The 56726-nt window shown below is 74.5% G+C and carries 51 protein-coding genes and 2 pseudogenes (1 of these 53 running past the window's edge); 22 read left to right on the plus strand and 31 right to left on the minus strand.

What is annotated here, in order from left to right; genetic code table 11:
- The first annotated feature begins 27 nt into the window (after positions 1-27).
- Positions 28-882, plus strand: a complete 855-nt coding sequence (locus AC3EUJ_RS23885; RefSeq protein WP_431964574.1) for a spermidine synthase — start codon at positions 28-30, stop codon at positions 880-882.
- On the opposite strand, the gene AC3EUJ_RS23890 is transcribed toward AC3EUJ_RS23885, so the two are convergent.
- Together AC3EUJ_RS23890 and AC3EUJ_RS23895 are read right to left on the minus strand one after the other, a co-directional pair.
- A complete protein-coding gene (locus AC3EUJ_RS23890; RefSeq protein WP_431964576.1) occupies positions 822-2156 on the minus strand; it encodes an MFS transporter in 1335 nt (444 codons plus the stop codon). The genes AC3EUJ_RS23885 and AC3EUJ_RS23890 overlap by 61 nt on opposite strands.
- Positions 2157-2228: 72 nt before the next feature.
- Positions 2229-3194 carry a DUF8017 domain-containing protein gene (locus AC3EUJ_RS23895; protein ID WP_431964578.1) on the minus strand — a complete coding sequence of 322 codons (966 nt, stop codon included), beginning with the start codon at positions 3192-3194 and terminating at the stop codon, positions 2229-2231.
- 442 nt (positions 3195-3636) lie between these two features.
- Between AC3EUJ_RS23895 and AC3EUJ_RS23900 the strand changes: the two genes are divergently transcribed.
- The gene (locus AC3EUJ_RS23900) at positions 3637-4293 is read left to right on the plus strand and encodes a DedA family protein (protein ID WP_431964580.1); all 657 of its coding nucleotides are present in this window, start codon (positions 3637-3639) and stop codon (positions 4291-4293) included.
- Positions 4294-4312: 19 nt separating this feature from the next.
- On the opposite strand, the gene AC3EUJ_RS23905 is transcribed toward AC3EUJ_RS23900, so the two are convergent.
- A complete protein-coding gene (locus tag AC3EUJ_RS23905; RefSeq protein WP_431964582.1) occupies positions 4313-4846 on the minus strand; it encodes a gamma carbonic anhydrase family protein in 534 nt (177 codons plus the stop codon).
- 56 nt (positions 4847-4902) lie between these two features.
- Between AC3EUJ_RS23905 and AC3EUJ_RS23910 the strand changes: the two genes are divergently transcribed.
- The 3 genes from AC3EUJ_RS23910 (at position 4903) to AC3EUJ_RS23920 (ending at position 7793) form a co-directional block, all read left to right on the plus strand.
- Complete coding sequence (locus AC3EUJ_RS23910; protein ID WP_431964584.1) at positions 4903-5823, plus strand: pseudouridine-5'-phosphate glycosidase; 921 nt, start codon at positions 4903-4905, stop codon at positions 5821-5823.
- Between the two features lie 40 nt (positions 5824-5863).
- Positions 5864-6640 (plus strand): acyltransferase, encoded by a 777-nt coding sequence (locus AC3EUJ_RS23915; protein ID WP_431964586.1) that lies wholly within the window; start codon positions 5864-5866, stop codon positions 6638-6640.
- Between the two features lie 79 nt (positions 6641-6719).
- Entirely contained in the window at positions 6720-7793 is a 1074-nt protein-coding gene (locus AC3EUJ_RS23920) for an NAD(P)/FAD-dependent oxidoreductase (RefSeq protein WP_431964588.1), read from the plus strand.
- 18 nt (positions 7794-7811) lie between these two features.
- On the opposite strand, the gene AC3EUJ_RS23925 is transcribed toward AC3EUJ_RS23920, so the two are convergent.
- Positions 7812-8312, minus strand: a complete 501-nt coding sequence (locus AC3EUJ_RS23925) for a helix-turn-helix domain-containing protein (RefSeq protein WP_431964738.1) — start codon at positions 8310-8312, stop codon at positions 7812-7814.
- Between the two features lie 547 nt (positions 8313-8859).
- Between AC3EUJ_RS23925 and AC3EUJ_RS23930 the strand changes: the two genes are divergently transcribed.
- Positions 8860-9417, plus strand: a complete 558-nt coding sequence (locus AC3EUJ_RS23930; protein ID WP_431964590.1) for a YbaK/EbsC family protein — start codon at positions 8860-8862, stop codon at positions 9415-9417.
- Positions 9414-10235 carry a GNAT family N-acetyltransferase gene (locus AC3EUJ_RS23935; protein WP_431964592.1) on the plus strand — a complete coding sequence of 274 codons (822 nt, stop codon included), beginning with the start codon at positions 9414-9416 and terminating at the stop codon, positions 10233-10235. The genes AC3EUJ_RS23930 and AC3EUJ_RS23935 overlap by 4 nt, the downstream gene beginning before the upstream one ends.
- On the opposite strand, the gene AC3EUJ_RS23940 is transcribed toward AC3EUJ_RS23935, so the two are convergent.
- Entirely contained in the window at positions 10210-10743 is a 534-nt protein-coding gene (locus AC3EUJ_RS23940) for a GNAT family N-acetyltransferase (RefSeq protein ID WP_431964594.1), read from the minus strand. The genes AC3EUJ_RS23935 and AC3EUJ_RS23940 overlap by 26 nt on opposite strands.
- 57 nt (positions 10744-10800) lie before the next feature.
- Here AC3EUJ_RS23940 and AC3EUJ_RS23945 point away from each other — a divergent pair, with 57 nt between their 5' ends.
- Entirely contained in the window at positions 10801-10944 is a 144-nt protein-coding gene (locus AC3EUJ_RS23945) for a hypothetical protein (protein WP_431964596.1), read from the plus strand.
- Between the two features lie 93 nt (positions 10945-11037).
- On the opposite strand, the gene AC3EUJ_RS23950 is transcribed toward AC3EUJ_RS23945, so the two are convergent.
- Positions 11038-11445 carry a CoA-binding protein gene (locus tag AC3EUJ_RS23950; RefSeq protein WP_431964598.1) on the minus strand — a complete coding sequence of 136 codons (408 nt, stop codon included), beginning with the start codon at positions 11443-11445 and terminating at the stop codon, positions 11038-11040.
- A 72-nt stretch (positions 11446-11517) separates the two neighbouring features.
- Here AC3EUJ_RS23950 and AC3EUJ_RS23955 point away from each other — a divergent pair, with 72 nt between their 5' ends.
- Complete coding sequence (locus AC3EUJ_RS23955) at positions 11518-12147, plus strand: YigZ family protein (RefSeq protein ID WP_431964600.1); 630 nt, start codon at positions 11518-11520, stop codon at positions 12145-12147.
- 180 nt (positions 12148-12327) lie between these two features.
- Here the strand turns inward: AC3EUJ_RS23955 and AC3EUJ_RS23960 are convergent, their stop codons facing one another.
- Together AC3EUJ_RS23960 and AC3EUJ_RS23965 are read right to left on the minus strand one after the other, a co-directional pair.
- Entirely contained in the window at positions 12328-13284 is a 957-nt protein-coding gene (locus tag AC3EUJ_RS23960) for a tellurite resistance/C4-dicarboxylate transporter family protein (RefSeq protein WP_431964602.1), read from the minus strand.
- A gap of 32 nt (positions 13285-13316) precedes the next feature.
- A complete protein-coding gene (locus tag AC3EUJ_RS23965; protein ID WP_431964604.1) occupies positions 13317-13466 on the minus strand; it encodes a hypothetical protein in 150 nt (49 codons plus the stop codon).
- Positions 13467-13793: 327 nt separating this feature from the next.
- Here AC3EUJ_RS23965 and AC3EUJ_RS23970 point away from each other — a divergent pair, with 327 nt between their 5' ends.
- The gene (locus tag AC3EUJ_RS23970) at positions 13794-14954 is read left to right on the plus strand and encodes an exonuclease SbcCD subunit D (RefSeq protein ID WP_431964606.1); all 1161 of its coding nucleotides are present in this window, start codon (positions 13794-13796) and stop codon (positions 14952-14954) included.
- Positions 14954-17956 (plus strand): AAA family ATPase, encoded by a 3003-nt coding sequence (locus AC3EUJ_RS23975; protein ID WP_431964608.1) that lies wholly within the window; start codon positions 14954-14956, stop codon positions 17954-17956. Before AC3EUJ_RS23970 ends, AC3EUJ_RS23975 begins: the two co-directional genes overlap by 1 nt.
- On the opposite strand, the gene AC3EUJ_RS23980 is transcribed toward AC3EUJ_RS23975, so the two are convergent.
- On the minus strand, positions 17921-18370 hold the full coding sequence (locus tag AC3EUJ_RS23980; protein ID WP_431964610.1) for an Lrp/AsnC family transcriptional regulator: 450 nt from the start codon (positions 18368-18370) through the stop codon (positions 17921-17923). The genes AC3EUJ_RS23975 and AC3EUJ_RS23980 overlap by 36 nt on opposite strands.
- 93 nt (positions 18371-18463) lie before the next feature.
- Between AC3EUJ_RS23980 and AC3EUJ_RS23985 the strand changes: the two genes are divergently transcribed.
- Positions 18464-18979 (plus strand): rhodanese-like domain-containing protein, encoded by a 516-nt coding sequence (locus AC3EUJ_RS23985; protein ID WP_431964612.1) that lies wholly within the window; start codon positions 18464-18466, stop codon positions 18977-18979.
- A gap of 18 nt (positions 18980-18997) precedes the next feature.
- Here the strand turns inward: AC3EUJ_RS23985 and AC3EUJ_RS23990 are convergent, their stop codons facing one another.
- The 4 genes from AC3EUJ_RS23990 to AC3EUJ_RS24005 all read right to left on the minus strand — a co-directional run bounded on the left by AC3EUJ_RS23990 (position 18998) and on the right by AC3EUJ_RS24005 (position 22922).
- On the minus strand, positions 18998-19804 hold the full coding sequence (locus AC3EUJ_RS23990; RefSeq protein WP_431964613.1) for an ATP-grasp domain-containing protein: 807 nt from the start codon (positions 19802-19804) through the stop codon (positions 18998-19000).
- Positions 19805-19846: 42 nt separating this feature from the next.
- Complete coding sequence (locus AC3EUJ_RS23995; protein WP_431964615.1) at positions 19847-20389, minus strand: GNAT family N-acetyltransferase; 543 nt, start codon at positions 20387-20389, stop codon at positions 19847-19849.
- 325 nt (positions 20390-20714) lie between these two features.
- Complete coding sequence (locus AC3EUJ_RS24000; protein ID WP_431964740.1) at positions 20715-22391, minus strand: DUF885 domain-containing protein; 1677 nt, start codon at positions 22389-22391, stop codon at positions 20715-20717.
- Between the two features lie 48 nt (positions 22392-22439).
- Positions 22440-22922, minus strand: coding sequence for an Lrp/AsnC family transcriptional regulator (locus AC3EUJ_RS24005; protein ID WP_431964617.1), 483 nt, complete (start codon positions 22920-22922; stop codon positions 22440-22442).
- Between the two features lie 59 nt (positions 22923-22981).
- Here AC3EUJ_RS24005 and AC3EUJ_RS24010 point away from each other — a divergent pair, with 59 nt between their 5' ends.
- Positions 22982-24160, plus strand: coding sequence for a trans-sulfuration enzyme family protein (locus AC3EUJ_RS24010; protein ID WP_431964619.1), 1179 nt, complete (start codon positions 22982-22984; stop codon positions 24158-24160).
- Here the strand turns inward: AC3EUJ_RS24010 and AC3EUJ_RS24015 are convergent.
- The 5 genes and pseudogenes from AC3EUJ_RS24015 to AC3EUJ_RS24035 form a co-directional block, all read right to left on the minus strand.
- Positions 24114-25484, minus strand: coding sequence for a GNAT family N-acetyltransferase (locus AC3EUJ_RS24015; RefSeq protein ID WP_431964621.1), 1371 nt, complete (start codon positions 25482-25484; stop codon positions 24114-24116). The two genes, AC3EUJ_RS24010 and AC3EUJ_RS24015, sit on opposite strands and share 47 nt — an antisense overlap.
- A gap of 76 nt (positions 25485-25560) precedes the next feature.
- Positions 25561-26082, minus strand: a complete 522-nt coding sequence (locus AC3EUJ_RS24020; RefSeq protein ID WP_431964623.1) for a DUF1990 domain-containing protein — start codon at positions 26080-26082, stop codon at positions 25561-25563.
- Positions 26083-26397: 315 nt separating this feature from the next.
- Positions 26398-26588, minus strand: a pseudogene (locus tag AC3EUJ_RS24025) (alkaline phosphatase D family protein); the annotation flags it as partial.
- Between the two features lie 118 nt (positions 26589-26706).
- Positions 26707-27777 (minus strand): TerC family protein, encoded by a 1071-nt coding sequence (locus AC3EUJ_RS24030; RefSeq protein WP_431964625.1) that lies wholly within the window; start codon positions 27775-27777, stop codon positions 26707-26709.
- 52 nt (positions 27778-27829) lie between these two features.
- Positions 27830-28339: a universal stress protein gene (locus AC3EUJ_RS24035; protein WP_431964627.1), complete on the minus strand. Its 510-nt coding sequence runs from the start codon at positions 28337-28339 to the stop codon at positions 27830-27832.
- Positions 28340-28486: 147 nt separating this feature from the next.
- Between AC3EUJ_RS24035 and AC3EUJ_RS24040 the strand changes: the two genes are divergently transcribed.
- The 4 genes from AC3EUJ_RS24040 to AC3EUJ_RS24055 all read left to right on the plus strand — a co-directional run bounded on the left by AC3EUJ_RS24040 (position 28487) and on the right by AC3EUJ_RS24055 (position 36334).
- The gene (locus AC3EUJ_RS24040; RefSeq protein ID WP_431964629.1) at positions 28487-28834 is read left to right on the plus strand and encodes a helix-turn-helix transcriptional regulator; all 348 of its coding nucleotides are present in this window, start codon (positions 28487-28489) and stop codon (positions 28832-28834) included.
- Positions 28835-29577: 743 nt separating this feature from the next.
- Positions 29578-31404 (plus strand): HSP90 family protein, encoded by a 1827-nt coding sequence (locus AC3EUJ_RS24045; RefSeq protein ID WP_431964631.1) that lies wholly within the window; start codon positions 29578-29580, stop codon positions 31402-31404.
- On the plus strand, positions 31401-34358 hold the full coding sequence (locus tag AC3EUJ_RS24050; RefSeq protein WP_431964633.1) for a tetratricopeptide repeat protein: 2958 nt from the start codon (positions 31401-31403) through the stop codon (positions 34356-34358). Before AC3EUJ_RS24045 ends, AC3EUJ_RS24050 begins: the two co-directional genes overlap by 4 nt.
- A 134-nt stretch (positions 34359-34492) precedes the next feature.
- On the plus strand, positions 34493-36334 hold the full coding sequence (locus AC3EUJ_RS24055; RefSeq protein ID WP_431964635.1) for a glycoside hydrolase family 15 protein: 1842 nt from the start codon (positions 34493-34495) through the stop codon (positions 36332-36334).
- On the opposite strand, the gene AC3EUJ_RS24060 is transcribed toward AC3EUJ_RS24055, so the two are convergent.
- The 3 genes from AC3EUJ_RS24060 to pdxR form a co-directional block, all read right to left on the minus strand.
- A complete protein-coding gene (locus AC3EUJ_RS24060; protein ID WP_431964637.1) occupies positions 36331-37092 on the minus strand; it encodes an N-acetyltransferase in 762 nt (253 codons plus the stop codon). The two genes, AC3EUJ_RS24055 and AC3EUJ_RS24060, sit on opposite strands and share 4 nt — an antisense overlap.
- A 50-nt stretch (positions 37093-37142) precedes the next feature.
- The gene (locus AC3EUJ_RS24065) at positions 37143-37568 is read right to left on the minus strand and encodes a hypothetical protein (protein ID WP_431964639.1); all 426 of its coding nucleotides are present in this window, start codon (positions 37566-37568) and stop codon (positions 37143-37145) included.
- Positions 37569-37728: 160 nt separating this feature from the next.
- Positions 37729-39189 (minus strand): MocR-like pyridoxine biosynthesis transcription factor PdxR, encoded by a 1461-nt coding sequence (gene pdxR, locus AC3EUJ_RS24070; protein WP_431964641.1) that lies wholly within the window; start codon positions 39187-39189, stop codon positions 37729-37731.
- 75 nt (positions 39190-39264) lie between these two features.
- Between pdxR and AC3EUJ_RS24075 the strand changes: the two are divergent.
- A pseudogene (locus tag AC3EUJ_RS24075) lies at positions 39265-39597 on the plus strand (EamA family transporter); the annotation flags it as partial.
- 687 nt (positions 39598-40284) lie between these two features.
- Here the strand turns inward: AC3EUJ_RS24075 and AC3EUJ_RS24080 are convergent.
- Positions 40285-41733: an NCS2 family permease gene (locus AC3EUJ_RS24080; RefSeq protein ID WP_431964643.1), complete on the minus strand. Its 1449-nt coding sequence runs from the start codon at positions 41731-41733 to the stop codon at positions 40285-40287.
- A 335-nt stretch (positions 41734-42068) separates the two neighbouring features.
- On the opposite strand from AC3EUJ_RS24080, the gene AC3EUJ_RS24085 reads away from it, so the two are divergent.
- Positions 42069-43892, plus strand: coding sequence for a tetratricopeptide repeat protein (locus tag AC3EUJ_RS24085; RefSeq protein WP_431964645.1), 1824 nt, complete (start codon positions 42069-42071; stop codon positions 43890-43892).
- Positions 43893-43901: 9 nt separating this feature from the next.
- Here the strand turns inward: AC3EUJ_RS24085 and AC3EUJ_RS24090 are convergent, their stop codons facing one another.
- Complete coding sequence (locus AC3EUJ_RS24090; RefSeq protein WP_431964647.1) at positions 43902-44648, minus strand: SDR family oxidoreductase; 747 nt, start codon at positions 44646-44648, stop codon at positions 43902-43904.
- 253 nt (positions 44649-44901) lie between these two features.
- Here AC3EUJ_RS24090 and AC3EUJ_RS24095 point away from each other — a divergent pair, with 253 nt between their 5' ends.
- Entirely contained in the window at positions 44902-45666 is a 765-nt protein-coding gene (locus AC3EUJ_RS24095) for a GntR family transcriptional regulator (protein WP_431964649.1), read from the plus strand.
- Between the two features lie 22 nt (positions 45667-45688).
- On the opposite strand, the gene AC3EUJ_RS24100 is transcribed toward AC3EUJ_RS24095, so the two are convergent.
- Entirely contained in the window at positions 45689-47311 is a 1623-nt protein-coding gene (locus AC3EUJ_RS24100) for an alpha/beta hydrolase (RefSeq protein ID WP_431964651.1), read from the minus strand.
- Between the two features lie 164 nt (positions 47312-47475).
- Complete coding sequence (locus AC3EUJ_RS24105; protein WP_431964653.1) at positions 47476-48633, minus strand: ROK family transcriptional regulator; 1158 nt, start codon at positions 48631-48633, stop codon at positions 47476-47478.
- Between the two features lie 128 nt (positions 48634-48761).
- Between AC3EUJ_RS24105 and AC3EUJ_RS24110 the strand changes: the two genes are divergently transcribed.
- Together AC3EUJ_RS24110 and AC3EUJ_RS24115 are read left to right on the plus strand one after the other, a co-directional pair.
- Positions 48762-49208 (plus strand): hypothetical protein, encoded by a 447-nt coding sequence (locus AC3EUJ_RS24110; RefSeq protein WP_431964655.1) that lies wholly within the window; start codon positions 48762-48764, stop codon positions 49206-49208.
- Positions 49209-49554: 346 nt separating this feature from the next.
- Positions 49555-50160 (plus strand): IS3 family transposase, encoded by a 606-nt coding sequence (locus tag AC3EUJ_RS24115; protein ID WP_431964742.1) that lies wholly within the window; start codon positions 49555-49557, stop codon positions 50158-50160.
- A gap of 716 nt (positions 50161-50876) precedes the next feature.
- On the opposite strand, the gene mug is transcribed toward AC3EUJ_RS24115, so the two are convergent.
- From mug to AC3EUJ_RS24145, 6 genes are all read right to left on the minus strand, one after another.
- Positions 50877-51365, minus strand: a complete 489-nt coding sequence (mug, locus tag AC3EUJ_RS24120) for a G/U mismatch-specific DNA glycosylase (protein WP_431964657.1) — start codon at positions 51363-51365, stop codon at positions 50877-50879.
- A gap of 65 nt (positions 51366-51430) precedes the next feature.
- The gene (gene purB / locus AC3EUJ_RS24125) at positions 51431-52864 is read right to left on the minus strand and encodes an adenylosuccinate lyase (protein ID WP_431964658.1); all 1434 of its coding nucleotides are present in this window, start codon (positions 52862-52864) and stop codon (positions 51431-51433) included.
- Positions 52865-53129: 265 nt separating this feature from the next.
- Positions 53130-53900, minus strand: a complete 771-nt coding sequence (locus tag AC3EUJ_RS24130; protein ID WP_431964660.1) for an SGNH/GDSL hydrolase family protein — start codon at positions 53898-53900, stop codon at positions 53130-53132.
- Between the two features lie 37 nt (positions 53901-53937).
- Positions 53938-54963, minus strand: coding sequence for a hemolysin family protein (locus AC3EUJ_RS24135; protein ID WP_431964662.1), 1026 nt, complete (start codon positions 54961-54963; stop codon positions 53938-53940).
- The gene (locus AC3EUJ_RS24140; RefSeq protein WP_431964664.1) at positions 54960-56324 is read right to left on the minus strand and encodes a hemolysin family protein; all 1365 of its coding nucleotides are present in this window, start codon (positions 56322-56324) and stop codon (positions 54960-54962) included. The genes AC3EUJ_RS24135 and AC3EUJ_RS24140 overlap by 4 nt, the downstream gene beginning before the upstream one ends.
- A gap of 181 nt (positions 56325-56505) precedes the next feature.
- Positions 56506-56726 carry the 3' portion of a GNAT family N-acetyltransferase gene (locus AC3EUJ_RS24145; protein WP_431964666.1) on the minus strand. Its footprint extends 211 nt past the window's final position, so the window shows 221 of its 432 coding nt (coding positions 212-432); its start codon lies beyond the right edge, outside the window; its stop codon occupies positions 56506-56508.

Genomic DNA, 56726 nt, shown 5'->3' on the forward strand with positions numbered 1-56726 from the left:
CCCCGCGCGTGCTGGGAGAATTGCCGTGTGCAGGACGACGAACGCATACCCGTTACCCAGGACGTGGACTTCGGCGCGGCCAGGCTCCTGCCGGACGTGGACCGGCCGGCCGGCTGGCTGCTCACCGTCGAGGGGGCCCCGCAGTCGTACGTGGACCTCGACGACCCCACCTACCTGGAGTTCGAGTACGCGCGGCGCCTCGCCCACGTGCTGGACGAGGCCGCGCCCGAGGGCACGCCGCTCGACGTGGTGCACCTGGGCGGCGGCGCCCTGACGCTGCCCCGCTACACCGCCGCGACCCGGCCCGGCTCGCGGCAGAGGGTCGTGGAGGCCGACCGGGCGCTCGCCGCGCTGGTCGCCACCCGGCTCCCGCTCGGTCCGTGCGGCGACGGCGTGGCGATCACGACGGACGACGCCCGTGCCTGGCTCGAGGGCGCCCCGGACGCCTCGGCGGACGTCGTCGTGGCGGACGTCTTCGGCGGTTCACGGGTGCCGGCGCACCTGACCTCGTACGAGTTCCTCACCGAGGCGGCCCGGGTGCTGCGCCACGGCGGGCTGTACCTGGCGAACCTCGCCGACTCGGCGCCCTTCGGCTTCCTGCGGCCGCAGATCGCGGGCCTGCGCGAACTGTTCGGCGAGGTGTGCCTGATCGCCGAGCCCGGGGTGCTGCGGGGCCGCCGCTTCGGCAACACCGTGCTGGCCGCGAGCCGCGCCCCGCTGCCGGTGGACCGGATCGCGCGGCGCACCGCTTCCGACGTCTTCCCGGCCCGGGTGGTGGACGGCGACGCGCTGGAGGTGTTCGGCCGGGGGGCACGGCCGGTCTACGACAAGGACGCGGTGCCCTCGCCGATCCCGCCCGACGGTTCCTTCGGCGTCGGCTGACCGCCCCGGGCGACCGTCCGTCCGGCCTCGGGGTCGTCGACGCGCCGCAGCCGCCGCACCTCGGGCAGGGTGAGCACCGCTCCCGTGAGCAGCACCGTCAGTCCCGCGCAACCCCACAACGCCCCGTACAGGCCGAGGGCGTCGGCGGCCGGGCCCGCCAGGGCCGTGCCGATGGGCATCATGGAGACCGAGCCGAACCAGTCGTAGGCCGCCACACGGGAGAGCTTGTCCTCGGGGATCTCCTGGTGCAGCGCCATCATCCAGGCCACGCCGAACACCTCGATCGACAGGCCCGCGACCAGCATCGCGCAGGCCAGCAGCGGCACCGGGAGCGCCAGGGCCAGCGCGGCGGCGGGCAGCGAGAACGGGAAGACGCAGAGCACCCCGGCGAGCAGGATGCGGCGCGGCCGCCAGCGGAGCATCAGCAGGCCGCCCAGCAGGTTCCCGACGCCGAACGCGGCCAGGGCCGCGCCCCACGGCCCGGCGCCGCCGAGGTGCTCCCGGGCGACGAGCGGCCCGTACACGGCGTCGGCGGCCGTGATCACGGCGTTGACGACCGAGAACTGCACCACGATGCCCCACAGCCAGCGCCGCGAGACGAACTCCCGCCAGCCCTCGCGCAGATCGCCCAGCAGACCGCCGCCGCGCCGCTCCGCGCGGTCGCGCAGCGCCGCCGGGGACACCCGCAGCAGCGCGCGCAGTCCCGCCGCCACCGCGAAGCACGTCGCGTCCACCGCCAGCACCCAGCCCGGTCCCGCGAGGGCGACCAGCGCCCCGGCGAGCGCGGCACCGCCGACGTTCGCCCCGTTGACACCGAGCCGGAACACCGCGAAGGCGCGGCTCGCGTGGGCCGTGTCGACGGTCGACAGCAGCATGCCCTCGTTGGCGGGGGCGAAGAAGGCCTGCCCGGTGCCGCCCAGCGCGGAGAGCACCGCCATGTGCCAGATCTCGGCCCGGCCGGTCAGGACCAGGACCGCGAACAGGCCCTGCGAGACCGTGTTGAGGCAGTTGGCCGCGACCATGACCCGGTGCCGCGGCAGGCGGTCCGCGACCGCGCCGCCGATGAGCAGGAAGACGACCAGCGGCACCGTGCGCGCGGCGGCGACCAGGCCGATCTCCGTACCGCCGCCACCGGCCTGCAGGACCGCGAACGCCGACGCGACGACGGCGCCGGAGGCACCGAGCCCGGTCACGAAGGCGGAGGCGGCCAGGAGCCGGAAGTTGCGGCCGGCCCAGTCCGGGAAGCGCGGCCGGTGGGAGACGTCGCGTATCACCAGGGGACTATCGTCGCCGGGCCGGTCTTTGGCAAACCGGTTTCCGGGCCGGCGGCGGGGTGGGCTGCGACCTCAGCCGACCAGCCGGACGCTGTCGCGGACCTTCGCCACCGTTCCGGCGTCGAGCGCGCCCGCGTAGCCGCTGTCCACGATCATCAGCCAGGACCGGACCTCCTTGTCCCTGCCGAGGAAGGTGAAGCTGTACGAGGTGCCGTCGGCCGCGCACTTGCCCTTCATGCCGGTCGCGCGCGTCGAGGCGACCCAGCCCCGCACGCCCTGGGCGTTGGTGTAGGCACGGGGAGCGGTCTCGGTGAGTTTGGTGCCGCCCTCCTTCTTGTACTTGCCGTACGCCCAGTTGTAGGACTCGTTGGCGGCCTCGGTCTTCAGGCTCTTGGCGCCCTTGCCGCCCTTCACGCCCGCGAGGCCGCGCTCGTCGGTGCCGCACCACTTCTCGTCGAGGACGGCCGCGCCACCGGTGACGACGCGGTTGTTGTCCCACTCGTAGCCGATGAGCAGGCCCTGCGGCTTGACCGTCCAGTCCTTGGGGACGTCGTAGGCGACGCCCATGTCACTGCGCACGACGGTCTGCCAGCCGGGGACGACCGGTTCGACGGTGTCCTCGCCGGGGTTGCCACGGGCGTCGTCCGGGCCCGGGCCCTCCTCGCCCGACGTCGCCGAGGGCGGGGGGGCGGTGGAGTCCGGGGCGCTCTCGGAGGCGGCCGGCGAGGCGCTGACGGACGGCCCCGCCTGCGGGCTCTCTTCGCCGCCGTTGAGCTTCACGGCGGCCAGCACACCGGCGGCGACCACCGCCACGGCGGCCACCACCGACACCGCGATCGCCGCGCCCCGCCGCCCGCCGGGCGGCTTCGGCACCCCAGGCCCCGGCGGCGGCCCCCACATCTGCGGTGGCTGCTGGTAGGCGGGGTGCTGCTGCGGCTGGTGCGGGGAGGGCTGCTGCTGGTGCCCCCACTGGGGCTGGTTCTGCGGGGGCTGCTGCGGATCCTGCCGTCCCCCCGGCTGCTGCTGTCCTGGCCACATGGCTCGAAACACTAGGGGCTGAGCGGTCGCGGTTCCACGGAAGCGTTGATTACTTGCTGGTAACATCCGGCCATGTCCGAGACGTCGGGGATCGGTCCGTCCAGCGGGCGTGCCGCGCCGACGCCCCCGCCGCGAGGAGCGCACGCGACTCCTCGCGGCCGCGGGTCTGCAGGGCACGGCAGTTGGGGCACGGCGCGACCAAGGGCCGGAACCCGTGGCCGCGGAGCAACAGTTCGCCGCCGACCCCGCCGGCTCCTGCCTCGCGCGCACGGGCTCGGCAACGGCTGTGACCTCAGCCACGTGGACCCTCCCGCATCCCGGTGCCCGGCGCGGTGGCCGACGCGGGCGGCACGGGGGGTGCGCCCGGTCGGCTACGCTGCAACGACGTGCGCGCGTGTGCGCGCCGACCGACATCCGACCGCCCGAGGGGGAGGAAGCGGCCTTGCACGTCCAGGAGTGGCTCGGCACGATCCCGCCGGTCAGCGTCTACCTGCTGGTGGGCCTCGTGATCGGCCTGGAGAGCCTGGGCATCCCGCTGCCGGGCGAGATCATCCTCGTCAGCTCCGCCCTGCTGGCCTCCCAGGGGCACGTGGACCCGTGGGTGGTGGGCGTCTGCGCCTCGGCCGGGGCGATCGTGGGCGACTCGATCGGCTATGCCATCGGCCGCCGCGGCGGGCGGCCGCTGCTGGACCGCCTGGGGCGGCGCTTCCCCAAGCACTTCTCACCGGCGCACATCGCGACCGCCGAGGCGTCGTTCACGCGCTGGGGCATGTGGGCGGTGTTCTTCGGGCGCTTCGTGGCGCTGCTGCGGATCTTCGCGGGCCCGCTGTCGGGCGTGCTGAAGATGCCGTACTGGAAGTTCCTCACCGCCAACGTCCTCGGCGGCATCGTGTGGGCGGGCGGCACCACGGCCGTCATCTATTACGTGGGCATCGTCGCCGAGCCGTGGCTCAAGCGCTTCTCGTGGCTCGGCCTGGTGGCCGCCGTGCTGATCGGGCTCGGCTCCTTCCTCATCGTGCGCCGCCGGGCCAAGGCCGCGGCGCAGGCCCACGAGGCCGCGCCCGAGGCGGACGCCGTGGCGGCGGTCACCACCGACTGAGCGGCCGGGTCCGGGGCGGTCAGTCCCGGGCGAAGGCGGCCCGGTGGGCGTCGGCGAGACCGACGTAGTGCTCGGCGTTGATCCGCACCATCTCCCGCTCTTCCGAGGTGAGCCCACGGCGCACCTTCGCCGGTACGCCCGCCACCAGCGAGCCCGGGGGCACCCGCATCCCCTGGGGGACGAGCGCGCCCGCCGCGACGAGCGAGCCGGTGCCGATGTGCGCGCCGTTGAGGACCGTCGCGCCCATGCCCACCAGCACGTCGTCCTCGACGACGCAGCCGTGCAGCACCGCGTTGTGGCCCACCGTGACGCCCGCGCCGATCACCGCCGGGAAACCGGGGTCGGCGTGCACCGTGGAGTTGTCCTGGATGTTGCTCCCCGCGCCGACGCTGATCGACTCGCAGTCGCCGCGCAGCACCGCGTGGTACCAGACGCTCGCGCCGGCCGCCATCGTCACGTCGCCCAGCACCACCGAGGTCGGCGCGGTGAATGCGGCGGGGTCCAGCCGGGGCGTGCGTCCGGCGACGTCCGCGATCAAGGCTCTGTCCGTCATGGGGATCACCGTAGTCCGGTGATTGCGCCGATCGCGTGGCGGGTAGCGCGTACTGCGTGCTGAAGTTCTCCGACGAAGTGATCATCGCGCTGGAAACCGGTACCCCGGTCGTCGCCCTGGAGTCGACGATCATCTCCCACGGTCTGCCCCGCCCCCGCAACCACGAGGTGGCGCTGGAGCTCGAGGCCGCCGTGCGCGAGGCCGGCGCCGTCCCCGCGACGATCGCGGTGCTGGACGGTGTGCCGTGCATCGGGCTCGACGGGAAGGGCCTGGAGCGCGTCGCCGGCGACGAGGGGATGCGCAAGCTCGGCCACCGCGACCTGCCCGTCGCCGTCGCCACCGGCGCCAGCGGCGCCACCACCGTCTCGGCCACGGCCTTCCTCGCCGCCCGCGCCGGGCTGCGGGTCTTCGCCACCGGCGGACTGGGCGGTGTGCACCGCGGCTGGACCGAGGAGCAGGACGAGTCCGCCGACCTGCGGCTGCTCGCCGGCACCCGGATCACCGTCGTGTGCGCCGGTGTGAAGTCGATCCTCGACGTGCCCGCCACCCTGCAGCGACTGGAGACCCTCGGCGTCACCGTCGTGGGCTACGGGACGACCGAGTTCCCCGGCTTCTACCTCAGCAGCTCGGGGCAGCCCGTGGACTGGACGGTCCGCACACCCGACGAGGCCGCCCGCGTCATGGCCGCCCAGGACGACCTCGACGGCCCGCCCTCCGCCGTGATCCTCGCCAACCCGTTGCCGCAGGACGAGCAACTCGACCCGGCGCTGCACGACCGCGTGCTGGCGCAGGCACTGGCCGCCGCCGAACGCGAGGGCGTCACCGGGCAGGCCGTCACACCGTTCCTCCTCGGGCACCTCGTCGAGCACACCGGCGGGGCCAGCCTGGAGGCGAACCTCGCCGCGGTGCGCGGCAACGTCCGCCTCGCCGCCAAGGTCGCCGTCGCGTGGGCGGAACGCGGCGCACATCACATCTGATCGCCCGGCCGCGCCCCCGCCCCCTCGGTACGGTGAGCGGGTGCCGAAGAACGAGAACCTGTTCTCCTCCGCGGCGGCTTGGCGCCGCCGCGCCGTCTCGCGCCTGGTGCACCGGGGCTGGCGGTGGGTCCAGAGCGCGGGCGCCGTCTCCGCCGACCGCCCCGGCCCGCTTCGCTTCGGCCGGATCGGCGCGGGCACCCGGCTGGCGTTCCCGCAGGGGACGATCTTCGGCGAGCGGTGGATCCACCTCGGCGAGTGCTGCATCATCGGCGAACAGGTCACCCTGACGGCCGGGATGATGCCCGGCCTCGACCTCGGACCCGACCCCGTCGTCCGGCTCGGCAACGGCGTCGTCCTCGGCCGCGGCAGCCACGTCATCGCCTCCCGGCCGGTCGTGTTCGGCGACGACGTCTTCTGCGGGCCGTACGTGTACGTCACGAGCGACAACCACTCCTACGACGACCCGCACGAGCCGATCGGCCGGCAGTGGCCGCGTTCGGCGCCCGTCGAGATCGGGTCGGGGAGCTGGCTCGGCGCCGGCGCGGTGATCCTGCCGGGGGCGCGGATCGGGCGGAACGTCGTCGTCGCGGCGGGGGCCATCGTGCGGGGCGAGGTCCCCGACCACTCGGTGGTGGCGGGCGCGCCGGCCCGGGTCGTCCGGCGCTGGACGCCCGAGCGGGGCTGGGAGCCGCCGCTGCGCACCCCGGCGCCGCGGCCGATCCCCGCCGGCGCGACGCACCAGCAGCTGGCCGCGCTCGCGGGGCTGGAGCCGGAACTCCTCGCGGGGCTGGAGCAGAAGCTCACCTCCGAGGCCTGACCGGACGGCCGTCCGGCGCTTCTTGCCGAATCGGCATGGAACTTTGCCCCCCGCCGGCGGCCGGGGCGATCGTGCCACCATGGACGAGAACAAGAGCGACAGCAGCGACAACGGCCTCGGGGCGCCGGGCGGGGTGTGGGACGTGGTGGTCGTCGGGGGAGGAGCGGCCGGACTGTCCGGCGCGCTGACCCTGGCACGGGTACGGCGGTCGGTACTGGTGATCGACGCGGGCGAGCCCCGCAACGCCCCGGCCGCCGCGGCGCACGGACTGCTGGGACGCGACGGCATCGCCCCGCTGGAACTGCTGCGGAAGGGGCGGGAGGAGGTCGCCTCCCACGGCGGCCGCGTCGTGGCCGGCCGCGTCACGGGCATCCACCGCGACGGCGGTCACTTCGTCGTCGAGTGCGGGGACGGGCGGCGGGCGGCGGCCCGGCGGGTGCTGGTGACCTCCGGCCTGGTCGACGAGCTGCCGGACCTGCCGGGACTCGCGGAGCGGTGGGGCAGGGACGTGGTGCACTGCGTGTTCTGCCACGGCTGGGAGGCCCGGGACACCGCCATCGGGGTCCTCGGGAGCTTCCACCAGGCCCTGCTGTTCCGGCAGTTGTCCGAGGACGTGACGCTGTTCCTGGGCCCCGGCACTGATCTGACGCATGATCAGTGGGAACAACTCGCCGGACTGGGTGTCGGCGTGGTCGAGGGCGCCGTGAGCGGTCTGGAGACCGACGGCGCGGACCGGCTGGCGGGGGTGCGCCTGGACTCCGGGCACGTGGTGCCCGTCCGCGTGCTCGCGGTCGCCCCGCGCTTCACGGCCCGGGCGTCCTTCCTCGGCGACCTCGGTCTGGCGGTGCGGGAACATCCCGCGGGCTTCGGGGAGTACCTCGCGGTGGACGCCTCCGGCTTCACGGGTGTCGACGGCGTGTGGGCCGCGGGGAACGTGAGCGACCTGATGGCGGGCGTTCCGGCCGCCGCCGCGGCCGGGACGACCGCGGCAGCGGCCGTCGTCATGGACCTGCTGGCGGCCGACGCCCGCGCGGCCGCCCGGGCGCGCGGGGCCGGCGACGCCGAGGTGTTCGGCGGACGGATGGAGGCGGAGGTGACGCGGCGCGTGCTCGGTACGCGAGCGCACGGCGTGGATCCACTGCAGGGGGCCTGACCCCCGGTCGCGCCGGTCTCAGGCGGTGCGGGCCCGCAGATGGGCCCGCTCGCCCTGCCGCCCGAACAGGACGAGCAGTTCGACGGGGTGCTCGCCGTCGGGGCCGAGCCAGTGCGGCACATGGGTGTCGAACTCGGCGGCCTCGCCCGGTTTGAGGACCACGCGCCGGTCGCCGAGGAGCAGCAGCAGACGGCCGGCCAGGACGTAGACCCACTCGAAGCCCTCGTGGGTCTTCAACTCGGGCTCCGTGCCCGGGAGCGGCGGGATCAGCAGCTTGTGCGCCTGGATCCCGCCCGGCCTGCTCAGCGGCACGTACGTCAGCCCGTCGCGGGTGACCGGCCGGAGGTGGATCCGGGGATCGCCGGTGCGGGGCGCGCCGACGAGTTCGTCCAGCGGCACCGCGTAAACCTCCGCCAGGGTCAGCAGCAGCTCCAGCGTCGGCTTGCGGCTGCCGCCCTCGAGACGGGACAGGGTGCTCTCGTTGATCCCCGTCCGCCCGGCCAGCTCCGCGAGCGTCATCCCGCGCCGGCGCCGCAGCTCCCGCAGCCGGGGCCCGACGGCGTCCAGCACCTCTTTCCTCGTGACTCCCACACACCCAGGTTGCCGAAACGGCACGGGGTATTGCAAACCCGGCAACCGGTGGGTGAGCCGGGGCGGCGCGAACGCCGCTGCCCGAGGGGGCGAGGGCGCGCGGCCGGATCGTGGGAACCGTTGGCCGCGACGCCCGCGGGGCCCGCGTCCCACAGCGACCCGGCGCGCTCCGCCGCGCAGAGACGGCGAGGGCCGCGGCCCGCGGCGACGTCGCGGGCGTGCCGGACGACCAGCGGTGGGAAGCGCCCGGTCACCGGCGCCGGACGCCTCCGCCGTCAGGGTCGTGAACACCGCTTGCCGCTGCGCCACCCCCACCGCGGTCGTGGCGACGCCGTCCGCGCCGGGTCCGCGGGCCGCACGGCGCCCGCGGCGTGGCAGCGGGACGGCGGGGACGACGCCGGCCGCCTCCGTCCTCGCCGTCCCAACCATGAGACGGCACGCCCGCCAACTCCCGGGATTTGTTAGCGTTCCGGACATGCGCGCACCCATCGGCACCTTCACCGACGTCCACCCCGCCGTGAAGCGGCAGGACCTGCTGCCGGCCCCCGTCGCCGCCGCACTGAGCGCCTGGAGCGGGCAGGTGCCCGTCGAGGAGCTGCTGCTGGTCGACACCGACCCCGAGAAGGCCGACACCGCGGTCTTCGCCGAGACGTACGGGGTCGGCCTGGAGCAGTCCGCGAACTGCGTGGTCGTCGCGGGCAAGCGCGGCGCGGAGGTCACGCTCGCCGCCTGCGTCGTCCTCGCCACCACGCGGGCCGACGTCAACGGCCTCGTGCGGCGTCACCTCGGCGTCCGCAAGGCCTCGTTCGCGCCGATGGACACCGCCGTGGGCGAGAGCGGCATGGAGTACGGCGGCATCACCCCGATCGGGCTGCCCGCCGCCTGGCCGCTGCTGGTGGACGCGTCGGTCGCGGACACCCCGTACGTGATCATCGGAAGCGGCCGCCGGCGCGGCAAGCTGCTCGTGCCCGGCAAGGCGCTGGCGTCGCTGCCCGGTGTGGAGCTGCTGGAAGGGCTGGGACTCCCCGCGTGACGGAGCTGCTGGACCGCCTGGAGCGCTACTACGACGCCGTGCCCCGCGCGGGCGCCCGCGCCGAGGAGCACGGACCGCTCACCCTCTTCGTGCGTGAGGGCGTCGGCTGGCCTTTCTACGCCCGCCCGGCGCTTGGTACGGACGGCCCCGTGGCCAGGGCCGACGTGGACCGGGTCCGGGCCCGCCAGCGCGAGTTGGGCGTCCCCGAGTGCTTCGAGTGGGTCGCGGAGACCACGCCCTCACTGCGCGAGGCGGCGCTGGCGTCCGGCCTCGATGTGCACGAGCACCCGCTGATGGTGCTCGATCCGCTCGCCCCGCCCCCGTTGCTGCCGGAACTCCCCGCGGACGTCAGCGTACGACTGCTCGCGCCCGGCGATCCGGCGCTGCCCACCGCGCTCACCGTCCCCCACCTGGCCTTCGCGCAGCCCGGCACGGGCATCGGCACCGCCGGGCGGGCGGAACTGTCCGCGGCGCTCCCGCTGCACGCCGCCCCGGGCCTCGTGGCGACCGCGGAGGCCCGCGTCCGGGCCGGCCTCACCGTGCACGCGGCGGCTGTCGAGGGCGGCACCGCGCTGTGCGCGGGCCAGTACAACCCCGTGGGCGAGGTCTGCGAGATCGTCGGCGTCGGCACCCTGCCCAGCGCCCGCCGCCGCGGGCTGGCCCTCGCGGTCACCGGCGCCCTCGTCGCCGACGCCCGCGAACGCGGGCTGACCACGGTGTTCCTCTCGGCCGGCGACGAGGACGTCGCCAGGATCTACGCCCGGCTCGGCTTCCACAGGGTCGCCACGGCGCTCATCGCGGAGCCGCCCCTCCGCTGACCCGCTCTCCGCCGGCCGGCCGCCGCGACAGGTCCAGCGACAGCGGGATCGAGTGCTCCGCGAAACCGAGGCTGCGGTACAGGGGTTCGGCCTCCGGGGTGGCGTGCAGATCGACCCGGGTCACGCCCTGCTCCGCGAACCACGCGAGCAGCGCCTCCGTCGTCGCCCGCGCGTACCCCAGGCCGCGGTGGCGGGTGTCGGTGCAGACGTTGAAGACGAAACCGAACCGGCCCGCCGGGTGCCCTGGCGCGGGCAGCCGCTCCTCGACCAGGCCCACCGCGCACGCCGCCAGGTGCGGCCCGTCCGCGACCGCGGGATCGCCGTCCACCACGAACGCCCCCAGCAACCGCCCACCGCCCCCGGCGAGCTGCTCGCGGGCCCGCTCCTCGGCGGCGGCCTCCCAGGGGCCGGGTTCGTCCCGGCCGCTCATGGCCAGGAAGATCAGCCGCCGCAGCCGTACCAGCTCGGCGGCGTCATCGGGTCGGGCAGGACGTACGAAACCGGGCATGTGCGCACGCTACAACAGGTGATCAGGCCGTACACAGCGGATTGACGGCGCATCCGCATGCCCGCCCCGGCAGGCGCCCGCCCCCCAGGCACGGTCGCCACACCCCTGCACTGGGCCGAACCGGACGACCCCGCCCTCGGCCCCCGCCGCTGGACCGCGCGGACCCTCCCGGACCGACTCGACAAGGACGGCGGCCCCTGAAAGGGGCTCGGCACCTGCCGCCGCGCCCTCGGTCCGGCACTGCGGCGGCCGGCGGAGCTGGAGGAGGCCGAGAAGCCCGGCGGCTGACGCCGGTTATCCGAGCCGGGGGATCTCGATCGCGGGGCAGCGGTCCATGACCATCAGCAGCCCCGCGTCCCGGGTGCGCTCGTACGCGGCCCCGTCGATCACGCCGAGCTGGTACCAGACGGCCTTCGCGCCGATCGCGACGGCCTCTTCCGCGACGGCGCCGGCCAGGCCGGAGTTGACGAAGACGTCCACCACGTCGACCGGGAACGGGATGTCGGCCAGTGAGGCGTAGCCCTGCTCGCCGTGCACGGTCTCGGCCTTCGGGTGCACCGGCACCACGCGCTTGCCGTAGCGCTGCAGCACCGCGGCGACGCCGTACGCCGCCCGCGAGGCGTTGTTGGACAGCCCCACCACCGCCCACGTGTTCCCGAGGCCGGTCAGGATCTCCCGCACCGCCGCGTCGTCCTCGTGCACGTCGTCCTCCCTCGATCCGGTCCGCAGCAGTCAACCAGAGGACGCACCTGACTGTTCCCGTAGGGTGGCGGGGTGGTGGAGCGGTATCTGACGATCGGGCGCGAGCACGTCCACGAGAGCGAGATCAAGCGCTCGCGGTTCCTGTGCGCCCTGGCGCCGGTCTCCAGTGAGGACGCGGCGCAGGAGTTCATCGCCCGCGTCCGCAAGGAGCACGCCGGGGCGACGCACAACTGCTTCGCGTACGTGATCGGCGCCGAGGGCCGGATCCACAAGGCGAGCGACGACGGGGAGCCGGGCGGCACCGCCGGCACCCCCATGCTGCAGGTGCTGCTGCGCCGTGAGGTCCGCGACGTCGTCGCCGTCGTCACCCGCTACTACGGTGGCATCCAGCTCGGCGCGGGCGGCCTGGTCCGCGCCTACGGGGGCGCGGTCTCGGCGGCGCTCGACGACCTCGGCACGATCGAACGGCAGAAGCTCGCCCTGGTCACCGTCGTCGCCGACCACCAGCGGGCCGGGCGCATCCAGAACGACCTGCGCGCCGCCGGGCGCGCCGTGCGCGGGGTCACCTACGGCGCGGTGGACGTGCGTATCGAGCTGGGCGTGCCGGAGGAGGAACTGGCCGCATTCCGGACCTGGCTCGCCGACGCCTCCGCAGGGACCGCGCGCGTCGAGGTGTCGGGCAGCGCCTTCGTGGACGTGTGACCGGGTCCGGGCCCGGAAGGCGGTGCTCCGAGGAAGTGGCCGGCCTCGGTCAACCGCCGCCCGGGGCCGCGCCCCCGATGTCCCGGCAGCAGCCGTATCCGGTCGATCCACTGTTCCGAGCCTCGCGCGGGCCGCGGCTCGGCGCCCGGATCGCCGACCGCCGGGCCGGGCAGCACGTGGTCATCGCGGGCGCCCAGGGCACCGGCGCTGCGCCGAACGCCACCAGGCGCGGGCCGCCCCGGCCGCCGTCAGCAGCCAGACGGCGACCGCGAGCCACAGCAGGGCACGCCCCAGTTCGTCGAGGACGGGAAGGGCGGCGGCGTCCGCCACGACCAGGCTCGCCACCGCCGTCATCCCGAGCGGGAACACCGTGGCCCAGCGCCGGACGTCGTAGCGGGTGCGCGGCCACCGCGCCTCGGCGTACGCAAGCACCGGGAACCACAGCAGGCTCGCCGCGAGCAGGACCAGGCTCACCGTGCGCAGCGTCCCGTGCAGGCCGGGCGCCCACCCCAGGGGGCCGCGGGGATCGGCGGCGATCGTCAGCTTGGCGGCGGCGAGCGCGCTGATCGACAGCGCCCCGCCCGCGACCCAGTGGTCGCCCGCGCCCGAGCGGACCTCCCGCAGGTCGAAACGGGCCAGCGCCATGCCGTACAGCACCAGGCCGAGGAGGAAGAGCGAGAGGCCCGCCTGGCACAGCCACGGCAGCCGGTCCGGCACCGCGAGGGTGCCCGCGCCGACGGCCAGGCCCTCCGTCGCCACGCACACCAGGAAGACGGCACCCTGCAAGCCCCGTTCCCAGCGCCGGAGCACCGGCACGAGGAGCAGCGGCCAGAGTACCGCCGACAGCGTCAGCGCGACCGCCGCGGCCTCCTGCCACCCCTGCAGGGACAGACACGTGCCGAGCACACAGGTGGCCGCCACGCCCGTCAGTCCGGCAGGCGTCGACGCCTCCCGCCACCACCGCTCCCGGCCCCGGGCAAGCCGTGCGACGAACACGCCCGCGCACACCGCCCACACCGCCACGGCCAGGGCGAGCGCCGCCAGCGCGGCCCCCTCGTGCCCGGTCAGCCGCAGCCCGGCGGAGAGGATACCGGTCGCCATGACGGCCGCCCCGGCCGCGGGTGTGAGTGCGTGCACCGCCCCACGGTGGGGTCTCGCCCGGCGGCCGGTCACCCGCACACGCCGGGGTTCGCCCGTCCGGGAGCTCGGACCGCGGCCATGACGCCGGTGACCTTGCCGATGTGGTGGATCGTGGCGACATCGAGTGGCGCACCGAGCCGGCACAGCACGCGGGCCCCGCGCAGTACGCGCTCCCGCACTTCCGCCGCCGCCTCGCGCGACCTCGCGGCGCAGGGCGGTGTCGCAGGCCCGCCACACCAGGCCCATGCCGCCGCCAGTCGTTCCAGCGGTTCGAAGCGGCCGTCGATCAGTCGCCTGCCGGAGTCGCCCGCGTCATGGCGGTCATCGTACGGCTGGGCGGGGACACGGCTTGACCGACCTTGCCCGAGTTCGGACTCCCGCGACGCGCTGTCAGTGGTGCCGGATAGCCTGCTCTCGGAGCGCACGGGACCGGTGGGGACACCGGGGCCCGTGCGGAGCATGCGGAAAGCGAGCCGGAGGAACGACATGCGGGCGGGAGAGCCACGGTGAGGTTGCTGCACACCTCCGACTGGCATCTGGGGCGGTCCTTCCACCGGGTCGGACTGCTCGACGCCCAGGCGGCGTTCATCGACCACCTGGTGGCGACGGTGCGGGCGGAGCGCGTCGACGCCGTCCTCGTCGCCGGTGACGTCTACGACCGGGCGCTGCCGTCGCTGCCCGCCGTCGAGCTCTTCGACGACGCGCTGCACCGGCTCGCGGCCCTCGGCGTGCCCACGGTGATGATCTCCGGCAACCACGACTCCGCCCGCCGGCTGGGCGTGGCCTCCGGCCTGATCGACCGCGCCGGGATCCACCTGCGGACCGACCCGGCCGGCTGCGCCACGCCGGTCGTGCTGGCCGACGGGCACGGGCCGGTCGCCCTGTACGGCCTGCCCTACCTCGAACCCGCCCTGGTGCGTGAGGAGTTCACTCTCGACCGGGCCGGGCACGCCGAGGTGCTGAACGCCGCCATGACGCGGGTCCGCGCCGACCTGGCCGCGCGCCCCGCGGGCACCCGCTCGGTCGTGCTGGCGCACGCCTTCGTCGCGGGCGGCGCCCCCAGCGACAGCGAGCGGGACATCACGGCCGGCGGCGTGGCGGCCGTGCCCGCGGGGGTCTTCGACGGCGTCGATTACGTGGCCCTCGGCCACCTCCACGGCAGCCAGACGATCTCCGACCGGGTGCGCTACTCCGGCTCGCCGCTCGCGTACTCCTTCTCCGAGGCCGACCACCGCAAGAGCATGTGGCTGGTCGACCTCGGCCCCGACGGCTCCGTGGCCGCCGAGCGGGTCGACTGTCCCGTGCCCCGGCCGCTGGCCCGGCTCCGTGGCCGCCTCGAGGAACTCCTCGAGGATCCGGCGCACGAACGGCACGAGAACTCCTGGGTCGAGGCCACCCTCACCGACCCGCACCGTCCGCACGAGCCCATGGCCCGCCTGCGCAAGCGGTTCCCGCACGCCCTGGCCCTGGCCTTCGAGCCCGAACGCGTCGACGCCGGCCCCCACGCCTCGTATGCGCAGCGCCTGCGCGGCCGCTCCGACCGGCAGATCGCCGAGGACTTCGTGGCCCACGTGCGCGGCGCCGGGCCTGATGCCGCGGAGCGGGGTGTCCTGCGGGACGCCTTCGACGCGGTCCGCAACGATGCCGTACGGGCGGAGACCGACTGATGCGCCTGCACCGTCTGACCCTGACCGCCTTCGGGCCGTTCGCCGGCAGCCACACGGTGGACTTCGACGAGCTGGCCGCGGCCGGGCTGTTCCTGCTGCACGGCGCGACGGGCGCCGGCAAGACCTCCGTCCTCGACGGGGTGTGCTTCGCCCTGTACGGCGGCGTCCCCGGCAGCCGGCAGGGCAACCGGCTGCGCAGCGACCACGCCGATCAGGACACGCTCACCGAGGTCGTGCTCGACCTGACCGTGCGCGGGCGGCGGCTGGAGATCACCCGGCGCCCCGAGCAGCCCCGCCCCAAGAAGCGCGGCACCGGCTTCACGATGGAGAAGGCCGTCACCCTGCTGCGCGAGCACACGGCGGGGCAGTGGAGGGCGCTCAGCAAGTCCCACCAGGAGGCGGGCGAGGAGCTGAAGCAGCTCATCGGCATGAGCAGGGAGCAGTTCTGCCAGGTCGTGCTGCTGCCCCAGGGCGAGTTCGCCACCTTCTTGCGGGCCACCGCCACCGACCGGGCCGCCCTGCTCGGCAAGCTCTTCGACACCCGCCGCTTCAAGGCCGTCGAGGAGTGGCTGAGGGCCGAGCGGCGGGCCGCGGAGCAGCGGGTCGCCGCCGGGGACGACGAACTGCTGCGGCTCGCCGAGCGCATGGGCCAGGCCGCCGGCGACGACCCCGAGGCCCTTGCCGGGCCGTTGCCGGAGGGCGTCGCGCCCGGCGACCCCGAACTGGCCCCGCACATCCTGCGCTGGGCGGCCGTCCTGGCCACCACCGCCCGTGAACGCGCCGACATCGCCGACCTCGCGGTGACCGCCGCGGAGAGTGCGCACGAGCGGGTCCAGCGCGAGGCCGAGGCGGTACGCGAACTCGCCGTACGGCAGCGCCGGCACGCCGCGGCCGAACGCCGTGCCCACGACTTGGCCGGCGAGCGCGAGGCCCGCGCCCGCGAACAGGAGCTGCTGGAGACGGCGGAGCGGGCCGCGAGCGTGGCGCCGGCGCTGGAGCGGCGCGAGCGTGCCGCCGCCCGGCAGGCGCGTGCCGCCGCCGCGGAGCGCACCGCCCGCGCGGGCCTGCCCGCCGAGCAGTACGAGGCGGGCGCCGAACAGCTCGCGGAGTACGAGAACCGGCTCCGCGAGGAGCTGGGCGGCCTCGCCGACGCAGGCCGGGACGAGCAGCGCGCCGCCGAACTGGCCCGCGAACGCGGACGCGTGGAGCGCGAGGCGGCTGAGGACGAGCGGCTGATCGCCGACACGGCCGCCTGGCTCGACGGCTGGGAGGCCGAACGCCTCGGCCGCGAACGCGCCGTGGACGCCGCCCAGTCCGCCGCCACCCGCGCCGCCGAGCTCTCCGGGGCCCTCGACCGGGCCCGCCGCCGCCTCGACGCCGCCCGCGAACGCGACACCCACGCCACCGCGTTGCTCGCCGCGCAGAACCGGCTGCGCACGGCGCGCGACGCGGCCGCCGACGCCCGCGACCACTGGCAGGACGTCCGCGAGGCCCGCATCAACGGCATCGCCGCCGAACTGGCCGCGCAGCTCAGCCCCGGCGAGGGCTGTCTGGTCTGCGGGGCCACCGAGCACCCGCACCCCGCCCGTCCCACCGGCCGCCAGGTGGGCCGCGCCGACGAGGAGGCCGCGCAGGAGGCCCAGCAGCGGGCCGCCGCCGCCCGCGATGCCGCGCAGGAGCAGGTCGTACGCCTCACCGCGGCCCACGACGCGGCCCTGGCCGTCGCGGGGCCCGAGCCGGAGCCCGAACTCGCCGCCGCCCACGACGCGCTGGAGGAGGAGTACGCGGCGGCCGTGCGTGCCGCCGCGGAAGCGCCGCAGGCGCGCCAGGCGCTCGACCGGGCCCTCGCCGAGCACACCCGCCGCAGCGCCGATCGCGTCGAGGCCGGGAACCGGCTCGCGTCTCTCACCACCCGCCGCGAACTCCTCGACCGGGAGGACGCCGAGCTCACCGCCCGGCTGGCGCGGGCCCGTGGCCCGTACGCCACCGTCGCCGAGCGCCGCGCCCGGCTCGCGGCGGACGCCGAGCGCGCGGCGACCGCCGCCGGGGCGGCCCGCGCCGGGCAGGAGTCCGCCCGCGCGCTGAAGGAGGCCGACTCCGACCTGGCCGACGCCGCCTACAAGGCCGGTTTCCCCACGCCCGAGGCGGCGGCCGCCGCCGTGCTGCAGGAGACGGAACTGCGGCGGCTGCGGCGGCGAGCGGAGGAGTGGCGCCGCGAGGAGGCCGCGGTCACCGCCGAACTCACCGCCCTGGACCTGGCCGAGGCGGCCGCGCTGCCCCCGGCCGACCCCGAAGCGGCCCGGCGGGCCGTGGAGTCCGCCACCGCGCGGCTGCGCGAGGCCGCCGCCCGCCAGTCCGCCGCGCACACCACCCGCGACGCCCTCGGCCGGCTGCGGGCGGAGGCACTGCGCGGGACCAGGGCGCTCGCCCCGGCCCGCGAGGAGTACGCGCGGCTGCGGCGTCTCGCCGACCTGGCTACCGGAGCCGGGGAGAACACGCTCCGCATGGAGCTGGAGACCTACGTTCTCGCCGCCCGGCTGGAACAGGTCGCGGCCGCGGCCAGCGCCCGGCTGCACCGCATGTCCTCGGGGCGCTACACCCTCGTCCACACCGACGCCCGCGCCTCACGCAACGTCAAGTCGGGCCTGGGACTGATGGTCGTGGACGCCTGGACGGGCACCGAGCGCGACACCGCCACACTCTCCGGCGGCGAGACCTTCTTCGCCTCCCTGGCCCTCGCCCTCGGTCTCGCGGACGTCGTCACGGACGAGGCGGGCGGCGCCCGCCTCGACACGCTCTTCGTCGACGAGGGCTTCGGCAGCCTCGACGAGCAGGCCCTGGACGAGGTGCTCGACGTCCTCGACGGGCTGCGCGAACGGGACCGCGCCGTCGGCATCGTCAGCCACGTCGCGGAGCTCCGGCAGCGCGTACCCGCCCAGTTGCAGGTCGTCAAGGGGCAGCGGGGGTCAGCCCTGCGCCACCGCACGGCGGGCGAGCGGTGAGGAGTAGACCACGCTCGTCGTCACCGAGCCCAGGCCCGAGACACGGCCGGTGATCTCCTCCAGGTGACGCATCGAACGGGCGGTGACCTTCATGATGAAGCAGTCGTCCCCCGTCACATGGTGGGCCTCCAGGATCTCCGGGGTCGACTCCAGCAGATCGTGGAAGGGCTTGTAGTTGCCGTGCGGGTAGCGCAGCCGGACGAACGCCAGGATCGGGCGGCCGGTCCGCTCCAGGTCCACCACGGCCGTGTATGCCGTGATCACGCCCGCCTCCTCCAGCCGCCGGACCCGTTCGGTGACGGCGCTCGGGGACATCGCCACGGTACGCGCCAGCTCGGCGTAGCCGGCCCGGCCGTTGCGCTGCAGGGCGTCCAGGATGCGCCAGTCGGTGGCGTCGAGGGAATCCACGGTCATATCCCCTGACTACCAGGGAAATCCCCGGCCGGGAAGGCTTACGCCGGGGAACGGCCCTTCGAGTGGCGGCGCGCGGCTCATAGGCTTGCCGCCATGACGACACGGACAGCTCCAGCGACCACCCCCGCCCCCGTCGACAACCCCGTGCTGCGGGTGCCGCCCGCCGCGCCGGCCGAGGCCGCCGCGTACTTCGCCGCGAGCCTCGCCTTCCACGCCGACGTGTCCGACGTCGCGGCCGCCCTCGCCACGGCGGCGGAGACGGGCGCCGGCCCCGGCTTCGTCGTCGTCGACTCCCGCTCCACCCAGGCCTGGGAGCAGGGTCATGTCCCCGGCGCCGTCCACCTGCCCACCGCGGACGTCCCGCGGCTCGCCGCGGCCCTCCTCGACCGCGACGTGCCCGTCGTCGTGTACTGCTGGGGCCCCGGCTGCAACGGCGCCACCCGCGCCGCGCACGCCCTGGCGAGCGCCGGCTACCGGGTCAAGGAGATGCTCGGCGGCATGGAGTACTGGATCCGCGAGGGCTTCGCCCATGAGACGGCGGACGGCGCGCAGCGGCGCCCCGCCGACCCGTTGACCGCGCCCGTGGGCGCGGACGACTGCGGCTGCTGAGGCCGCCGCGGGGCGGCCTCAGCGGACGACGGTGACGGCCGGGCGCAGGAACCGGCGGTCCTCCGCCCCGAAGCCGGCGAGCGGCGCCGCCGCCCGCAGGACGACGTCCAGCGCGGCGTCGGCGTCGCAGGCGTAATGCCCGCTCGCCCAGGCCGCGTTGGCCTCGACCACCGCCCAGCCGTCCGCGGTGCTGCCGACGTCCACCACGACCGCGCCGGGCAGTTCCGGCACGCCGGGTGCGAACAGCCGCCCGGCGAAGCCCCGTACCTCGCCCGCCAGCGGGTCGTCGTCCAGCGGCGCCACGTCCAGGCGACCGCCGGTCGCGTAACGGCTGCCCGTCACCACCTCGCCGTCCAGCAGGAACAGCCGGTACTCGGCGGTGAACGCCACGATGTCGCTCACCAGCACGGGAGCGTCGTCGTCCACCGCGTCAGGACCGGGCAGGCCGCTGCCGTCGGGGTACACACGGGCCGGGAAGCTCTTGTCGTTCGGCGGCTTCACGAAAGCGGGCCTGCGCAGCCCGCGGGCCTCCGCCAGGGTCGTGAACTCCACCTCCCGCCCGGTCAGTTCGTACGGCAGCCGGGCCAGCCAGTCCGCGTCCGCCTCCAGCAGCCCCAGGCCCAGGTCCGTCGCCACGGCGTCGGCGAACAGCGGCCCCGCGTACAGCGACGGGCCCACCGCGTCCGCCGCGTCCTGCGGCACCCGCCACGTGGGGAGGGTGCGCGTCGCCATGCCGCGCCGGTGGGCGGCCGCGGCCAGCGCGTGGCCCGTGGCGGTCACACGGGGCGAGAGGAAGAGGGTCCGGGTCGGGGGCACGGTGTTCACGGCCCCGATGGTGGCGGAACCGGCAGGCCCCGCGACAGCGAATTACGCCGGCACACCCCGGCCGACCGGTCGCAACTCGTACGCCCACTGGGCGTCCCGGTCCGCGACCCGCCCGAAACCGGCCCGCTCCAGCACCCGTTGTGAGGCGTGGTTGCCCGGGTCGGTGGTCGCCAGCACGGTGCGCACCTCGGCACGGCTCAGCGCCCACCGGGACAGCACCAGAACGGCGTCCGTCGCCCAGCCGGCGCCGCGCGCGGACTCCGACAGGTCGTAGCCGATCTCCACCAGGCCGTCCGCGGCGGACGGCGGGCCGTGGAAGCCGATGCCGCCGAGCGCGAGCCCGTCGTCCGACCGCTGTATCACGAACAGCCCCCACCCCGGGGCGTACACCCCGGCGGCCGCCGCGATCGTCGACATCCCGGCCGCGATGATCGTGCCCTCGCCCGGCCCGCCGTCGATCCACGCCAGCCCGGCCGGCTTGCCGTCCGCCAGCTGCGCCGACTCATCCGGCAACTGCTCCCTCAGCGCCACCCGCCCGTGCGTCAGCACGAGCCGGCCCTCTTCCCGCGAAGCGTTCGGAATCATCCGTGCAACACCCCCATCCACCTCACCCTATCCACCCCGGCCGGCCCGCACGCCCGGGTCCCGCCGCCATCGGTGCTCAGGGTGGGTGCCACCCGCGGAGGCGCATTGCCGGGGCGCCGCGGCGGAAGAGCTCCCGCACAGGGTCGGCGGCGTGGGCCGCGAGAAATGCCGGGTCCCGATCGGTCGCGTCCCTCTGACGGTCCGCCCCGCACCCGCGGAGCACCCGGTGCGCGAGGGCTCGTCGCGGCCTGTCCGGATCCGGAGCGGTGAGCGGCGGAGCACGGCGTCCTCCCCCGGGCGGGGCCCGGGGGAGGACCGGTGACGGCTAGAGCCTGGAGAGCTCGTCGACGAGGTCGTCCAGGCCCAGGGAGCCCTGCGACAGCGCGGCCATGTGCCAGGCCCTGAGGTCGAAGGAGTCGCCGTGGGCCTTGCGGGCGGCCTCGCGCCCCGCGAGCCAGGCGCGCTCGCCGAGCTTGTAGCCGATGGCCTGCCCCGGCATGCCCAGGTAGCGGATGATCTCGCTGTCGAGCATGGCGTCGTTCAGCCCGTTGTAACGCCCGAAGAACTCGCGGCCCAGCTCCGGCGTCCAGGTCTCGCCCGGGCGGTACGGGCTGTCCCGCGGGATCTCCAGCTCCAGATGCATGCCGATGTCCAGGATGACGCGGGTGGCCCGCAGCATCTGCGCGTTGAGGTAGCCGAGCCGGCGTCCCGCGTCCGTCAGGAAGCCGAGCTCGTCCATGAGGCGCTCGGCGTACAGCGCCCAGCCCTCCGCGTTGGCGCTGACCTGGCCCAGCGTGGCCTGGTAGCGGCTGAGCCGGTCCGCGACGTACACCCACTGCGCGAGCTGCAGGTGGTGGCCGGGGACGCCCTCGTGGTACCAGGTGCTGACCAGGTCCCAGACGGGGAACCGCTCACGACCCAGCGTGGGCAGCCAGGTGCGGCCGGGGCGGGAGAAGTCGAGCGAGGGAGAGGTGTAGTACGGCGCGGCGGCGCTGCCGGGCGGGGCGATCCGGGACTCGACCTGCTTGACGGGCTCGGCCAGGTCGAAGTGGGTGCCGTCGAGCGCGGCCATGGCCTCGTCCATCACGCCCTGCAGCCACTCGCGGACCGCGTCGACGCCCTCGATGGCCTCGCCGGCCTCGTCCAGGTGTGCCAGGGCCTCCATCGGGGTGGCGCCGGGCAGCACCTTCTCCGCCTCGGCGCGCATCTCGGCCTCGATGCGCCGGAACTCCTCCCAGCCCCAGGCGTACGCCTCGTCCAGGTCGAGGTCGGAGCCCGTCCAGTAGCGGGCCCAGCGGGCGTACCGCTCGCGACCGACGGCGTCCGGGGTGCCCTCGACGGCCGGGGCGTAGACGTCGCGCAGCCAGTCGCGCAGGGCGGCGACGGCGGCGGTGGCCTCGGCGGCGCCGCCGTCGAGCTCGGCCCGCAGGGCCTGCGGGCCCTCCTTCGCGAACTGCGCGAACCAGCTGGCGTCCGCGTCCTCCCCCAGCCACTCGCCGAGCTGCTCGATGACCGTGGTGACCTGACGCGGACCGGCCGGCAGCCTGCGGGCGACGCCCTCCTCCAGGGAGGCCCGGTAGCCCGCGAGGGCCTCCGGGACGGCGCGCAGCCGGGCGGCGACGGCGGCCCAGTCCTCATCGGTCCCGGTCGGCATCAGCATGAAGACGCCGCGCACCGCGTGGACGGGGGAGTGCAGGTTGCTGACGGCCCGCAGGCCCTCACCCGCCTCGTGCACGGCCAGTTCGGCGGTGAGCCGCTCGCGCAGCAGCCGCGCGCAGCGGCGCTCGTCGTCGTCCGGCACCTCGGCCGCGTCGATGTCGGCCAGGGTGCGGCGGGCGAGCTCGGCCTGGGCCTCCAGGCCGGCGGGGGTGAAGTCGGGGAGCCGGTCCTGGCCGGTCCGCACCCCCAGGTACGTGGCGGTGATGGGATCGAGTTCGGTGACCGCGTCGACGTACGCGTCGGCGATCCGGCGGGGCAGCGCGCTGCCGGTGGTGTCGGGCATGGTCACATCCTGGTACGGGGCGGCGTGCTCCGTCATCACCATTGACGATCATATTCCTGACGTGGGCGGGAGCAGCGGGCCGCAGTCCCAGTGCTGGAAGATCAACCGGGTTTCGACGCGGGCGACTTCGGGCCGCGAGGTGAACTCGTCGACGACCAGCCGCTGGAGGTCGCCGGTGCTCGCGACGGCCACGTGGACGAGGTAGTCGTCCGGCCCGGTGAGGTGGAACAGCGCCCGCGACTCCGGCAGTGCGCGCACCCGCTCCACGAAGGGGCCGATCAGCTCCCGGCGGTGCGGCCGCACCTGCACCGCCAGCAGTGCCTCCAGCGGGCGTCCGAGCCGGGCCGGGTCGACCCGCAGCTCGTGGCCGAGGATCACCCCGGTGCGGCGCAGCCGGCTGACCCGGTCCAGACAGGTGGACGGGGCCACGCCGACGGCGGCGGCGAGGTCCTTGTAGGTGGTCCGTGCGTCGTTCTGCAGCAGGCGCAGAATCTCGAGGTCGACCGGATCCAGAAGCACAGAATCGGACACCGGCCGAAATTAGCACGGGCGATCCGCGCTACGGACCGGTAGCTGTTCAGCATCGGGCCATGGACACGACAGCATCGGCGCACACCCGCCGCGCCCTCGCCACCGAAGCCGTGCACGCCGGCCGCGAAGACCTCGCGGACCTCGGCCTGCACGCCGTTCCCCTGGACCTGTCCACCACCTACCCCTCGCGGGACAGCCGCGCCGAGGCCGCCCGCCTCGACGACTTCGCCGCCACCGGTGCCGCGCTGACCGGCCCGCCGGTCTACTCCCGGCTCGACAACCCCACCGTCGCCCGCTTCGAGACCGCCCTGGCCAAGCTGGAGGGTGCCGAAGCCGCGGTGGCCTTCGCCAGCGGCATGGCCGCACTCACCGCCACCCTGCTGGCCCGCGCCTCCATGGGGCTGCGGCACGTGGTGGCCGTCCGCCCGCTGTACGGCTGCAGCGACCACCTCCTGACCGGCGGTCTGATCGGCACCGAGGTGACGTGGACCGACCCGGCCGGCGTCGGCGACGCCATCCGCCCCGACACCGGCCTGGTGATCGTGGAGACCCCCGCGAACCCGACGCTCGCCGAGGTCGACCTGCGGGCCGTCGCCCACTCCTGCGGCGAGGTGCCGCTACTCGTCGACAACACCTTCGCCACGCCTGTCCTGCAGCGCCCCCTGGAGAGCGGCGCCCGGATCGTGCTGCACAGCGCCACCAAATACCTGGGCGGTCACGGCGACGTCCTGGGCGGGGTCGTCGCCTGCGACGAGGAGTTCGCCCGTGTGCTGCGCAAGGTGCGCTTCGCCACCGGCGGGGTGCTGCACCCCCTCGCCGGCTACCTGCTGCTGCGCGGGCTGTCCACGCTGCCGGTCCGGGTGAAGGCCGCCTCCGCGACGGCGGCGGCGCTGGCCGAGCGGCTGGCCGCCGACCCGCGGGTGGTCAAGGTGCACTACCCGCGGATCGGCGGCGCCATGGTCGCCTTCGAGGTCCAGGGCGACCCGCACGAGGTGATCGCCGGGGTCCGGCTGATCACCCCGGCGGTCAGCCTCGGGAGCGTCGACACCCTCATCCAGCACCCGGCCTCGATCAGCCACCGCATCGTCGACGAGGGCGACCGGCACAGCTCGGGCGTCAGCGACAGGCTGCTGCGGCTGTCGGTCGGGCTGGAGGACGTCGAGGACCTGTGGGAGGACCTGGACATCGCGCTCAGCGCGGCCGAGCGCTCGCGCCGGCCGGTGACAGCGTCGCGGTGATGACCAGCGTGCCGTCCTCGACCTGGTAGTCCAGCGGCAGACCCAGGCGGCGCATCGTCGCGACCATCGCGGTGTTGGTCGCCTGGGTCACCGCGTACACGCTCGCGCACCCCGTGTCGACGGCCTGGGCGACCAGGCGGTGCAGCAACTCCAGGCCGATGCCGCGGCGTTGCCAGGCGTCCTCGACCAGCAGGGCGACCTCGGTCTCGTCGCCGTCCCACAGCAGGTGGCCGAGTGCGACGAGCCGGCCGGAGACGGTCCGCACGGCGAGTGTCCGCCCGAAGCGGGGGCTGAGCAGGTGCGTCAGATAGCGGTCCACGTCCGCGACCGGGCCGTGGTAGCGGCGCGCGAGGGTGGCGGTGGAGCAGCGGTCGTGGAGTTCGCGGGCGGCCTCGAGGTCCTCCGGGCCCGCGCGGCGGACGGTGATCTCATTGCCCTCGGGCAGGGTGAGGACGGCTCGGCCCTCCGGGACCCTGGTGCCCAGGTGCGCGTCGAGTTCGACGAGCGCGCGGGCGCGGGCGAACTCGGTCGGGGTGAACGGGAGATAGGCGCGTTCCACGGTGATGGTGCCTCCGGCCGGGTCGCGCAGCCGCATGATCGTGTCCTCCAGGGTGTCCTCGGCCGGATCGGGGCCGGCCGTGCCGGGCGGGGTGGACCTTATGGTGCAGCGGCCGAACAACTGGCGCAGGGCCAGGGGAAGTTCGGCGGCGTCCAGGGCGGTACGGGTGGCGAGGCCCAGCACCCGGGTCGGGGTGTCGATCAGGTCGTGGGCGTCGGCCCGCTCGATCCAGGTGTCGTGCCCGCCCCCGCCGGCCACGGCCCGCGTCAGGTCGCCCGGGGCGAGGGCGGCCGGGGCGCGGACCAGGAACTCGTCCACGGTGCCCTCGGCCAGCGGGTGCGTCTGGAGCGTGAGGATGTCCACGCGCCGCCCGGCCAGCGCCGTGCAGAGGGCGGCCAGGCTGCCCGGCGTGTCACGCACCGTGGTGCGCACCCGCCACAACGTGGTCCCGGCGTCGGTCCCGTCCACGGCGGAGCTTTCCCCCGGCTCCGTCGTACGGCTCCCGTTGTGGCTCCCGGCTGTCGGCGGTGAGTGACCGTGATGGCGTGCCCACCATGTGTGGAAGCCGGCCGTGGCGACGAGTGCGGCGGCCGACAGGCACAGCAGGGCGGGGCCGTCGGGGGCGTGCCCGACGAGGTTGGCGATGAGGTCGGCGGTGGCCACGGCCACGAAGAGCGCGGCGAGTTCGATGACGTCGCGGCGCCAGTGGTGCTGCCGCCGTGCGGCGGCGGCAGGGGCGGTCGTGGCGGAAGTCAGGTCTCGCATGCGAACACCATGCCGAACACGTGTTGCGTGATCACGAACGCGTTGTGACCGACGGGTAAAGGGTGGGCCATGTCGGTTAACTCCCCCTTTCAATAGTTCTGTCCTGCGACAATCGGCGCAGACATTGGCCGTAACGCCGCGCGAAGCCACGCTGAGTGACGCGTCCCAGGGGGCCCAGTAGACCCACGTACCACGCCCCCGGTCCACTGAAGGCCGTGACATCCAGCCACACGGACCCGTCCGGGGCGAGGCCCACCACGAAGGCCTCCTCCCCGCGCTCCGGGTGGCCGGGGAGCGTCCCGTACGCGAATCCCACGCGCTCCGGGTCGTGTTCCGCCCACACCACCTCGCACGGCGCGCGCAGCGGGCCGATCCGCAGGGGCACGGGCACCCCCGGCGCCGCGTCCGGGGTGCCGGCGGGCACCCGCAGTCCGGCCGCCCGGTGCATCCGCCACCCCATCAGCGCCCGGCCGGCCGCGGCCAGCACCTCGGAGCCCTCGCCGAGCCGGATCCGCTCGTGCAGGCGGTGGAACCCAGGCGGCGTGGGGCCGCCGGTCCGGGTCACCCCGACCTGCTCGTAGGTGAAACCACCAGTCACGGCGCCATCCTCCCGGTCCGTCAGGAGTCCGTGGAGTACCCTCCCCGGCCACTCCACGAGGTCTCGAAATCGCCGTATTGCCCCGGCGATTTGCACATGCTAAGCCTTCGGGGCACCGCCGCCCGCCGGTGCGGAGTGCGGCTCGCCTCCTGGTCCAGCCGCGCATGGGGAGCGGCGGGGTCTCGGCGCCTGCGCGCTTGCCGAGCCAGGCGTGGAACCCGCAGGGCTTCGGCATGCTCCACCGGGCGGTTCCCGTGCCCCCTTCCGGTTGGGCCCGGAACGATCAGTGAGACCCGCGACGGCCACTCGGCGACAACGGCCGAGGATGCCCTGCGGGTCGTAAGCCTGGCTGTCGGGGGAGTCGGCGTTGCGGTACGTGCGCATGTCGAGGACGAAGCCGTCCAGCAGGGGGCCCTGCCGCGGTACCCGGTGCACCCGGCCGGCGCCGTCCGGTCGCAGCGAGGGGATGGGGAGTGCTCGGCGAACGCCCGCCGCGCCCGGTCGGCGTTCGCCGGGGACGTCCACGCTCTTCTCGGCGTCCCGGTGTCCCGGTGTGGCGGGAAGTGGCAGACGCGCACTGCGGCGCCGGTGGCGCGGTGGCCGGCCGGAGGCGCCGGGTCGTGGTCATGACGCGTCCTTCCCGTGCGCGTCGTGCGCGTCGTGCGTATGGACGCCCTGGTGGGACGTGGGGGTCCGCTCGTCGCCGCGAGCGCTGACGGATCCGGCGGCGCCGGCCTCGGCCCGCTGGTGGTCGATGCCGGTGGGCTGGTTGCGGGTGGCGATCAGCGACCACGCGATGGACACGGTGATCGTCACGGTGATGACGCCGAGGGTGAGGGGGATGGGCAGCTTGCCGACGGGGGTCTCGGACAGGATGAGCTTGACGCCGGCGAAGGCGAGCAGGACCGCGAGGCCGTAGTGCAGGTACTGGAAGCGGCGCAGGAGTCCGGCGAGGCAGAAGTACAGGCTGCGCAGGCCGAGCACGGCGAAGGCGTTGGCGGTCCAGACGAGGAACGTACTGGTGGTGATCGCGAGGACGGCGGCGACGGAGTCGACGGCGAAGATCAGGTCGGTGGCCTCGATCGCGACAAGCGCCACGAACAGCAGGGTCGCGACCCGCCGTCCGTGGACGCGCACGAAGAACGTGCCGCCGTGATACCGCGGGTCGGTCGGGATGATCTTCTTGACCAGGCGGACGACGGGGCTGCGATCCGGGTGGACCTCGTCTTCCTGGGAGAAGGCCATCTTCCAGCCGGTCCAGATCAAGAACGCGCCGAAGAGGTAGGCGGTCCAGAAGAACAGCTGCAGCAGTTCGGCGCCGACGAAGATGAACACCAGCCGGGCTGCGAGGGCGCCGAGGACGCCCCAGAACAGCACCTTGTGCTGGTACGCGTCGGGGACGGCGAAGTACGAGAAGACCAGAGCGAAGACGAAGACGTTGTCGATCGACAGGGCCTTCTCGATCAGGTAGCCGGCGTAGTAGGTCGAGGCGGTCTCACCTCCCTGCCACGCCCAGAGGACGAGGCCGAAGCCGAGACCGATGGCGATCCAGATGCCGCTCCAGACCGCGGCCTCACGAAAGCTGATGACGTGGTTGTCACGGTGGGCGACCAGGTCGACGGCGAGCATCACGCAGATGCCGAGAGTGACCGCGGCCCACACCCACAGCGGGACGGAGAACGGCAGGTCGTTCATCGCGAAACGTCTCCCCTCCAACAGCGGGACAGGTCACGAGCAGGGGGGCCGGTCACGGCGAGGGCAGGCTCATGGGCGTCAAGGCGGCGGGGGCGACGGCGTGCACGCGAGGGCCTCCGTGCAGGGCCGCGGCCTCGATCAGGGTGAACGCGTCCAGCCCCGCCGGGCCGCGGCGGCCGGCCACCACGTCCGGGGCCCGGTGGCGGCAGGCCAGCGCCAGCAGCTGCCGAGCTGCCGCCAGACGAGACCCGTCACCCGATGGCAGGTGGAAGACCTCGGGAATGTAGCCGGTCCCCTTCGGGCCGACCTTCGGAATGACACGGGCCAGCACCGCCCGCACCGACGCGGAGGCCGGGCCCGGACAGGAGCGGCGGACGTGCGGGGGCATCACGGCGATCAGCAGCAGCGGAACGCGGCGGGCGAGGGCGAGTCGGGCGGCTGTCTCGGCCACCGCGACATCGTCGACGCCGTCGGTCAGGACCGCCGCCACCGGCCGGACCAGGCCCGCCCGGCCGGGGTGGGGGACGCAGTCACGTGCGGGGTGGGAAAGCAGTCGGGTCATGGCGCTTACCCGCCTTCCTTAACGGGAGGAATCACCTCAAGAGTCACCCCACCCCTGACATGCGTCAACGGTTACGCGAAAATTTTTTCGCCAATAAATTTTCGCGTGATGGCTGAACATGCGAAACGGGATTCGTATGATGGGGCCATGGGCAGCTCATCGGCGCGCGGCGGACAGTGGACGTTCCTGACCAATCACGCACGGGTGCTGCTGTGGCTCGCCCGGGACGCGGAGGTGCGACTGCGTGATGTCGCCGCCGGCATCGGCATCACCGAGCGGGCGGTGCAGATCATCGTCGCGGACCTGGAGGCGGCCGGGTACCTGACCCGGACCCGGGTGGGCCGCCGCAACCGCTACACCATCGACTCCAGCGTCGCCCTGCGTCACCCTTCGGAGGCCGACCACCCCGTCGCCGACCTCCTGAGCGCCTTCCTCCACCGCGAGGACGCACCGGACACCGCGGCCGCCGAGCCCCGGGCGGCTGCCAGGCCGTGAACCAGGGGCGGCTGCCGACGGTTCTCCACGGCCACGAACACCGTCCGCTGCGCCTGTCGGCACCGTGCCGTTCGCCCTCGTCACGAGCTGGGACAGGCGGAGACGTGGGACCTGACCACCGGTGAAGTCCGCGCCGGCGCCGACCAGCGGGCCGTGGAAACGGCGGGTGTGCCCCGAACGACGCGGTCGCCGAGGTCCACACCACGATCCGCGCCGGCCGGTCCGCGCGCACCCGCACCGGGCCGCCCGACGCCGTGAGTCCCCGGTCCGCACATCCGCGTCGCCGCCGGCTTCCCCGACCCGGCCGGCGCGGGCTCTGCTCGCGCCGTGTGCCGCCGATCCGAACGCCCAGTGAACAACCGCCCCGCGCCGCACCGGCGCACCGGTCACGGGCACCTTCCCCCCGGCCCCGGCCCCGGCCCCGGCCCCGGACACCCGGCGCGGCGGTGTGCGGTTCGTGTGGTCGCGCGACCCGGCAGCGCAGGGCCGGTGCAGCGCCCGCGGCGTCGGCGGCCCGCGCGTACGCCATCGGCGCGGTCGGCCGGACCTGTGCGTCCACACCCACGACCCGGCCGCGGCGCCCACCCGCTCCCCGCACTTCCGGTTGCCGCCGCGCACCACGAAACCCCCTGGTCACCTCGGCCCCACCGCCATACGATGTTCCGCAATCCGGCGGCCGCGATCACCCGATCGCCCTACCCGCGCCCCATCCGCCCTCCCTGGGATGCACCGGCGCCCCCACGATGACTGCAGATCAGACACCGCACGCCTTCCAGGTCGACCTGCGCGGCCTGGTGGACCTCCTCTCCCACCACCTCTACTCCAGCCCCAAGGTCTACTTGCGGGAGCTGCTGCAGAACGGCGTCGACGCGATCACCGCCCGCCGGGCCGAACAGCCCGGCGCCCCCGCCCGGGTGCGCCTGTACGCCGAGGGCGGCCGGCTGCGCGTGGAGGACACCGGCGTCGGCCTCACCGAGTCCGACGTGCACGACCTGCTGGCCACCATCGGCCGCAGCTCCAAGCGCGACGGGCTGGAGAGCGCCCGCTCGGAGTTCCTCGGCCAGTTCGGCATCGGGCTGCTCGCCTGCTTCGTCGTCGCCGCGGAGATCCGCGTCGTCAGCAGGTCCGCCCGGACCCCGGACGCCCGGCCGGTCGAGTGGACCGCCCGTGACGACGGCTCGTACACCGTCCGCACGCTGCCGCCGGACGATCACCCCGAGCCCGGCACGACCGTCCACCTGACCGCCCGGCCGGGCGCCGCGCAGTGGCTGGCCGAGGAGCGTGTGCTCGCCCTCGCCAAGGACTTCGGCTCGCTGCTGCCGTACGACGTGCGAGTCGGCGACACCCCCGTCACCGAGCGCCCGCCCGTCTGGGAGCGCCCGCACCCCGGGCAGGCCGCCCGCCGGGTCGCGCTCGCCCGGCACTGCCACGAGCAGTTCGGCTTCACCCCGCTCGACGTCATCGACCTCGACGTCCCCCTCGCGGGCGTGCGTGGCGTCGGCTACGTCCTGCCCGCCGCGGTCAGCCCCGCCCAGCGCGCCGGGCACCGCGTCCACCTCAAGGGGATGCTGCTCACCGACCGGGCCGACGAACTCCTGCCGGAGTGGGCGTTCTTCGTCCGCTGCGTGATCGACACCGACAGCCTGCGCCCCACCGCCTCCCGGGAGAGTCTGTACGCCGACGAGACGCTCGCCGCCGTCCGTGAGGCGCTCGGCGAACGCATCCGCGGCTGGCTGACCGAACTCGCCGCGGGCGACCAGGAGCGGCTCGCCCAGTTCCTCGCCGTCCACCACCTCGGCGTCAAGTCGCTCGCCCGGCACGACGCGGAGATGCTCCGCACGATGCTGCCGTGGCTGCCGTTCGAGACCACCGACGGGCAGGTGTCGCTGGAGGAGTTCGCCCGCCGCCACCCCGTCGTCCACTTCACCCGCACCGTCGAGGAGTACCGGCAGGTCGCCGCGATCGCCTCCGCGCAGGGCATCGGGGTCGTCAACGGCGGCTACACCTACGACGCCGACCTGGTCGAGCTGCTGCCCACCGTGCGTCCCGGCACCGCCGTCGCCGAACTCGACGCGGACACCGTCACCGCGCACCTCGACCCCGTGGACCCCGCCGAGGAACTCGCCCTGTCCGGCTTCCTCGCCGCGGCCCGCGCCCGGCTCGACCCCCTCGGCTGCGACGTGTCGCTGCGCACCTTCCACCCGGTCACCGTCCCCGCGCTCCACCTGGACGACCGGGCCGCCCGCCACGAACGCGCCCGCGCCGAGGAGGAGGAGCGGGCCGACGAGCTGTGGGCGGGGATCCTCGGCTCGCTGCGCGGCGGCGCCCCGCGCGCCCGGCTCGTCCTGAACCACCTCAACCCGCTGGTCCGGCGGATCAGCGGCTTCACCGACCCCGAGCTCGTCGGCACCGCCGCCGAGGCGCTGTACGGTCAGGCCCTGCTGATGGCCCAGCGCCCGCTGCGCCCCGCCGACTCCGCGCTCCTCAACCGCGCCTTCCTCGGCCTGCTGCAGTGGGCGGCGCAGACCGCCGACAGGCCGGCCGACGCCGAACAGGAGGACGGCCGATGAGCGACCAGCCGCCGACCGCCGAGACGATACGCCGCGCCCTGCGGCAGAACCGGGAGGAGCCCGAGGGCCGCGCCCGCAACGCCGGCGCGGAGCGCATCGTCGCCGAGGCCGAGGCCACCGGTGACACCCCGCTCCTCCTGCAAGCCCTGTTCAACCTCGTCAACGCCTACGCGTACAGCAGCGAGCGGGACAAGTTCTTCGTGCCGTTCGCCCGCCTGCTGCGCATGTGGGACGAGCGGCCCGGCGACTTCGACGGCGAGAGCGCCCACCACCTGCACTGGATCTTCAAATGGGTGGCCGGCAACATGCTCGACCAGCCGGGTATCCCGCTCGCCTCCATCGAGAAGTGGCAGAGCGAGATGGAGCACCGTTACCGCCTCGCCGGCCACTCCGAACGCGCCGTCCGCCAAGGCGAGTTCCGCATCGCCCGGCACCTGGGTGACACCGCCCGCGCCGAGGCTGCCCACGCCGCGTGGCTGGCGGCGGACCGCGACGCCATGGCCGACTGCCACGCCTGCGAACTCCACGGCCAGGGCAGCTGGCAGGTCGACCGCGGCCGCGACGAGCAGGCGCTGAACACCTGGGAGCCCGTCCTGGCCGGGCAGTACACCTGTGCCCACGAACCGCACAATGTGCTGGCGTCCTCGCTGCTGCCGCTGGTCCGGCTCGGCCGGCTCGACGAGGCGCGCGCCCACCACCTGCGCGGCTACCGCCTGGTGCGCTCCATGGAGAGCATGCGCGGCGCCGTCGCGGGCCACGTCGAGTTCTGCGCCCTGACCGGCAACGAGGCGCGCGCCCTGGAGATCCTCGCCGAGCACCCCGCGTACTTCACCGACACCGGAGACCCCGACACGCTCATGGACCACCTGGCGGTCACCGGGATCCTGATGCGCCGCCTCGTCGCCCTCGGGCACGCCGACCGAGGCGTCCCCGGCCCGGCCGGCACCGAATGGACCGCCCGCACGCTGCTCGCCCACGCCGCGCGCGAGGCCGCCGCCATCGCCGCGCGCTTCGACGCCCGCAACGGCAACGACGCCGTCAGCCGCCGCGTGAACGAGCGCCTCGCCGCCGAGCCCCTCGTGGAACGGCTCCCGCTGGGCGTCCGGGCCCGGCAGCGCCTGACCGTGCCCGCCCGCCCGCAGCCCGTGCCGCCCCCCGCAGCGGCCGCCATGCCCGCGGGCACCGAGGACGTGCCCGTGCTGCTCGCCGAGGCCCGCAGGCTCAGTGCTGCCCAGCACCCCGACGCGGGCGCCGCCTGGGCCGCCGCGGGCCGTGCCGCGGAGCGCACCGGCACCGCCCTGGACGACCTGGCCCGCGCCGAGATCGCCGACCACGCCGGCATCGGCGCCTTCACCGACCCCGCCGTCGCCGTACCGCTCTTCGAGAACGCCGCTGGGCTGTTCGAGGAGGCCGGCGAGCCGGGCGAGGCCGCCGCCTGCCGCGCCCGCGCCGCCTACGCGGTGGCCGTCGCGGAACAGACCGGTCAGTCCCTCGCCGCACTCGACGCCGCCGTCGACGCCCTGCGCGAGCTGCACCGCGCCGGCCGCGCCACCGCCCGCCAGCTCACCGGGGCCTGGCTGGCCCGGGTCCACGTCCGGCCGCCCGGTGCCGAGGCCGAGGCGGAACTGCGGGGCGTCATCGCCTTCGCCGAGGAGCACCGCGACGAGGAGCGGATGGCAGGCCGGCTCGCCGATGCGATCGCGCTGCAGGCCCGCCACACCGCCGCGCGCGGCGACGCCGCGACCTCCGCCGAACTCTTCGCGCGGGCCGCCGGCCTCCACCACGAGGCCGGAACCCCGTGGCACGCCGTAGAACCCGAGGCACTCCTCGCCGACCTCTCCCTCCAGCGGGACGACCACGCCACCGCGGAGGAGGCCGCCCGCGCCGCGCTGGAGCACGGCGCCGCCACCCTGGGCCCGGTGCACCGCGCCCACCTGCACACCGTGCTCGCCGCCGCGCTCGCCGCCCGCGGAGCCGACGCCGAGGCCGCCGACCACGCCCTGGAGGGCGCCCACTGGGCCGACGAGGGCGACATGTCCGAGGAGCTCGGCGCCTGGGCGCGGCTCGTGCTCGGCGGAGCGCTGCTGCGCGAGGGCAGGGCCGCCGAGGCCGCGACCGTGCTGGAGACCGCCCTGCCCGACCTGGTGCGCGCCCACCACGACGGGCGGGTCGTCCAGGCCCGCTGGTGGCTGGGGGAGGCGCTGCGCGACCTGGACGAGCCGCGCGCCGCCGCCGAGCAGTTCCTGCTCGCCGCGGAGATCGCGCGGGGCTGGGAGGAGCAGCAGGACCACGCCGTCCTCGCGAACCTCGCCGCCGACTCCCTGGAACGGGCCGGGCTGGCCGGCGAGGCCGCACAGGCGTACATCCGGGCCGGTGAGCTCTGGCGCGACCTGGAGCGCCCCGTCCCGCTCGTCCGCACCCTGCGCGCCCGTGCCTGGCTCGCCCTCCACGACGGCCGGGGCGGTCTCGCCGAGGGCCGTTCCGCGATGGCAGAGGCCGCCGCGGTGGCCGAGGAGGCGCTGGCCGCGGCGACGGCGGCCGGCGACGTGAACGCCGCGGTGCACCTGCGTGCCGAACTGGCGGGCACGCACCGGCAGACCGGCGAACTGATCGTCCGCGCCTGTCCCGGCGAGCCCGGCGAGGAGGACACGGACGGCTCGGCGCGCGCCGCGTACGAGGAGGGCCTGGCCTGCGCCGAACGCGCGATCGCCGTCTTCGACCCGGGTCCCGCGCGCAGCGCGGCCCAGCTCATGGCCGCCTGGCTGGAGGCCGACCTGGGACGGCACACCGCGGCCGCCCGGCGGGCCCGGTCCGTCCTCGCCCTGTACGAGGGCGAGGACGCGGATCCGGACGACGAGGTCGCCGCCCAGCGGCTGGCCGAGGCGCGCTCCGTCCTGGAGTACGTCGGCGAGCGCCCCGCAGGACCGGAGCAGGCGCGGGCCGGGGAGGCGTAGGCCCGGACCGCGCCGCGGTTACGGCCGGGCGGGCGGTCGCGGCCGGGCGCGCGTTCCCGGCCGAGAAGGAGGAGGGCCTGGGGGTTAGTCTGAATGGTGGCTTTTGCCGGTTCCTGGCACGCGAGGAGGCCACCGTGACAGCCGAAGCCCTCCGGTCCGAGTTCGCGCCGGCCGACGGCCGGTACCTGCCCATCGCCGCCCACGGGCTCATCGGCGACCTGCGCAGCGCCGCGCTGGTCGGTACGAACGGGACCATCGACTGGTACTGCTGCGGGCGCTTCGACGCCCCCAGCGTCTTCGCCTCCATCCTCGACGCCGACCGGGGTGGCAGCTTCGAGCTGGCCGCGGACGTTCCCGCGCGCACCAAGCAGTTCTACTTCCCCGACACCAATGTGCTGATCACCCGGTTCTTCGCCGAGGACGGCATGGGCGAGGTGCAGGACTTCATGCCGGTCGTCGACGAGTCCCACGAGGCCGACCGGCACCGCCTGATCCGCCGCGTGGTCTGCGTACGGGGCATGCTGCCGTTCCGGATGCGGGTGGCGCCGCGCTTCGACTACGGCACCATGCCGCACACCGTGCACATGAACGGCATGCAGGCGCTGTTCGCCACCCCCGCCCAGACCATCGCCCTGACCTGCTCGGTACCGCTGGAGGACGACGGCCGGGACGTCTGGGCCCAGTTCAAGCTCTCCGAGGGCGAGGCCGCCGTCTTCGCCCTGGACCAGGTCGGCGACGGGGTCGGCCCGCGCGGCTGCCCGCTGACCGAGGCGGAGGACCAGTTCGAGAAGACCGTGCAGTACTGGCGGCACTGGCTCTCCCAGTCGAAGTACCGGGGACGCTGGCGCGAGATGGTGCACCGTTCCGCGCTGACCCTGAAACTGCTCACCTACGCGCCGACCGGCGCCATCATCGCCGCGCCCACCACCAGCCTCCCCGAGCGCATCGGCGGCGAACGCAACTGGGACTACCGCTACGTCTGGATCCGCGACGCCGCCTTCTGCGTGTACGCGCTGCTCCGGCTGGGCTTCACCGACGAGGCCGAGGCCTTCATGAACTTCCTGTCGGACCGCGTCTGCGTGGGAGGACCGCGCTGCACCGCCGGCCCCTTGCAGATCATGTACGGCATCGACGGCCGATCCGAGCTGCCCGAACGGGAGCTCGGCCACCTGGAGGGCTACGCGGGCTCGGCGCCGGTCCGGGTGGGCAACGACGCCGTCCACCAACTTCAACTGGACATCTACGGCGAGCTCATCGACTCCCTCTACCTGTACGACAAGTGGGGCAAGCCGATCTCCAGCGACCACTGGGACACCGTCTGCGAACTCGTGGACTGGGTCTGCGACAACTGGGACCAGCCCGACGAGGGCATCTGGGAGACCCGCGGCGGCCGCAAGAACTTCCTGTACTCCCGCGTGATGTGCTGGGTGGCGATCGAGCGCGGCATCCGGATGGCGAACCACCGCGGCCTGCCCGCCAACCGCGAACGCTGGTACGGGGCCCGCGACCACCTCTACCGGCGGATCATGAGGAACGGCTGGTCGGAAAAGCGGGGCGCGTTCACCCAGAGCGAGGGCGAGGACGTGCTGGACGCGTCGGTGCTGATGATGCCGCTGTCCAAGTTCATCTCGCCGACCGACCCCAAGTGGCTCTCGACACTCGACGCCCTCGGCAAGGACCTGGTATCGGACTCACTGGTCTACCGCTACGACCCCCTGGCGAGCCCGGACGGCGTGCCCGGCGACGAGGGCACCTTCTCCATCTGCTCCTTCTGGTACGTCGAGGCCCTCACCCGCGCCGGGCGCAAGGACGAGGCGCGGCTGGCCTTCGAGAAGATGATCACCTACGGCAACCACCTGGGCCTGTACGCCGAGGAGATCGACCGTGCCGGGGAGCAGCGCGGCAACTTCCCGCAGGCCTTCACGCACCTCGCCCTGATCAGCGCCGCCTTCAACCTCGACCGGGCGTTGGGCTAACGCGGCTCCGTGCGGTGCCGGACCCAGACGTTGGGTTCGACGTACACGGCGTGGTCGTGCGCGGTGTCGCAGTGCACCGGCACCAGGGCGCCGGGCACCTCGACGGCGCCGTCGCGGTCGAAGGGGAGCCCCGTCCAGCGCCGCCACTGGGACAGCGTCCCGCTGACCGTCATCGAGGCCGGCGCCACCTTCACGATGACGCCGCCCGCCCTGACGTGCACCCGCAGCCACGGGTCCTCCGGCAGCCCGTCCTCGCGCCGCAGGCCTGCGTAGTCGGCCATGGGGAGCCGCGGACGCAGGTGCTTGGCGGTGGGACGGACCGGGGCGAGCAGCGCGTCGTGGCCGAGGCCCCGCGCGGTGTCGCGCAGCGCGGCCACCATGCGGTGCGACAGGCCCCGGCCCAGGTGGCCGGTGTCGATGGTGATCTCCAGCGCGCTTGCGGCCGTCGCCGCACGCCCGTCGCGCAGATCGGCGTACGCCCACACCAGTACGCGGTCCCAGCCCTGGTCGGGGGTCTCCTCGCGGCCCTCGCGGGTCGCGTCGAAGGGGACGGCGAAGCCGCGCGCCACGACCCGGTCGCTGTCGGTCGCGACGACGCAGTACTGCGGGAAGTCCTCGGCCACCCGGTGCAACAGGGCCCCGGCGACCGGGTCCTGGGGGACGAAGGCCGGCCAGTTCTCGGAGATCTCCCAGAGCCGGGAGGTCAGCTCGGGGCGCTCGGCGAGCGGGGTGATGCGTACGGTCGCGGTGTCGTTCACGAGGCAGCACCCTGTCAGACGCGCCGCCGCCGCGGCATCCCGTTTTCCCCTCAGGCGGCCCGGCCCACGCCCGAGCGGGCCACGACCGCGGCGGCGCGGCGGACCGCCGCGGCGCCCGGCCCCGGCTTCCGGAACCGGCACCCCGGGCCGGCGCGGTGAGCGGCACGGCGGCGAGCAGCAAGGGGCCCGTGGCCGGTGACCGCGGCCGTCGCGAAGCCGCCCGCGATCACCAGCAGCCCGTACCGGGCCGGCCGCGCCCGGCCGGTCCGGTCCACCGGCGAGGCCGGCGTGAATTCGGCGCAGGCCGAGCCGAGCAGCAATGCGCTGCCGACCGCCCCGGCCTGGGAACCGCTCAGCGCGAGCCCGGTGGCGAGGCGGCCGACGACGGTCGGCATGAGGTACGGCGCGAGGTAGCCGACGCAGAAGAGCGCGACCAGCGGCAGCAGGGCGCGCGAGGGCGCGGTCCGCGAAGACATGGGCGTTCCCGGGTGAGGGACGGCCGAAGGCACGGCGAGCAGAGGGGAGGAGTGGTGCGACCGTCGACGGACAGGAACGCGCGGAACCATGTGTATCAAGCAACCAGGCTCGCCGATAAAGGGGTATTCCCCGCTCAAACCCGCTGTTGCCGAATTGAGATCAGACGCTCGCGCGGAGCACACGCACACAGGTCTCGACGTCGCCCGCCGACAGGTGCGCGTAGCCGAGGACCAGCCGCACCCTGTCGTCCCCTCCCGCTTCTCCCTCGCCGGCCCCGGCGGTGTAGGACGACAGCGGCCGCAGCGTCACCCCGGCGCGCGCCGCCCGCGCCAGGAACACCGGCTCGGGACCGAGGCGTTCGGGCAGCGCCGCCACGACGTGCAGACCGGCCGCGATCCCCGACACCTCCGTGCCCGGGAAGTGCCGCTCCAGCGCCCGTACGAGCGCGTCCCGGCGCTCCCGGTACCGCCGCTGGCAGCGGCGCAGATGACGGTCGTACTGACCGGAGCGGACGAACTCGGCGAGCACCGCCTGCTCGGTCACCGGATTGCCGAGGTCCATCGTCCGCTTCCGCGCGGCCGCCGCCTCCGCGACGTCCGGCGGCGCCACCAGCCAGCCCAGCCGCAGGCCCGGTGCCAGCGTCTTGCTGACCGAACCGGCGTAGGCCACACGGTCGGGGGCCAGTCCCTGCAGCGCGCCGACCGGGGCCCGGTCGTAACGGAAGTCGCCGTCGTAGTCGTCCTCGATCAGCAGGCCGTCCACGCGCCGTGCCCACTCCAGCAGTTCGGCCCGCCGCCGCGGCGGGCAGGCCGTCCCCGTGGGGAACTGGTGGGACGGCGTCACCACCGCCGCCCGGGCGCCGGACGCCGCGAGCGCCACCGGGTCGAGCCCGTTCCCGTCCACCGGGACCGGCACCGCCGTCAGGCCCACGGCCGCGAACAGCGCCGCCTGCTCCGGGCTGCCCGGGTCCTCCACCGCCACCGACCGCACACCCCGCCCGGCGAGCACCATCCCCAGCAGGGTCAGCGCCTGCGCGACACCCGAGCACACCACGAGCCGCCCCGGGTCCGCCGCCACCCCGCGCCGGCGGGCCAGCAGGTCGGCCAGCGCGCCGCGCAGTTCCGGCAGCCCGCGCGGATCGGGATAGCCGAGCGCCAGGCTCGGCAGCCGGCCGAGCACCCGCCGGTGCGCCGCCGTCCACGCCGCCCGGGGGAACAGCGACAGGTCCGGCACCCCGGGGCGGAAGTCCGCGGGACCGCCCCGCACGTCCACGGGGGAACCGTCCGGCACCGCGGCGACGGGCCGCGCCACCGCGCCGGCCACCCACGTGCCCGCGCCCTGCCGGCTCAGCAGGTACCCCTCGGCGGTGAGCTGCGCGTACGCGTCCGTCACCAGGCCCCGCGACACCCCCAGATCCGCGGCCAGTTCACGGCTCGACGGCAGCGGCGTGCCCGCGGCGAGCCGCCCCGAGCGGACGGCGTCGCGCAACGCCGCCTGGAGCACCCGGCCGCGCCGCCGGGCGGGCGCGCCCGCCGCCGGCAGCAGCAGCTCCCACGCCGCCGTCCACGGACCGCCGCCTTCGCCGCCGTCCCCGCTCCCACTGGTCCCCGTAACCGTCATCGCATTGGACCTTAAACCGGACCGGCCGGCCTTCCTAACGTGCCTGCCATGGATCTCTCGTACCGCCGCGGGGCGATGCTCGCGGCCCTCGCCTGCGTCCTGGTCGGCGGCTCCTTCACCGCGTCCGGGGTCCTCGTGGGATACCCGCACGCCGGGGGCCAGGCCCTGCGCTACGGCCTGGCCTGCCTGCTCCTGCTGCCCCTCGCCCGGCGCGGTGCCGGGCGACGGCTGCGCGCGCTCACCCCGCGGGAGTGGGCGCGGCTGGCCGTGCTGGCCGCCACCGGGATGGTGGCCTTCAACCTCGCGGTGCTGGGTGCCGAGCGCACCGCAGAACCGGCCGTGCCCGGGGTTCTGGTGGGCTGCGCGCCCGTCGTCGTCGCCGTGCTGGTGCCCGCCGCGGCGGGCCGGCGCCCGGCACCGCGGGTGACGGCGGCCGCCGTCCTGGTGGCCGCGGGGGCGTTCGTGGTGCAGGGCTGGGGCGCCGCCGACGCCGCCGGGCTGCTGTGGTCGCTGGCGGCGCTCGGCGGAGAGGTCGCCTTCGCCGTGCTGGCCGTGCCGGTGCTTGCGCCGCTCGGGCCGAAGCTGCTGTCGGCGTGCGTGTGCGGCGTCGCCGCGGCCGAGGCAGCGCTGCTCGGCTTCGCCCTCGACGGCGCGGCCGCTTTCCGGCCGCCCACCGGCGCCGAGGCGCTGGCCCTGGGCTGGCAGGCGGCGGTCACCACCGTGATCGGCTTCGTCTGCTGGTACGCGGGCGTCCAGCGGATCGGCGCCGAGCGCGCGACGCTCTTCTCCGGGCTGATCCCGGTCTCCGCCGCGGTGACCGCGCCGCTCGCCGGCGTGGGCACGTACGGCCCCGGACAGCTGGCCGGCAGCCTGCTGGTGGCGGCAGGGGTGGCGTTCGGCGCGGGGTGCGCCACATCACACCGGGCGATCCGGAACGGGCGGGAACTCCGGCCCTGCGCCGGTAGTTCGACAGGTACGGGCCGCGCGCGGAGCGCCGGCCCGGCCAGCGGCCCCGACCGGGGGCCCCCGTCCCGGTCGGGGTCTTCATCGTGGGGCCGCGGGAGGCCGTGCCGGCCGCCCGCGGCCCGCCGGGCGCTACCCGACCCCGAGCAGCTGCTCGATCGGGTCGATCGCGAAGTAGACGACGAACAGCGCCGACACCACCCACAGCAGCCAGTGCACCTGCCGGGCCTTGCCGAGCACGGCCTTGAGCAGCACGAAGGCGATGAAGCCGGCACCGATGCCGTTGGTGATCGAGTATGTGAAGGGCATCACGGAGATGGTCAGGAACGCGGGGATGGCGATCTCGAAGTCGTCCCAGCCGATGTTCTTGACCTGGGTCATCATCAGGAAGCCGACCGCGACCAGCGCCGGGGCCGCCGCCTGCAGCGGCACGATCGTCAGCAGCGGGCTCAGGAAGAGCGCCACCGCGAACAGACCGCCGGTGACCAGGTTGGCGAAACCGGTACGGGCCCCCTCGCCGACGCCCGCCGCCGACTCGATGTAGGCCGTGTTCGACGACGAAGAGGCCGCGCCGCCCGCGACCGCCGCGGCACCGTCGATGAGCAGCACCCGGCCCAGGTTGGGGACCTTGCCCTCCTCGTCCAGCAGGCCGGCCTCGGCCGTGATGCCGACGACCGTGCCCATGGTGTCGAAGAAGTCCGACAGGATGAGGGTGAAGACCAGCAGCACCACCGTGATGAAGCTGACCTCGGCGAAGGCGCCGAAGAGGCTGAAGTGCCCCAGCAGCCCGAAGTCCGGCGCGGCGAACACGTCGTCCGGCACCTTGGGCGTGGTCAGCCCCCAGCTCTTCACGTCCGCGACGGCGTCGACCACGATCGCCAGCACTGTCATGGCGACGATGCTGATCAGGATCGCGCCCTTCACCTTCCGGGCCAGCAGCGCGATCGTCAGCAGCACCCCCAGGCAGAAGACGAGCACCGGCCAGCCCGACAACGCACCGGTCCCGCCCAGTTGGACGGGCACCGTGGTGTTCGCCGCGTCCGGGATGCGGCTGACGAAGCCGGCGTCCACGAAGCCGATGAAGGCGATGAACAGGCCGATGCCCACGCTGATCGCCTGTTTCAGCGGCTGGGGTATCGCGTGCATCACCGCCTCGCGCAGCCCGGTCACCACCAGGACGCAGATCACCAGGCCCTCGATGACGATCAGGCCCATCGCGTCGTCCCAGCTCATCATGGGCGCGATCTGGAAGGCGACCACCGCGTTGAGGCCGAGGCCCGCCGCGATGGCCAGCGGCAGGTTGCCGCCGACGCCCATGACGATGGTCATGACCGCCGCCACCAGCGCGGTGGCGGTGACCAGCTGACCGGTCGACAGGACGTGGCCGAACTTGTCCTTCGCGCTCCCCAGGATGATCGGGTTCAGCACGAGGATGTACGCCATGGTGAAGAAGGTGGCGAAACCGCCGCGGACTTCGCGGCCGAAGGTCGACCCGCGCTCCCCGATGCGGAAGTAGCGGTCCCATGGATTCTGCGGTGGCGGCGGCGAGCCCTTCGCCACGTCGGTGGCCTGAGCGGACATGGTGCTCCTCGGGGTTGGTGCGACAACCGGGCAACCTGCTGGAGGCTGGAGGGATTGTGTACGCCGGAACGCCCGCTCGGGTTTTGAATCCGTTTCCTTGTGTTAACGAATCGGCATTGCCCGGCGCCTCACGCGCGGCCGACGTCGAAGTCCGCGTGACCCCGGGGCTCCACCATCCGCCCGGTCGGCCGAACTCCTGCGGCGAGGTCCTCGGGGTGAGCGTGTGCGTTCTCCACACCGCCTTCCTACCAGGGCACACCGACAGGGCGTTCAACGGCGTCGGTTAGGGTGCCCGGGGCGGGGGCGCCAGGAGCGGTTCGAGGTGGGGAGCGGCTGTGCACGAACATCCGGAGGGCCACGGGGGCGGGGCGCGCCTGGAGGCGGAGGGCGAGGTGGCCACCGCGCGCATCGCGCTGGCCGGGGGTGACCTCGGGCACGCCGCCCGGCACCTCGAGGACGCACTGGCGCGTGACCCGGGACTCCCCGAGATCCACGAGGCGCTGGCCGAGTTCGCCGCGCGTGTCGGGGGCGCGGAGCCGGCGCTGACGTACTTCGCCCCCGAGCAGCGGGCGTTCATCGGCACCGTGGCGGCGCGCGGCCACCTCTGCGCGGTCGCGGGCCACTGGGACGAGGCCGTCGGCCTGCTCGCCCAGTGCGCCGGGCACGAACCGCAGCGGCCGTGGCTGGACGTGGCGTGGCTGCGCCGCCCCGACATCGCGGAACTCGTCCGCCCGGACACCGTGGCCCGCGCCGCCGCGCGCGTCGCGCCGCACCTGCCCGACCCCGTGGACGAGGAGCGGCGCGGCCCGCTGCTGCCGCTTCTCGACCTGGTCCGGGCGAGCGCCGCGCGCCACCCCGGCCACACGATGCTGCTCTGGTGCGGTTCCAGCCTCGCCCGCCGCATGGGCGGCTGCGAGGAGGCCGTGGGCTGGGCACGCCGCTCGTACGAGCTCGAACCCTCCCACCCCGCCGCGGTGATGCTCGGCTACGCGCTGCGCAGCGCCGGCCGCCCCGCGCAGGCGCTGGACGTCTGGCAGCGCGAGGTCGCCCGCGATCCCTCCGACCTCGACCTGTACGTCGACATCGCCGAGTTGCTGGAGTCGCTCGGCCGTCCCGCCGAGGGTGTGGCGTGGGCCGAGCGGGCGCTGGCGGCCGACCCCGCGCACCCCAAGGCGGCACCCGCCGTTCACGCGCTGCGTCACGCGGTGGAGCCGGACCTGCGGCACCTGGTCGCCCTCGCCGACCACCTGCGGGCGCAACCCGGGCATGGCTACGCCGCGGACCTGCTGACCCGGCTGAGCCAGGGCACGCCGTGGCTCAACTGGATACCCGGGGGCAACGAGGCCGTCGTCAGCCTGCTGCACCAGGCGCTCGGGCAGTCCGTGCCCGCCGAGGCCGGGCTGACGCTCACCGTCTCCGCCCTGGAACCGCCGAGCGCGCTGCTCGCACTGCGGGCCGCCTATCCGAACGCGGTGACCGAGATCCAGTCCGTGCCCGACCCGGACCTGCGGATCGCCCCGCGCCCCGTCGAGGTCGCGTTGTGGGCCTACGAGGGCACGACCGCCCGGCCCGCCGTACGCCCGCCGTCCCCGGAGGCGGCCGAAGCGGTGCGCCGGCTGGCGTGGCACGGCTGGCCGCACCTGGTCGCGGCCTACGACGACGCGGTGGCGCTCTCCGGGCTCGAACCCGAGGACCTGCTCGGCGTGCTCGTCCACCCGCCGGCCCCGCGCGAGGACGACCTGGGCCGCGCGCTCGCCGCCCAGGCCCCCGACCTGTGGATACGGTGCGTGCAGGTCTGGGCGTGCCTGGGTCTGGCGCATCACCGCACGGACGAGCCCTGGGCCGTCTCACGGCGCCGCGCGCTCCTGGTGGACGTACTGAACAACGCCGAGGACTGGGTGTGCGAGGCGGCCGCCCTCGCGATCGTCGCGACCGCCTGGACCGATCCCGCCGTGCGCAAGGACGCGGCCGGGCTCGTCGGGCGCCGCCTGCTGGACGCCCTGGAGGCGAGGCGGAGCCGCGTCGTCACCCTGACCTGGTCGCTGTGCCACCTCGCCCTCGCCACACCGGAGCTGATCCCCCAGGTCGCCGCGCTCGCCACCGACGTGCTGCGCACGATCGACGCGGAGGACGAAGAGGAGGCCGCCGCCCGGGAGTAGCGGGCGGCGCTACAGACCGCCGGAGACGCGCAGCACCGCGCCCGTGGTGTAGGACGCGTCCGGCGACATCAGCCACGCCACCGCGCCGGCGACCTCGTCCGGCTCACCCGGCCGCCGCATGGGCACGCGCTCGCGGTTGCGCCAGGGCCGCTCGGGGTCGCCCATCGCGGCGTGGATGTCGGTCACGATCATGCCGGGCTGCACGGAGTTGACGCGTACGCCGTCCGGGGCCAGTTCCTTGGCAAGGCCCACGGTCAGCGCGTCGACCGCCGCCTTGCTGGCGGCGTAGTGCACGTACTCCCCGGGACCGCCGAGTGTCGCGGCGCCGGAGGAGATGTTGACGATCGCGCCGCCCCGGCCGCCGTGCCGCGTGGACATCCCCAGAGCCGCGCGCCGGGCGCACAGGATCGCGCCCATCACGTTGACGTCGATCACCCGGCGCATGACCTCGACCGGGGTCTCGGTGAACCGTCCCAGCGGACCGGTGATGCCGGCGTTGTTGACGAGACCGGTCACCGCGCCGAGCTGTTCGCCCACCGTGTCGAAGAGCGCGTCCACCTGCGCGGCGTCGCTGGTGTCGACGCGCACCACGACGCAGCGGGCGCCCGCGTCCCGCACCTTGCGCGCGGTGTCCTCCGCGGCGTCGGCGTCCCGCTCGTAACCGATACCGACGGCGTGCCCCCCGCGTGCCAGCCGCAGGGCGACCGCCGCGCCGATTCCGCGGCCGCCACCGGTGACCACCGTGACCGGACCCATGCCAGCTCCCTCACTCACTCGACGTGATCACGAACGCTACCAGCGCGCGAAGGGCGCATGACGGGCGCGAACACCTCGTGAACAGCGCGCGGTCGTGCCCGCCGCACGTTGCCAGGCCCCTGAGCATTGGTCTTGACCAAGTCGAAGGGCCGCTCTATCGTCGCCTAGTAGTGCAAGAACCTTTAATAAAGAGCCGTTCGGAAACAAGGCTGAACAAACCCCGGACGGCGTCAGCCCGATCGCGGAGGACAGGGTGGGGACCACGCAGCTCGAGAACGTGCCGGAGCCCAAGTACTGGCACCTCAAGACCGTGCTCGTCGACGCCCTCGACTCCGAGTTCGAGGTCGGCGAGATCCTGCCCAACGAGCGCGAGCTCGCCGCCCGTTTCGGCGTCGCCCGGGCCACCTTGCGCCAGGCCCTGGAGCAGCTGGAGCTGGAGGGCCGCCTGCAGCGCCGGCGCGGTGTCGGCACCACGGTCGCGCCGCCGCGCGTGGGCGTCTCCGTCGGCGCGTCGAGCGGCAGCCGGCCCGGCGCCGCGGGTGACGCCTGGCGCACCGTGGGCTGTGTCGAGGCCGTCGCCCCCGCCGCCGTCGCCGACGTGCTCGGCACCGACACCGACGAGGCGGTGCACACCGTCCGCCGGGTCCGCTCGATGGGCGGTCAGCCCGTCGCCACCGAGCTGCTGTACGTTCCCGTGGCCTCCGTCCCCGGCCTCCCCGGCGATTTGACGCCGGCCGGTCACGCGCCCGCGGTCCTGCGGGAGTTGCATGCCCTCGAACTCGACGGCGACGACCGGGCCGTGGAGCTGGGCTCGGCCCGCGCCGAGGACGCCAAGCAGCTCGACCGGCTGCCGGGTGCTCCCGTGCTGGTCGTCACCACCCGCTACTTCAGCGGCGGACGCGTCGCGGCCGTCGCCGTGGCCACCTACCGCGCCGACACCTGCCGGCTGACCTTCGGCGACAGCGGCGGGATGGAGATCACCCACCACGGCCAGGAGCGGCACGCCGCCGCGTCGTGACCCCGCCGCCCGTCCCGTCCGGTCAGTAGAAGCGGCCCGTGTTGGCGTCCTCGGCGCCGCCACGGCCGGAGGGCACGGGCAGCGGGTGCCCGGAGCAGCGGACGTCCCGGTCCCCGACGGTGCCGGACACCAGGTACCGGTCGACGCGCGCAGTGACGCACTCGTTCCAGAAGCTGATCAGGCCGTGGGAGCCGCGCCCCTCCTCGGTGATCATCCGTGAGCCCGGGAGCCTGCGGTGCAGCTCGACCGCGCCCTCGTACGGCGTCGCCGCGTCCCGCTCCGACTGGACGATCAGCACCGGTGGCAGCCCCGACCCCGGGCGCGCCCCGACGTCCACCGCCCGCCCGCCCCCGACCGGCCACGAGGCGCAGGGCAGGTTCAGCCAGGCGTTCGCCCAGGTCTCGAAGGGACGCTGGCGCGCGACCCGCGAGTTGTCGCGGTCCCACACGTTCCAGTCGCGCGGCCATACCCCGTCCGAGCACTCCACCGCCAGGTAGACGGCCTCGCCGTTCTCCTCGTCCTTCGCCTGCCCGGGGTCCGGGGCGGCCGCGGCGATCAACGGGTCGTCGTCACCGCGCAGGTAGCGCGAGAGCAGGTGGGCGAAGGAGACCCAGCGCTGGTCGTAGTACGCGGCCTGCACCGCCGCCGAGTGCAGTTCGCCCGCCCCCACCTTGCCGGCCGGGCGCTTGCCGAGCATCCGCATCGCACGGTCGAAGTTCGCCTGCACGCGGCCGGGCGTCGTGCCGAGACCGTACACGGCGTCGTGTCCGGCCACCCATGCGCGCCAGTCCGCCCAGCGGCGCTCGAAGGCCACGTCCTGCGCGAGGTTGGCGCCGTACCAGACACCGCGCGGGTCCGGGTTGACGACGCTGTCCACGACCATGCGGCGCACGTGCGAGGGGAAGAGGGTGGCGTACACCGCGCCGAGGTACGTCCCGTAGGAGACGCCGTAGTAGTTCAGGCGCGGCTCGCCCAGGGCGGCGCGGATGACGTCGAGGTCCCGCGCGAGGTCCGCGGTGCGCATGTTCCGCAGCAGGGCGCCGCCCCGCGCACCGCAGTCCTCGGCCTTGCGCCGGGCCTCCGCGCGCTTGGCCGCCTTCACCGCGGCGGTGGGCAGTCGCGGGTCGGGGCCGGGGGAGCGCTGGTAGCCCGCCGGGTCCTGGCAGGACAGCGGCGCGGAGTGGCCGACCCCGCGCGGGTCGAAGCCCACCAGGTCGTACGTCCTGGCCGCGGTCTCCCAGACCTTGCGGGTGACCGCCCCCACGCCCGGCCGGCCCACTCCGGGGAACCACAGCCCCGACGACCCCGGGCCGCCCGGGTTGAACACCAGCGAGCCCTGCCGGACGGAGGCGGGGCCCGCCGCGCGCAACCGGCTCACCAGCAGGGCGATCTTCGCGCCGCCCGGCTCCGCGTAGTCCACGGGCACCCGGACCGTGCCGCACTGCACCGGCGCCTTGAGCCCGCTGTCCGCGGGGCACGTCCCGAAGTCGATCCCGGTGGCCCCGGCCGCCCGGGCCGCCACCGCGGCCCCCGCCATGCGCAGGTGCCCGGCGACCACGGGATCCGGGAAGTGCGCGGCGGCCGGGGCCGTCGCCGCGCCGGCCGTCAGCACCACGGACACTGCCAGGATCACTGCTCGCCGCACGCGGGACGCCCTTCGCCGGCCGCGCCCGCGGCGCGGCACCCTCGCCGATGCGACGGATCGTCGGCTGGTCGGACAACCCGGCAAAGCAGGCAGGCCGACGGGCCGCGGAATTTCGCCCGTATTGCCCTGCTTCGTGGTGCGGCGCGACCTCCGTGGGCCGTGGTTCAGCGGCCGAGCAGTGAGGTCCGGGCCACGGCGAACAGCTGTTCCTCGACGTGGTCGAGTGCGAGCCGCAGTGCCCCGGTCGCGACCGCCTCGTGCCCCAGCGCGGACAGCGCGACCTGCGGCGGCCGCAGGCAGTAGCGCGCCAACTCCGTGCGCAGCGGCTCCAGTACGCCGTCCAGGCCGGCCGCCCAGCCGCCGATCACCACCAGCTCCGGGTCTATCGCCAGGACCAGCGCCGCCACGTCGTGCACCAGGCGCTGCAGGAACCGGTCGAAGGCCTCCCGCGCCTGGACGTCCCCCGATCTCGCGAGCGCGAACACCTCGGCCACCGCGGACTCGTCCAGCGGGTGCAGCGGCGTCCCCGTCGTGGACAGCAGCCGTTCCGGCCTCGCCTCACGGCCCAGCAGGTGCAGCGCCCCGATCTCGCCGGCCGCCCCGCCGAAGCCGCGGTGCAGCCGGCCCCCGATCAGCGACCCGGCCCCGGGGCTCAGCCCCGCCAGCACGAACACCAGGTCGTCGGTGCCGACGGCCGCGCCCTTCCAGTGTTCGGCGACGGCGGCGGCGTTCGCGTCGTTCTCGACCAGGACGGGGCAGCGGAACGACCGGCGCAGCCGCTCGCCCAGCGGCAGCCCCGTCCAGCCGGGCAGCGCCGTGCTCAGCCGGACCGCGCCGTCGGTCTCGACGATCCCCGGGCTGCCCACACCGACCGCCCACAGCGTGCTGCGGGCCACGCCGGCCTTGCGCAGCAGCTCGGCGACGGTGCCGCGGACCCGTTCCAGGCGCTCCTCGGCCGGCAGCGTGTCGGCCACGTCGTGCGCCAGCGACCCGAGGACCCGGCCGCTCAGGTCGGACAGCAGCGCCCTGATCTGCCGGGCCCCGATCTCCACGCCCAGCAGGTGCCCCGCCTCGGCGTGGAAGCGGAACCTGCGGGCCGGGCGGCCCTGCTTGCGCGCGTCACCGGGCTCCTGCGGCGCCTCCACCACCAGGCCCGACTCCGTCAGGCCCTCGATCACGCCCTCGACGGTCGGCCGGGACAGCCCCGTCGTCCGCACCAGCTCGGTCAGGCTCACGGCGGGCTCGCCGCGCAGCGCATGGAGCACCACCGCGGAATTGATCCGCCGGAGCAGGGACGGGTCCCCGCCGGTGAGCCGCCCCAACCTACGTCCTCCCAGCTTGCGCGCGTGTTGGCCGGATCGTACCCGCCCTGGCGGCCCGCGGCGAGTAGCACCGGCGAAGGGTTACTGACTCGATGTCAAGTGTCACAGGCGGGGGGTTTACTGGAGCCATGGACCTGCCCGGCCACGTGGCCACCGTCGACGCGCTGCGCGCCCGCCCCTTCCCGGCGCGCGACGAGCGCCACGGCGCGGTCGACAGCGGACCCGGGTACCACATAGCGGACCTTCGGATCAGCGAGGACTTCTGGGACGCCGACGGGGATCCGGCACGCGGACGGCAGGCCGAGGACGACCTGGAAGCCGAGTGCCAGGCCCTGGTCGAGGTGTTCACGCAGCGCTGGGGCGTCCCCGAGACGGTCGACCTCACCGCGCACCTCGAACGCCTCGTCGAAGGGGAGCCGGTGCCCCGCCCGCTCCGCACGCTGTGCGACTACGCCCAGGAGGCGTGGGCCTGGCGCGTCGACGGCCGCTGGATCGGCGTCTGCGTCGGGCAGCGGGACGCGGAGCTGCCCCTCCAGCTCGTGGCCGCCGTCGGTGACGCCGCGGCCCTGCCGTGACCGGTCGCACTCCTCGCCGCGGCCGTTGGGCCGACGGCCGGTTTCGGCCTGATGTGTCGTCAAGCACGACGGCCCGCAACAGGCTGACGGCTGGCACAGCGATCCCGGTGCCCTGGCGCCGTGCCGTACCCGGGGCCGTCATGCCGAGCCCGCACCCCTCCCCGTGCCGCGAGATGACTCCTGGCCCGCCGCCTGAGCCCTGGTCCTGGGCGCGCCACCGCCCCCGTCTTCACCCCAACCAGCCCTCTCCGCCTTCGTCGAGCCCTCGGCTACCCTGCCGGGGCGAGCGGCGCGCGCTACGTGGGGCTCGCCTTCGACACGTGGCTCCCTCGCTGGTCACCGTTGCATCCCAGAGGGGCCCTGCGGGTCCCCTCCGGGGACTGCCCGGCGCAAGGGGCGCGTAGGGCGCTCAAGTGGAGCTCCGCGCGTCCATGCCGTGTTCCGGCGTGAGGGCATCGCCTGCGGCCGTCCTCGGGTTGCGTGGCTGATGCGCCTGGCCGGGTTGGCCGGCCGGCACCGCAGACGGCGACACCGCACCACGATCTTGGACCCGCTCGCGGCCGTCCGCCCTGACCTGATTCTGCGCGACTTCCAGCCGATCCGAGCCGCACTCGATGCGCGGTGGTGCGGCGACATCACGCACGTCCCGTCAGAGGAGGGCTGGTCTGTCTGGCCACCGTTCAGACACCGCCTCTCGCCGGAAGGTGCAGCACCAGGTCGGTGCGGTGCGTCACGTCATGCCGTCCCGTCGCACGGGTCGCCCGGTGCGGCGGCCAGCGAGGCACCACTGAGTGGTAGCACGTCGATCCAGCGACGGCTCCAGCCGGGGGCGAAAGGCTCACTGCTCGCCCGATACAGCAGGAGTAGCGTCACCTTCTCCGACGCAGAGATGAAACATGTCGCAATCGCTGGTTCTCTCGCTTACGGGCATCATCGGAACCTTGATAGGTAGCGGACTGACAGGGTTTCTCGCTCTCCGCTCCGATCGTGTGAAACAGCAAGCGCTTGAGCGGCAGGAGGAACGTCAGACTCACAGGCAAGCGAACTTGCAAGACCTGGACCTCCGCCTAGAGCACCACCGGTGGAGCAGAGAGCACAGGCGAACGGCTTACCAGGAGTTCGCTGAGCGAGTTTTGGCGGCCCGAGGGGCAGCCCTTGACTACCACAGATCCTGCATTCCAGCGGATCCCACCCGAGAGCAGACTCGCACCCTCCGCATGGAGGGAAGGAGGGCACACAGAGATGCCGTCACGGCTTCATACGCGGTGGGGCTGCTAGGGCCCGACGAAGTGTCCGAATGGGCGAACAAGTGCATCGACAGCCTGCGCGACCTGATGAATTGCGCTGAGTCACACGACGCACGGTCTGGCGCGGGAGAGTTGACGCCAGAGGCAGTGAGGGAGATGAACCGCGCGATCGACACTCATTTCGGCGCCACCCAGGAAGCGCTCCGGCTGTTCATTGCAGCCGGACGCGCTACTCTGGATCGCCCCATGCCGCTCCCACTCTGAATTGGTCGGACCAGGCTCGCGCCGCACCGCGCGGACCCTTCGAACGATGCTCTCGCCCGCAAGCGCCGATGGTCTGCAACTGCGGTCGTATCGTCACCGGTCCGTCGGACGCCGCGTCCGACGCGCGTTCCGCCGGGGCCCCGTTCCCACGTGCGCATCAGCCCTGCGACGCGTCGCGGAGGCGACCGTATTCCTCCGTCATGGCCTGCGTCGACCAACCGGCGTTCAGGCCGCTGGGGTTGGGCAGGGCCCAGATCCGGGTGCCGCCGATGGTGCGTTCCTGGGGGCCGATGCGGGCGCGGGGCTCGGCGAAGGCGACGCGGTAGGCGGTGACGCCCACGACGGCGAGCCAGCGCGGCTCGTACCGCAGAACGGTCTCCGTCAACAGCCGCCCGCCTTCCACCAGTTCGTCGCGCGTCAGCTCGTCGGCGCGGGCCGAGGCGCGGGCGACGACGTTGGTGATCCCCAGCCCGTACGTGAGGAGTTCGTCCTGCTCCGCCGGGTCGAGCCGGCGCGGGGTGAACCCGCAGGCGTGCAGCACCGGCCAGAAGCGGTTGCCGGGGCGAGCGAAGTGCCGGCCCGTGGCGGCCGACAGCAGCCCCGGGTTGATGCCGCAGAAGAGCACCCGCAGGCCGTCCGCGATCACGTCGGGGATGACGCGGTCGCGGGCGGCCTCCAGTTCGTCCCGGCTCGGGCGGGGCCGGACCGTGGTCAGAGGATGGCCCCGGGGGTGTAGGCGGCCGCCTGCGGGTACCGGCCGGCGACCTCGCCGACCCGCCGCACGACCTCGGCGACCTGGTCCGCGGCCGCGCCGGTGAAGGACAGGCGGTCGGCCATGAGCGCGTCCAGCTGGGCCCGGTCGAGCGGGATGCGCTCGTCCTCGGCGAGCCGGTCCAGCAGCTCGTTGCGCTCGGCGCCCTTCTCGCGCATGGCGAGCGCCGAGGCGACCGCGTGCTCCTTGATGACCTCGTGCGCCAGCTCGCGGCCGACGCCGGCCCGCACCGCGCCCATGAGCACCTTCGTCGTGGCGAGGAACGGCAGGTAGCGGTCGAGTTCGCGGGCGATGACCGCCGGGAAGGCACCGAACTCGTCGAGCACCGTCAGGAAGGTCTCCAGCAGGCCGTCGAACGCGAAGAACGCGTCCGGCAGGGCCACCCGGCGCACCACGGAGCAGGAGACGTCTCCCTCGTTCCACTGGTCGCCGGCCAGCTCGCCGACCATCGAGGCGTGACCGCGCAGGATGACCGCCAGGCCGTTGACGCGCTCGCAGGAGCGGGTGTTCATCTTGTGCGGCATGGCCGAGGAGCCGACCTGGCCGGGCTTGAAGCCCTCGGTGACCAGCTCGTGGCCGGCCATCAGGCGGATCGTCTTGGCGAGCGAGGACGGCGCGGCGGCCAGTTGCACCAGTGCGGTCACGGCGTCGTAGTCCAGCGAGCGGGGGTAGACCTGGCCGACGGAGGTGAGGACCTCGGAGAAGCCGAGGTGCGCCGCGATCCGGCGCTCCAGCTCGGCGAGCCTGCCGGCGTCACCGCCGAGCAGGTCGAGCATGTCCTGAGCGGTGCCGACCGGTCCCTTGATACCGCGCAGCGGGTAGCGGCCGAGCAGGTCCTCGACCCGGGCGAAGGCGACCAGCAGCTCGTCGGCGGTGGTCGCGAAGCGCTTGCCGAGGGTGGTGGTCTGGGCGGCCACGTTGTGCGAACGGCCGGCCATGACCAGCTCCGCGTACTCGGCGGCGAGCCGGCCGAGCCGGGACAGGACGGCGACGGTGCGGTCGCGCACGTGCTCCAGGGAGAGCCGGATCTGCAGCTGCTCGACGTTCTCGGTGAGGTCGCGCGAGGTCATGCCCTTGTGGACGTGCTCGTGCCCGGCGAGGGCGTTGAACTCCTCGATGCGCGCCTTGACGTCGTGCCGGGTGACCTTCTCCCGCTCGGCGATCGACGCCAGGTCGACCTGCTCCAGCACCCGCTCGTAGTCCGCGATGGCCTGGTCAGGCACCTCGATCCCCAGGTCCTTCTGGGCCCGCAGGACCGCCAGCCACAGGCGGCGCTCCAGCACCACCTTCTGCTCGGGGGACCACAGGGTGGCGAGCTCCGCGGAGGCGTAGCGGCCGGCCAGGACGTTGGGGATGCGGGGCTTGGAAGTCACGTAGCGAGATTCTACTGCGCGTCGGCGCAGGTCAGCGCCCCGGACCGGTCTATGCGCGTAGCGCGCTGGGGCGCTCGGATCCGGTGGTCGCCGGGCCGGCCACCGGGGCCACCCGGAGAGCTGACAGCGCGCGACCTGCGGACCGCCCGGCTCCCCGGCGGCAACGCCCGCCCCGGGCGGTCCCGCCGGGGCTGACGTCCGGTCCCGCAAAGTCCCGCCTCCTGCCCACGGGCACAGTGCGAGCGCGGCGCCCCCGGAGGTTCGTTCAGAACTCGTACGGGACCAGTTCGGCGCGCTTGGGGGGCAGTCCGTCGCCGGAGGAGCGGCCGGTGAGGCGGCGGCCGATCCACGGGACGAGGTGCCGGCGGGTGAAGCGCAGGTCGGCGGCGCGGCGCGCGGGCCAGGACAGGGGGACGGAGTCGGGCAGGGCCTTGGTCCAGTCGAACTGCGGGGTGTGCCCGAGGGTCTGCCAGACCGCCTCGGTGACCCGGCGGTGGCCCTCGCCGTCCAGGTGCAGGCGGTCCTCCGCCCACAGGCGCGGGTCGCCCAGCACCTGGGCGCCGTACAGGTCCACCACGAGCGCGCCGTGCCGGGCGGCCAGGTCGTCGACGAAGCCGAACAGGTGTTCCATGCGGGGCAGGAAACGCGTGGCCACCGGGCCGCGGCGGGCCGGGCTGCGCATCAGCACCAGCTGCCGGCAGGACGGCGCCAGCCGCTCCACGGCCTCCTCCAGCAGCGCGCACACCTTCACCACGTCGCACTTGGGCCGCAGCACGTCGTTGAGCCCGCCCACCAGGGTCACCAGGTCGGCCTCCATCGAGGCGGCGGTCTCCACCTGCTCGTCCACGATCTGCTGGATCAGCTTCCCGCGCACCGCCAGGTTCGCGTAGCGGAAGCCCGGCGTGTGGGCGGCGAGGCGCCCGGCGAGGAGGTCGGCCCAGCCCCGGTAGGAGCCGTCGGGGAGCGCGTCCGACATGCCTTCGGTGAAGGAGTCGCCGAGCGCGACGAAGCTGGTGTGGGAGGCGTTCATCTGCATGGCGGGCGAGATCCTACCGGCCCCGCGGAGCGCCGTTTCAGGCGGCCGGTGCGTGGCCCACGAGTTCCTTCAGCACGTCCTCCATGGTCACCAGACCGAGGCCTCGGCCCTGGTCGTCGACGACCGCCGCCAGGTGCGCGCCGCTGGCCCGCATCGCCGCCAGGACGTCGTCCAGCGGGGTGGCCGCGCCGACCCGGGTGATGCGGCGGAGCGCGCCCCGGGGGAAGGGCTGGTCGTGGCGGCTGGGGCCGAGGGCCAGGGCGTCCTTCACATGGAGGTAGCCGAGGATGCGGCAGGCGTCGTCGGTCACCGGGAAGCGCGAGAAGCCGGACCGCGCGGCCAGGCGCTCCAGCCCCGCAGGGGTCATCCCGAAGCGCGCCGACACCACGCGATCCCACGGGACGACGACCGCGCGGACCGGGCGGCGCCCCAGCTCCAGGGCGTCCTGCAGGCGGATCGCGGCCCGCTCGTCCAGCAGCCCGGCCTGACCGGCGTCCGTCACCATCCGGGCCAGCTCGTCGTCCGAGAACACCGCCGCGACCTCGTCCTTCGGCTCGACCCGCAGCAGTTTCAGCAGCCCGTTCGCGAAGGCGTTGACCGCGAAGATCACCGGGCGCAGCGCCCGCGCCAGCGTCACCAGCGGCGGACCGAGGACGAGCGCGGTCCGCTCCGGGGCGGCCAGCGCGATGTTCTTCGGGACCATCTCGCCGAGCAGCATGTGTGCGTACGTGGCCAGGACCAGGGCGATCGCGAACGACAGGGCGTGGATCGCGCCCTGCGGGACATGCAGCAGGTGGAAGAGCGGCGCCAGCAGGTGCTCGATGGCCGGTTCCGCCACGATGCCCAGCACCAGGGTGCACAGCGTGATGCCCAGCTGGGCGGCGGCCATCAGCGGCGACAGGTGCTGCAGCCCCCACAGGACGTGGCGCGCCCCGCGCTCCCCGGCCTCCGCGCGGGGCTCGATCTGGCTGCGCCGGACGGAGATCATCGCGAACTCGGCGCCGACGAAGAAGGCGTTCACGACCAGGGTCAGCGCGCCGATGAACAACTGCAGGAAGGTCATCGCGCACCCGCCTGCCCGTCGTCCGCGCCCTGCGGCGCGAACCCGTTCTGCGCGCGCGGCGCCGGGGAGATCAGCCGTACGTGCGCCGCGCGGTGGTGCGAGTCGTCGGTGACCTCCACCAGCCAGCCGTTGACCTCGACGGTGTCGCCGGTGGCCGGGATCCGCCCGAGCCGCTGGGCGACCAGACCGGCCAGCGTCTCGTAGGGGCCGTCGGCGACCCGCAGGCCGATGTGCGCGAGCCGGTCGGTCCGCACGGCGCCGTCGGCGTCGTAGACGCGGCGGCCGGTGCGGTCCTGGTGGATGAAGGCCAGGTCGGGGGTCTCCAGCGGGTCGTGCTCGTCACGGACCTCCCCGACGACCTCCTCCACGATGTCCTCCAGGGTGACGACGCCCGCGGTTCCGCCGTACTCGTCGATGACGACGGCCATGCTCATCGAGCCGGACAGCCGGTCCAGCAACCGGTCCACGGGGAGGGTCTCGGGGACCGGTACCGGCTCCCGCAGCAGCGGGGTGATCGGGTGCCCCTCACGGCGCTCGTACGGCACGGCCAGGACGTCCTTGATGTGGACGATGCCGATCACGTTGTCCAGGCCGCCCCGGTGGACGGGGAAGCGGGACAGGCCCGTGGCGCGGGTGATGTCGGCGACGTCCCGGCAGGTGGCGCCCTCCTCCAGGGCGACGACCTGGACGCGGGGGGTCATCACGTTCTCGGCGGTCAGCCCGGCCAGGCTCAGCGTCCGTACGAACAGCTCGGCGGTGTCGGCCTCCAGCGCGCCCGCCCGGGCGGAGTGCCGGGCCAGGGCCACCAGCTCCTCGGGGCTGCGCGCCGAGGCGAGCTCCTCGGCGGGTTCCATGCCCAGGCGGTGCAGTACACGGTTGGCGGTGTTGTTCAGATGGCGGATGAGCGGGCCGAAGGCGGCGGTGAAGACGGTCTGCGGCGGGGCGACGGCCTTGGCCACCGGCAGCGGACGGGAGATCGCCCAGTTCTTGGGGACGAGCTCGCCCACCACCATCAGCACCACCGTCGAGATGCCGGTGCCCAGCACCAGGCCCAGTGACGCGGCCCCGGCGGCCGACATCCCCAGCGCGCGCAGCGGGCCCGCCAGCAGCTCGGCGATGGAGGCCTGCGCCAGCATGCCGATCACCAGTCCGGTGACGGTGATACCGAGCTGGGCCCCGGAGAGTTGCACCGTCAGGCTGCGCACGGCCCGCAGCGCCGCGCAGGCACCGCGCTCACCCGCCTTCTCGGCCCGTTCCAGGTCGGTGCGCTCGACCGTGGTCAGGGAGAACTCCGCGGCGACGAAGACGGCGCAGGCCAGGGTCAGCAGCAGCGCGACGGCCAGGAGCAGCACTTCGGTCATCGGGACACCTCGGTCCCATGATCGGCCAGGCCGGGGTGGACCGCGCGCCGCGGGCGTGAGCGAGGCGACCGGAGGCGTGACGGACTCGCGGGGTCGTCCATACGCCCATCGTAGGAACCGCGGGCACCACGGACAGCCCGGGAGCGCGGCCAGGGGTTGCGCCCCGGATCCGGCGGGCGCGCTACCGGGTCCGCTGGAAGGGCTTGGTCCAGCGGCGCCAGTGGTGCTCGGGCGCGTAGCCCGCCGAGCGCCAGGCGTGGTGGGCGCGCTCGTTGCGCTCCAGCACCATGGCGTCGCCGCGGCGGCCGCCCAGTGCCGTGAAGCGCTCCTCGGCCGCCGCCAGCAGGGCGCGGGCGATGCCCTGCCGCCGCCGCTCGGGGTGGACCGCCAGCCGGTACAGAT

The organism is Actinacidiphila sp. bgisy160, assembly GCF_057707815.1.

Excerpts from the sequence above, each read along its gene's own strand:
- AC3EUJ_RS24000 (WP_431964740.1), bottom strand. The coding sequence starts at position 22,391 with ATGCCCGACACCACCGGCAGCGCGCTGCCCCGCCGGATCGCCGACGCG.
- AC3EUJ_RS24030 (WP_431964625.1), bottom strand. The coding sequence starts at position 27,777 with ATGAACGACCTGCCGTTCTCCGTCCCGCTGTGGGTGTGGGCCGCGGTC.
- AC3EUJ_RS23925 (WP_431964738.1), bottom strand. The coding sequence starts at position 8,312 with ATGACGCTCGCGGAGCTGGCCGGGCGGACGGGGATCAACGAGAGCACC.
- AC3EUJ_RS24050 (WP_431964633.1), top strand. The coding sequence starts at position 31,401 with ATGAGCGACCAGCCGCCGACCGCCGAGACGATACGCCGCGCCCTGCGG.
- AC3EUJ_RS23980 (WP_431964610.1), bottom strand. The coding sequence starts at position 18,370 with ATGACCGTGGATTCCCTCGACGCCACCGACTGGCGCATCCTGGACGCC.
- AC3EUJ_RS24010 (WP_431964619.1), top strand. The coding sequence starts at position 22,982 with ATGGACACGACAGCATCGGCGCACACCCGCCGCGCCCTCGCCACCGAA.
- AC3EUJ_RS24135 (WP_431964662.1), bottom strand. The coding sequence starts at position 54,963 with ATGACCTTCCTGCAGTTGTTCATCGGCGCGCTGACCCTGGTCGTGAAC.
- AC3EUJ_RS23985 (WP_431964612.1), top strand. The coding sequence starts at position 18,464 with ATGACGACACGGACAGCTCCAGCGACCACCCCCGCCCCCGTCGACAAC.
- AC3EUJ_RS24045 (WP_431964631.1), top strand. The coding sequence starts at position 29,578 with ATGACTGCAGATCAGACACCGCACGCCTTCCAGGTCGACCTGCGCGGC.
- AC3EUJ_RS23930 (WP_431964590.1), top strand. The coding sequence starts at position 8,860 with ATGCGCGCACCCATCGGCACCTTCACCGACGTCCACCCCGCCGTGAAG.
- AC3EUJ_RS23920 (WP_431964588.1), top strand. The coding sequence starts at position 6,720 with ATGGACGAGAACAAGAGCGACAGCAGCGACAACGGCCTCGGGGCGCCG.
- AC3EUJ_RS23945 (WP_431964596.1), top strand. The coding sequence starts at position 10,801 with ATGCCCGCCCCGGCAGGCGCCCGCCCCCCAGGCACGGTCGCCACACCC.
- AC3EUJ_RS23995 (WP_431964615.1), bottom strand. The coding sequence starts at position 20,389 with ATGATTCCGAACGCTTCGCGGGAAGAGGGCCGGCTCGTGCTGACGCAC.
- AC3EUJ_RS24015 (WP_431964621.1), bottom strand. The coding sequence starts at position 25,484 with ATGCGAGACCTGACTTCCGCCACGACCGCCCCTGCCGCCGCCGCACGG.
- AC3EUJ_RS23975 (WP_431964608.1), top strand. The coding sequence starts at position 14,954 with ATGCGCCTGCACCGTCTGACCCTGACCGCCTTCGGGCCGTTCGCCGGC.
- AC3EUJ_RS24110 (WP_431964655.1), top strand. The coding sequence starts at position 48,762 with ATGGACCTGCCCGGCCACGTGGCCACCGTCGACGCGCTGCGCGCCCGC.
- pdxR (WP_431964641.1), bottom strand. The coding sequence starts at position 39,189 with ATGACGGTTACGGGGACCAGTGGGAGCGGGGACGGCGGCGAAGGCGGC.
- AC3EUJ_RS24140 (WP_431964664.1), bottom strand. The coding sequence starts at position 56,324 with ATGACCGAAGTGCTGCTCCTGGCCGTCGCGCTGCTGCTGACCCTGGCC.
- AC3EUJ_RS24040 (WP_431964629.1), top strand. The coding sequence starts at position 28,487 with ATGGGCAGCTCATCGGCGCGCGGCGGACAGTGGACGTTCCTGACCAAT.
- AC3EUJ_RS23905 (WP_431964582.1), bottom strand. The coding sequence starts at position 4,846 with ATGACGGACAGAGCCTTGATCGCGGACGTCGCCGGACGCACGCCCCGG.
- AC3EUJ_RS23895 (WP_431964578.1), bottom strand. The coding sequence starts at position 3,194 with ATGTGGCCAGGACAGCAGCAGCCGGGGGGACGGCAGGATCCGCAGCAG.
- AC3EUJ_RS24035 (WP_431964627.1), bottom strand. The coding sequence starts at position 28,339 with ATGACCCGACTGCTTTCCCACCCCGCACGTGACTGCGTCCCCCACCCC.
- AC3EUJ_RS24080 (WP_431964643.1), bottom strand. The coding sequence starts at position 41,733 with ATGTCCGCTCAGGCCACCGACGTGGCGAAGGGCTCGCCGCCGCCACCG.
- AC3EUJ_RS23940 (WP_431964594.1), bottom strand. The coding sequence starts at position 10,743 with ATGCCCGGTTTCGTACGTCCTGCCCGACCCGATGACGCCGCCGAGCTG.
- AC3EUJ_RS24090 (WP_431964647.1), bottom strand. The coding sequence starts at position 44,648 with ATGGGTCCGGTCACGGTGGTCACCGGTGGCGGCCGCGGAATCGGCGCG.
- AC3EUJ_RS24065 (WP_431964639.1), bottom strand. The coding sequence starts at position 37,568 with ATGTCTTCGCGGACCGCGCCCTCGCGCGCCCTGCTGCCGCTGGTCGCG.
- AC3EUJ_RS24130 (WP_431964660.1), bottom strand. The coding sequence starts at position 53,900 with ATGCAGATGAACGCCTCCCACACCAGCTTCGTCGCGCTCGGCGACTCC.